The sequence below is a fragment of the Pseudomonas sp. GV047 genome (assembly GCF_003058245.1).
In the GTDB taxonomy this organism is placed as follows: domain Bacteria; phylum Pseudomonadota; class Gammaproteobacteria; order Pseudomonadales; family Pseudomonadaceae; genus Aquipseudomonas; species Aquipseudomonas marginalis.
In genome coordinates, this window is the sequence record NZ_QCWA01000001.1 from 223,049 (window position 1) to 277,674 (window position 54,626).

Sequence of the window (54,626 nt, forward strand, 5' to 3'; positions counted from 1 at the left end):
CGGTCTCGCGGATCAGGGCCTTGGTCGCTTCCACGTCCAGGGCGTTCAGCGCAAAGGCCTGGATGTCGGCGGGTACCTTGAGGCTACCCTTGGCCTTGACGCTGTCGATGATGGCCTGGCATTTGGAGATGTTGCGCGACGCGATAGCAATACGACCGAGTTCGTCGTTGTGCTGCGCGCACTTGTGGGCCACCACCTTGGCGACACCTCCTGCACCAATGATAAGAACGTTCTTTTTCAATTGCTTTATCTCTCCTTTATCCGCCAGCTTACGAAAGGCTGGACAGGTAGTCGTCGTAACCAAATTCACGAACCACTTCGACTGTACCGTCGAGTTGTTTCACTACGATGGACGGCATTTTCAGGCCGTTGAACCAATTTTTCTTGACCATGGTGTAGCCCGCGGTGTCGATGAACGACAGCCGATCGCCGATGGCCAGCGGACGATCAAATTGATACTCGCCGAAGATGTCCCCGGCCAGGCAGGATTTGCCGCACACCATGTAGGTGTGTTCGCCCTCGCTCGGCGCCAGCTTGGCGTTGAGGCGATAGATCAGCAGGTCCAGCAGGTGGGCTTCGATGGAGCTGTCGACGACGGCGAGGTTTTTGCCGTTGTAGAGGGTGTCGAGCACGGTGACTTCCAGGGAGGCGCTGTTGGTGATCGCCGCTTCGCCGGGTTCCAGGTAGACCTGCACGTCGTACTTCTGCGAGAACGCCTTGAGGCGCTGGCAGAAGGCGTCGATGGCATAGCCTTCACCGGTGAAGTGGATGCCGCCGCCGAGGCTGACCCAGTTGACCTTGTGCAGCAGCGCGCCGAAGCGTTCTTCGATGGTGTTCAGCATCTGGTCGAACAGGTTGAAGTCGCCGTTCTCGCAGTTGTTGTGGAACATGAAGCCGGAGATCTGCTCGATCACGCCTTCAATCTTCACCGGGTCCCATTCGCCCAGGCGGCTGAACGGACGCGCCGGGTCGGCCAGCAGGTAGTCGGAGCTGCTCACCTGCGGGTTGACGCGCAGGCCGCGGGTCTTGCCTTCGCTGCGCTCGGCAAAACGCTGCAGCTGGCTGATGGAGTTGAAGATGATCTTGTCGCAGTTATCGAGCATCTCTTCGATTTCATCGTCGGCCCAGGCCACGCTGTAGGCGTGCGCCTCGCCTTCGAACTTCTGGCGACCGAGCTTCAACTCGTACAGCGACGACGAGGTGGTGCCGTCCATGTATTCCTGCATCAGGTCGAACACCGACCAGGTGGCAAAGCACTTGAGCGCCAGCAGGGCCTTGGCGCCGGACTGCTCGCGCACGTAAGCAATCTTCTGCATGTTGACCAGAAGCTTCTGTTTATCGATGAGGTAGTACGGCGTTTTGATCATTTTTGAGAGCCTGCGGCGGTGCCTGCCAAAAAAGGACACGCATTGTGCCCGCACTTGGATCGAATCGAAAGGTTAGTGGGCGGATTTTGCTGCGCCAGCTTTACGATCCTAACCACTGAGTATGACTATCTATGCATCTACACCGCTCTAATGTGGGAGGGGGCTTGCCCCCGATAGCGGTGTATCAGCCAGCCTATTCTTTATTGACCCTCTGCTATCGGGGGCGAGCCCCCTCCCACATTTGGCCCCAGGTACCTCTGCTGCACTGCCATCAAACCGTCATCTGCCCACCACCTTCCTGCCACATTCCGCCGTTACTGTCCTCGCCAATGAGATCGATCTCAAGCGAGTGACCATGACTGATTTGAAAGACGTCGCGCGATTGGCCGGCGTATCCCGCGCGACCGCCGCCCGCACTTTTGCCTCCCCCGACCAGGTGCGCCCGGCGACCCGTGAGCAGGTGTTCGCCGCCGCCCGTGAGTTGGGCTTTCGGCCCAACCTGCTCGGCCGCCAATTGCGCCTGCAAACCACCCAGTTGATCGGCGTGGTGGTGCCCAACCTGCTCAACCCGGTATTCGCCGAACAGTTCCAGGCCATGGAGCGTGCCGCACGCTTGCGTGGCTACAGCCTGGTGCTGGCGACCACCGACTACAGCAGCGAACGCGAGTGCATCGTAGTGGAAGAACTGCTGCGCCAGCGCGTCGATGGCCTGGTGCTGACGGTCACCGATGCCGAAAGCAACAGCGTGCTCAGCAGCCTGAATACCGAACGGACGCCGTTCGTGCTGGCCTATCACCAACCGAGCAATCCCAACTACAGCGCCGTGTCGGTGGACAACCGCGCCGGCATGGCCTTGGCCACGCGCTACCTGCTGGAGGCCGGTCATCGACGCATCAGCATGGTCGCCGGCCCCGCCTTGCAGTCCGACCGCGCACGCCTGCGCTATGCCGGTTACTGCGACGCGATGAAGGCATACGGTCTCAAAAGCCGCGCGGTGATCGAAATGCCCGCCCATACCCAGGCCGAATTCGCTGCCATCCAGCCGTACCTCAACGGCCCCGACGCCCCCAGCGCTCTGGTGTGTTCCAACGATTTCCTCGCGATCAGCCTGATCGCCGAGCTGCGCCGCAACGCCTGGAATGTGCCCGGGCAACTGTCGGTGATGGGCTTTGACGGCATCGCCCTCGGCACCCAGATGCACCCGACCCTGTGCAGCGTGGTGCAGCCCATCGCGCTGCTGGCCAGCACGGTGATTGACCAACTGCTGGCGCAGATCGCCGGTAACGACCCGGTTTCCCATTGCCTGCCTTGCCATATCCGGCCGGGCGAAAGTACCCAACCCTTTGAGGAGTCCCTTGATGCGCGCATTCAGTAAAACCCTGGCCGCCGTGCTGCTGTGCGGTGTGGCCAGCCTGGCCCAGGCCGCCGAAACGGCTATTTGCTACAACTGCCCGCCGGACTGGGCCGACTGGGGCACCCAGCTCAAGGCCATCGCTGCCGACACGGGGGTGCAGGTGCCGCTGGACAACAAGAACTCCGGCCAGTCCCTGGCGCAACTGGTGGCCGAAAAGGCCGCGCCCGTCGCCGACGTGGTCTACTACGGCGTGACCTTCGGCTTGCAGGCGCAAAAGGCCGGCGTGGTCGAGGGTTACAAGCCCAAGGGCTGGGAACAGATCCCCGCCGGGTTGAAAGACCCCGCCGGCCAGTGGTTTGCGATCCACTCCGGCACCCTGGGCATCATGGTCAACGTCGATGCATTGGGCGGCCTGCCGGTGCCGCAAAGCTGGGCCGACCTGCTCAAGCCGCAATACAAAGGCATGGTCGGCTACCTGGACCCGTCCAGCGCCTTCGTCGGCTACGTCTCTGCCGTGGCGATCAACCGCGCAATGGGCGGCGACCTGGACAACTTCGCCCCGGCCATCGGTTACTTCCAGAAACTGGCAAAAAACGCCCCCATCGTGCCCAAGCAGACCGCCTATGCGCGGGTGCTGTCCGGCGAGTTGCCGATCCTGGTGGACTACGATTTCAACGCCTACCGCGCCCGCTACAAAGACAACGCCAACGTCGCCTTCGTGATCCCCAAGGAAGGCAGCATCAGCGTGCCTTATGTGATGAGCCTGGTGGCCAACGCGCCGCACCGCGCCAATGGCGAGAAGGTGCTGGACTTCGTGCTGTCGGACCAAGGCCAGGCACTCTGGGCCAAGGCTTACTTGCGCCCGGTACGTCCGGTGACCATGCCGGCCGACGTCGCCGCGCAGTTCCTGCCCGACAGCGATTACGCCCGCGCCGGTGTGGTGGACTATCAGAAAATGGCCGCTGTGCAGGAAGCCTTCGCCGCCCGTTACCTGAACGAGGTCAAGTAAGTGGCCGCATCGGCAAAACAAGCGGCCTGGGCGCTGGCCCCGGCCTTTGCGGTGCTGTTCGCGTTCTGGCTGTTGCCGCTGGCGCACTTGATGCTGCTCGGCGCCGACAGCCGCGACAGCCACGGCAGCGGCTATTGGCAGGTGCTCAGCAGCGCGCAGTACCTGGGCAGCCTGGCGCAGACCTGCGTGCTGGCGATCGTGGCGACGTTCACCGCGTTGTTGATCGGTGGCATCAGTGGGGTGTTCCTCGCGCGCCAGCAGTTTTTCGGGCGCTCGGCGTTGGTGGCGTTGCTCACGTTTCCCCTGGCGTTTCCCGGGGTGGTGGTGGGCTTCCTGGTGATCCTGCTGGCTGGGCGCCAGGGGCTGCTGGCGTCCCTGGGCCTGCAATTGGCCGGTGAGCGCTGGATCTTTGCCTACTCCCTGGCCGGGCTGTTTGTCGGCTACCTGTACTTCTCGATTCCGCGGGTGATCCTCACGGTGATGGCCGCGTGCGAAAGCCTCGACCGCAGCCTGGAAGAAGCCGCGCACTCGCTGGGAGCAGGGCACTGGCGGGTGGTCTGCGACGTGATCGTGCCGGGCCTGGCGCCGGCGTTGGCGTCCTGCGGCGCGATCTGCTTCGCCACGTCCATGGGCGCCTTCGGCACTGCGTTCACCTTGGGCACGCGCCTGAATGTGACCCCGGTGGCGATCTACAACGTGTTCACCAACTACGCCAACTTTGTCGTCGCCGCCGCGTTGTCGGTGGTGCTCGGCGCGGTGACCTGGGCGGTGCTGTTGCTCACGCGACGCCTGGTGAAAAATGCGGGGACGGTCTTGTGAAACGCTCATCGCTGTTTGTGATGCAACTGCTGTTCACCTTGCTGGTGTGCGCGTTCATGTTGGTGCCGGTGCTGATGTCGTTGCTGGCCGGGTTGACGCGCAATTTCTTCGTCGGCCTGTCCAGCGGCCTGACCTTCGACTGGTTGATCCAGGTGTGGCAGGCCTATTCGCCCACCGTATGGCTGTCCTTGCAATTGGCCCTGGCGTGCGCGGTGTGTGTCTGCGTGATCGGCGTGCCGGCGGCGTATGCGCTGGTGCGCATGAACAACCGCTTCAGCCGTGCCTTCGAAGAGCTGATGGTGCTGCCCGTGGCGATGCCGGGGCTGGCCAGTGCGCTGGCGTTGCTGCTCACCTATGGCCAGTTCGGCACGTTTCGCAGCAGCTGGTTGTTCATCCTGGTCGGCCATGTGTTGTTCACCTTGCCGTTCCTGGTACGTCCGGTGATGGCGGTGATGCAACGCCAGCAACTGCCAGTGCTGGAAGAGGCGGCGGCCAGCCTGGGCGCCGGGCCGGTCAAGCGCTTTTTCAGCGTGGTGGTGCCCAACTGCCGGGCGGGGATTCTGGCCGGCGTGCTGATGGTGGTGACCTTGTCGTTGGGCGAATTCAACCTGACCTGGATGCTCCACACGCCGATGACCAAGACGTTGCCCGTGGGCCTGGCCGACAGCTACGCCTCGGCGCGCCTGGAAATCGCCAGCGCCTACACCCTTATCTTTTTGCTGATGATCGTGCCGCTGCTGATTGCGTTGCAGGTCATCAGCGCTCGTTTGTCCCGTGGAGAGCGTCGATGACTGCTATCACTATCCGCCTGCAAGGCTGTCGCAAGGCATTCGCCGACGGCACCGTGGCTGTGCATGATCTGAACCTGACCGTTGAAGGCGGTGAAACCCTGGCGATCCTCGGCCCGTCCGGCTGCGGCAAGACCACCACCTTGCGCCTGATTGCCGGCCTGGAACGCCCGGATGTGGGCCAGGTTTTTTTCGGCAGCGACGACGTCACCCGCCTGCCCATCGAGCGCCGCGACGTGGGCATGGTGTTCCAGAACTACGCGCTGTTTCCCAACCTCGATGTGGCCGGCAATATCGTCTACGGCTTGAAGATTCGCGGCATGGCAGCTCTGGAGCGCAACAAGCGCTGCGAGGAACTGCTGGAACTGGTGGGCCTGCAACAGCATGGCAAGCGCAGCATCCACGAATTGTCCGGTGGCCAACGTCAACGGGTGGCCCTGGCCCGTGCCCTGGCGCCGCGCCCTAAAGTGCTGTTGCTGGATGAACCGCTGGCGGCCCTGGATGCGCAATTGCGCGAGCGCTTGCGCAGCGAGCTGAATGAGCTGCTGCGCGGCCTCGCTATCACCTCGGTATTTGTCACCCACGACCAGGGCGAAGCCATGGCCCTGGGCGATCGTATCCTGGTGATGGAGCACGGCCGCGTCGCGCAACTGGCCAGCCCACGGGAGATCTACCAGAAACCGGCGAATGCGTTCGTCGCCGGTTTTGTCGGCAACCTCAATGCCTTTGCCGTCACCTCGCGAACAGCCCATGGCCTGGAAGTCTGCGGCGGCGAGTTGCCGTGGCAGGCCGCCGACGTGCCCAGCACGGTGTACTGCCGCCCCGAACACCTGCGGGTGATGGAGAGCGAAGGGCACTTGCACGGCCATCTAGTGGCGCAGTTTTTCCAGGGTGCCCAAAGCCGCCTGCTGGTGGACGTGGGCGGCCCGCAACCGTTGCTGGTGGACAGCAGCGACAACCACCTGTACGCCGTCGGCGCGCCGATTGCCCTGGCGATTGCGCCGCACATGTTGTTCACCCTGAATGCGTGAGAGTTTGCTTGTGAATCGTCCGTTTCTTGTTGCGCAAATCAGCGACCTGCACCTTAAAGCCGGCCAGCGCCTGACGTATGGGGTGGTGGATACCCTGGGCGCGCTGCGCCGTGCCGTCGACCATTTGAACGCCAGCCACCCACGGCCCGATATTGTGGTGATCAGCGGTGACCTGGTGGACTTCGGCCGCGCCGATGAATACGCCGTGCTGCACCCCGAACTCGCGCGCCTGCACATGCCGTGCTACCTGGTGCCCGGCAACCACGACACACGCGGGCCGTTGCTCGAGGCATTCCGTGATCACGCCTACTTGCCTTTGTCGGCAGAGGGGCCGTTGGACTGGATGGTGGACGAGCATCCGCTGCGTTTGATCGGCCTGGACTCGACTATCCCGGGTGGGCACGGCGGCCAGCTGCTGGACAGCCAATTGCACTGGTTGGACGCGCAACTGGCACGACGCCCGGACGCGCCGACGTTGCTGATCCTGCACCATCCGCCGTTTATCAGCGGCATCGGCCATATGGACCGCGAACCCTTTATCAACGCTGCGGCGCTGGAAGCGGTTGTGTCTCGCCACTCGCAAGTGGAACGCCTGCTGTGCGGGCACCTGCACCGACCGATGCAACGACGCTTTGGCGGCAGCCTGAGTTGTGTGTGCCCCGGTACTTCCCATCAGATTGTGCTGGACCTGCAGGACGCCGCGCCCGCGCATTTCAACCTGGAACCGGCGGGGTATCTGTTGCATCGCTGGGATGCGCAACAGGGCCTGATCAGCCACAACGGCGTGTTCGGGGATTACCCGGGGCCGTACCCGTTTTATGACGCTCATGGATTGATTGACTGAGGTTTACGGAGGTTTCACTTCACTCAACTCGCTAACAACTAAGCAACTGAATAACCGTTAACGCCCCGGCCAACGTCACGTTTGGCCGACGGCATCCTGCTGCCCATTTTTTGCGCCCGGAACCTGGATTCCGCGCCGGAGTTCGTCCTGATGAAAGCCACGTTGAATGTATTAAGTGTATTGACCGGCGGCCTGGGCATTGCCCTGAGCCCCTTGGCGTCCGCTGACTTTTTGAGCGACAGCAAAGCCAACTTGAGCATGCGTAACTTTTACTTCAATAACGACAACCGCGACGGCACGGCGGCACCGTCGAAGACCGAAGAGTGGGGCCAGGCCTTTATCCTCAACTACCAGTCGGGCTTTACCGACGGCACCGTCGGCTTTGGCCTGGACGCCATCGGCATGCTCGGCGTGACCCTCGACAGCAGCGCCGCGCGCCATGTCGGCAGCTCGATGATCCCCACCGAAGACGGCAAGGCCACGGATAACTGGGCCCGTGGCGGCGCCACCGCCAAGGCGCGGTTTGCCAAGACCGAAGCGCGCTACGGCTACCTGCGCCCGAACCTGCCGATCCTGGTGAGCAACGACGGCCGCCTGTTGCCGCAGTCGTTCGAAGGCGGGCAGGTCACCAGCAAGGACATCGACAACCTGACCCTGGTCGGCGGCCAGCTTGAGCACACCACCGGTCGCGGTTCCAGCGACCGCAGTGGCCTGGCAGCGGCGGGCGCTACCCAGGAAAGCAATAAATTTACCTACGCCGGTGCAGACTACCAGCTGACCAAGGACCTGATGGTCCAGTACTACTACGCCAACCTCGAAGACTATTACCAACAACACTTCGCCGGGTTGATCCACGTATTGCCGTTGGGCGAATACGGCTCATTGAAAACCGACCTGCGCTACTTCAAGACCAGCTCCGACGGTAAAAACAGCAGCGCCGCCGGCCGTGCCGAAGGCTATAAGCTGGGCGGCTATACCAAGAACGGTAACGGTGAAATCGACAACAACACCTGGAGCGCCGCGTTCATCTACTCCCTGGGCCCGCACGCGATCACTGCCGGTTACCAGCAAGTCTCGGACGACAGCAACTTCGCCCAACTCAACCAGGGCGGCCTGGTGAACAAAGGCGAGGGCGGTGCCAGCCTGTACCTCTACACCGACCGTACCGTACAGACCTTCATCCAGGCCGGCGAACGCACCGCCTTTGCCCAGTACGCCTACGACTTCGCATCGCTGGGTGTGCCCGGGCTGAAGGCCTCGGTCATGTACCTCAAGGGCGAGCACATCCTCACCACCAGCGGCAACGACGCCAGCGAGTGGGAGCGCGACATCTCGTTGGATTACGTGGTGCAGAGCGGCACATTCAAGAACGTCGGGTTCGGCTGGCGTAACGGCGTGTCACGCAGTGAAGTAGCGCGGGACCAGGACCAGAATCGGGTGTTTGTGAGTTATTCGATTCCGTTGATGTAGTACCGCTGAGCCCCTCACCTCTGTAGGAGCGAGCTTGCTCGCGAAAAACGTCAACGATAACGCGCCTTTCCAGAATGCCAGCGGTGTCCTTGTGTTCTTCGCGAGCAAGCTCGCTCCTACAGGGGGGCTTGCTCACGCCACCCGGTTCCTGCCCGCGCCCTTGGCCTCATACAAGCGCATGTCCGCGCGCTTGAGCAATGCCAGGGAGTCGCGGTCAGAAGGCTCTGCCACGCCCACGCCGATACTCACCGTGACCTGGCTCACGGTCGGGAACTTCGCGGCCGCCACGGCCGCGCGGATTTTTTCGGCGACCACGTCGGGGCTGTCCGGCTCTTCGACTTCCGGCAGCAGCACGGCGAATTCTTCCCCTCCATAACGCGCGACGAAGTCGGTGGCGCGCGTGGTGTTTTCTATCAGTGCCGCGAGTTGGCACAGCACATCATCGCCAACGGCGTGGCCGTAGGTGTCGTTGACGCGCTTGAAGTAGTCGGCATCGATCAGCAGCAGGGCAAAGGTGCGGCCGGTACGCTGGAACAACAGGCTGTTTTCGGCGAGTTTTTCGTCGAAGCGGCGCCGGTTGAACACGCCGGTGAGGGCGTCGTGGGTGGCCAGCTTGAGCAGGTCGGCGTTGGCCTGGGTGAGGTCGGCGGTGCGTTGCGCCACGGTAGCTTCCAGGGAGGCGTTGGTTTCTTGCAGTTCGCGTTCCTTGGCGAGCAGCGAGTGCGTCATGCCGGTGAGCGATTGCCCCAGTTGGGCGATCTCCAGCACCGGGTGTTCCTGGGGGAACACCGCGCCGGGCTGATGGTCCTGCACCTGTTTGGCGGACTTGGCCAGGCGCTCGATGGGACGGCTGAGTGATGAGGCGAGGTAATACGCAGCCACGATAAAGATGATCGCTGCGAGCAGGCCGAGCACCATTAATTTGTACAGCAGGCTGCGCGCCGGTTGCAGGGCCACGTCCAACGGCTGGCGCACCATGATGTACCAGCTCACCCGCGCGTTGGACGGGCTGGGGACGGCGACCGAGGCGGTGACGTAGCCGTTGTCGGTGAACCAGCCGGTTGGCGTGACCAGCTTGTCTTTAGGCATCTGCTCACCGGCGAGGGCTTCGGGGTAAAGCACCTTGCCATCGAAGTCGACAATCAAGGCCTCGATATCGGGGAGGGCGTCTTTTTGCGTCACGGCGGACGCGACGATCTGCGTCACCCAGCGCCAGTGGGCATGGGCGCCCAGCACGCCAATCGTCTCGCCGCTGGCATTGCGAATCGGCGCGGCAAAGTCGATAAAGCGCAGCGGCTCGCCATTCGCCGCACCCGGCAGCAGTTTGGCCAGCAACACCGCCTCGTGGGGATCGCCGGTGTACTCGCCGCGCAGGCCAGCCTGGAACCAGGGGCGTTGCTGCACCGATTGGTTGACCAGCAGCCCGTTGACCGCCTGGCGCACACGCCCCTCGGCGTCGGCAACTCCCATCCACGCGTACTCGGCGCGCGATTGGGTGCGCAGTTCCATCAAGGCCAGGATATCCGGCGCATCCAGGTCACCACGGCGAAACAGCGGGGCCTTGCTGAGCAAGGACACTTCCAACTGCCGTTCGCGCAATTGCACAGCCAACAGTGCCGCCGTCGAGCGCGCAGTGCTCAACAGCGTGTTGCCACTGGCCTGTTTCATCTGCTCGGTAGCGATGTGCCCCACGTAAAAACCCACACTCAATAAGATGAGCAGCGACAACCCGGCAAACCACAGGGTCAGGTGACTACGCAGGCTGGCTTTGATCATGAGTGCTCATTTGAATGTTTGTTCGGGGCCATGGTATGCGTAATAGAGGGGACGAGACCAGCAATGGGTTGATCTATTCACTGCCGGCAACATGAGCAGATCTTGTGATCATCTGGAATAGAATGAGTTTGTCTCACTATGCTCCTGTGCCGACAATGGCTGCCATTGAATACCTACAGTGGAGTTGTAAGTCATGGCAGTCGCTCATTCCCTCGGATTTCCGCGCATTGGACGCGATCGTGAACTGAAAAAAGCGCAGGAAGCGTTCTGGAAGGGCGAGCTCGACGAAGCCGGCCTGCGGGCCGTCGGCCGTGAACTGCGCAAGGCCCACTGGGAGTTGCAAAAACAGGCCGGTATCGAGCTGCTGCCCGCCGGTGATTTCGCCTGGTACGACCAGGTGCTGACCCACTCGCTGATGTTCGGTGTGATCCCCGAGCGTTTTCGCCCGGCCGATGGCCAGGCCACCCTCGACACCCTGTTCGGCATGGCCCGTGGCGTCAGCGACAGCTGCTGCTGCGGTGCCCATGCCCAGGAAATGACCAAGTGGTTCGATACCAACTACCACTACCTGGTGCCTGAATTCAGCGCCGACCAGCAGTTCCACCTGGGGTGGGAGCAGTTGTTCGAAGAGGTGCAGGAAGCCCGCGACCTGGGGCACACCGTCAAGCCGGTGGTGATCGGCCCGCTGACCTACCTGTGGCTGGGCAAGGCCAAAGGCGGTGACTTCGACAAGCTCGACCTGCTTGAGCGCCTGCTGCCGTTGTACGGCCAGATCTTCCAGCGCCTGGCTGACCTGGGTGTGGAATGGGTGCAGATCGACGAGCCGATCCTGGTCCTCGACCTGCCGCAGGAATGGAAGAACGCGTTCGAGCGTGCCTACAACCTGATCCAGCGCGACCCGCTGAAAAAGCTGGTGGCGACCTACTTCGGCGGCCTGGAAGAGAACCTTGGCCTGGCCGCGAACCTGCCGGTGGATGGCCTGCACATCGACCTGGTGCGCGCGCCGGAGCAGTATCCGACCATCCTCGACCGCCTGCCGGCTTATAAAGTGCTGTCCCTGGGCGTGGTCAACGGCCGTAACGTCTGGCGTTGCGACCTGGAAAACGCCCTGGCCACCTTGCAGCACGCCCATGAAAAACTCGGTGATCGCCTGTGGGTGGCGCCATCCTGCTCGCTGCTGCACAGCCCGGTGGACCTGGGCCGTGAAGACCAGTTGGATGCGGAGCTGAAAAGCTGGCTGGCGTTCGCTGTGCAGAAGTGCGCCGAAGTGGCGGTGCTGGCGCAAGCCGTCAACCAGCCTGAAGCGCCCAACGTCCTAGCTGCCCTGGCCGAAAGCCGCGCCGTGCAGGCTGCCCGCGCTGCCTCGCCGCGTATCCACAAGCCTGCGGTACAGGCGCGTGTGGCGGCGATTACCCGCCAGGACAGCCAGCGCCAGTCGCCGTTTACCCAGCGCATCGAGAAACAACGTGCGGGCCTTAACCTGCCGCTGTTCCCGACCACCACCATCGGTTCGTTCCCGCAGACCGCGTCGATCCGCCTGGCGCGCCAGTCGTACAAGGCTGGAAAGTTGAGCGAAGCCGAATACGTCGAAGCCATGCACAGCGAGATTCGTCACGCCGTCGAGGTGCAGGAAAACCTCGGCCTGGACGTGCTGGTGCACGGTGAAGCCGAGCGTAACGACATGGTCGAGTACTTCGCCGAGCAACTGGATGGCTATGTATTTACCCGCTTCGGCTGGGTGCAGAGCTACGGTTCGCGTTGCGTGAAACCGGCGGTGATCTTCGGCGACCTGAGCCGCCCGAAGGCGATGACGGTGGAGTGGATCCGCTATGCCCAGGGCCTGACCGGCAAGGTGATGAAGGGCATGCTGACCGGCCCTGTGACCATGCTGATGTGGTCGTTCCCGCGCGAAGACGTGAGCCGCGAAGTGCAGGCCCGCCAACTGGCCCTGGCGATTCGCGACGAAGTGGTCGACCTGGAAGCCGCCGGCATCCAGATCGTGCAGATTGACGAAGCCGCGTTCCGCGAAGGCTTGCCGTTGCGCCAGGCGCACTGGCAGCACTACCTGGACTGGGCCACCGAAGTGTTCCGCCTGTGCGCCTCGGGCGTGCGGGATGAAACCCAGATCCATACGCACATGTGCTACAGCGAGTTCAACGATGTGATCGAGTCCATCGCGGCCATGGATGCCGACGTGATCACCATCGAGACCTCACGCTCTGACATGGAACTGCTGGACGCGTTCGAAGCTTTCGCGTACCCCAATGACATTGGCCCAGGCGTCTACGATATCCACTCTCCACGGGTACCGGATGCCTCGGAAATGGCCAACCTTCTGCGCAAGGCTGCAAAGCGGATTCCTGCCCAGCGCCTGTGGGTGAACCCGGATTGCGGGTTGAAGACGCGGGGGTGGCCGGAGACGGAGGCGGCGTTGATTCATATGGTCACCGCAGCTCGCCAGCTACGGGCTGAGTTGGCTTGATATCGTAAAAAATGTGGGAGGGGGCTTGCCCCCGATAGCCATGGGTATCTACACAACTGTTCAGCCTCTGACAAATCTCCCTGTGGTGAGCGGGCTTGTCCCGCGTTGGGCTGCGCAGCAGCCCCAGTAAAGCAGAATGCGGTGTATCAGAAACTCCATAGCGGCTGTTTTGGGGCCGCTACGCGGCCCAACGCGGGACAAGCCCGCTCGCCACAGGGGAACTCGCCAGTCTCTGAAAATTGTGTAGATACCTATGCCACGATGAGTATGGGCGAGCTCCCACATTTGGATCCGTGTCAGGTCAGAGGTATTTGAGCCAGGCCAGGTCGCGGCGGCGGGCCTTGAGCCCGGCGAACCAGCGCACCGGCGGGTAGAGCGCCAGGGGTAATACCAGCGCCATCAGCCACACCGCACCGATACTCTCGAAGCCAAAGTAGTTGCCCTGGTTCAGGCCAAGCAGCGCCACACAGGCGACATACAGCACTTTCAGCACATACAGGTGCAGCAGGTAAAAGAACATCGGTACGGACCCAAACACCGCCAACACGCCGATCCAGCGTCGATGCCCCGCGCGTTCAAACGCCAGCAACAGCAACAACCCAATTCCCAGCGTCAATGCCAGGAACAACAGCGAAGGCGGGTACTTGGTGACGTTGAAAAAACTCATCAGCGTCTGTACGCCGCTGTCATACGCCTGCCAGGGCTTTTCGCCATAGCCATTGAGCGCACGCAACAGCACAAACCCCGCCAATGCACTCACACCGCCGAGCAGCAAAAACCGCTGGCGCACGGCAGGCAGCGTGGCATTGGCAAACCACGGGCCCAGGCCGTAACCGAGGGCAATCACGCCGATCCACGGCAGCACCGGGTAAGTCGTGCGCAGGCGCAGGGTGTCAGACACGTCAATCCAACTGCGTTCATGCAGGATCGTCCACGGAATATGCAGCGCCGAGCCTGGATCGAAATGCAGCCCATCCAGCAGGTTGTGCCCGCCGATGATCACCAGCGCCAGCACGATCAACAGCGGGCGCGGCAACCACACCAGGGCGGCGAGGGCGAGCATGCTGATGCCAATCGCCCAGATCACCTGCAGATAGATCACGCTGGGCGGCAACTGGAAGGTCCAGGCGAAGTTGACCAGGGTGAACTCCAGCACCACCAGGAACAACCCGCGCTTGAACAGGAACGCCGACACATCGCGGCGGCCCTGGTATTTCTGGCCGTATAAAAACGCGGATAACCCCGTGAGCAACACAAACACCGGCGCGCACAGGTGGGCGAGGGTGCGGCTGATAAACAACGCGGGCTCGGTGCTGTCGATACTCATCGGGTCGCTGACCTGGCGATGCAGCAGGAAGGTCTCGCGTACGTGGTCGAGCAGCATGAACAGGATCACCAGGCCGCGCAGGGCGTCGATGGAGAGCAGGCGTTGGCGCAGGGGAACGGCATCGGTCATGGGCGGGATCACAGGGCAGGGCGGAAAATTGGCGTTATCCTATAACATTAATCGACGCGTTGCCCTCCATTGATCTCGCTTCTGATACCTTCAGTGAACTCACACCCGGAGACCCTGAGCATGAGCACCCCTCAAACCGTCATCGACTTCTGGCAGCACGCCGGCCCCAAGCGCTGGTTCGCCAAGGACGATGGGTTCGACGCCACCTTCCGCGATACCTTCCACGCCACCCACCTGCAAGCCGCCCGGCGTGAGCTGGAAAGCTGGCTGGATTCGGCCGAAGGCGCCTTGGCCTTGCTGATCCTGCTCGACCAATACCCACGCAACGCCTTTCGCGGCACCGCGCACATGTTCGCCACCGACCCGCTCGCGCGCCTGTATGCCCAGCGCATGGTGGACGCCGGGCTCGACCAGCAGGTTGAGCCGGCATTGCGCGCGTTCTGTTATTTGCCGTTCGAACACTCGGAAGACCCAAAAGACCAGCAACGCTCCCTGACCCTCAACCAGCAGCTGGATGCCAACACTTACCGCTGGGCCAAGGAGCACGCGCAGATCATCGAGCGCTTCGGGCGCTTTCCCCATCGCAATGCGGTGCTGGCCAGGGTCACCACGGATGAAGAGCGCGCCTTTCTGGACAAGGGCGGGTTTGCCGGTTAACCCGCTATTCCGCCCGGGAATGCCCCCATAAAAACCGCGCATTGTCTTTCTTGGCGCGCATCTCGTAGCGTAGGGCTTCACCCAAGGAGCCCGTCATGAACCAGCCCCCGTTGCGCCTCTACGTTGATTCGCTCTACACCAGCCCGTACGCGATGTCGGTGTTCGTCACCCTGCGGGAAAAAGGCCTGGCCTTCGACCTGGTCACCCTGGACCTGGACACCGCGCAGAACCAGACGGCCGACTTTGCCCAGCTATCCGTGACCCAGCGCGTGCCGACCCTGTTGGAAGGCGATTTTGCCTTGTCGGAATCCTCCGCGATTACCGAATACCTGGACCAGGCCTACCCCGAGACCAGCGTGTATCCGGCCGATCCCAAACAGCGGGCGAGGGCACGACAGGTGCAGGCGTGGTTGCGCAGTGATTTGCTGACGATTCGCCAGGAGCGTTCGACCCTGGTGGTGTTTTATGGGCAGAAAATGCCGCCGTTGTCAGCCGACGCCCAAGGGGCAGCCCGGCGCTTGATCAGTGCGGCGCAGGTGCTGCTGGCGGGCAACCCTTCGTACTTGTTCGGTGAGTGGTGCATTGCTGACGTGGACCTGGCGGTGATGCTCAATCGTCTGATTCTAAACGGCGACAGCGTACCTGCCGAGTTGGTGGCTTATGCGCAGCGCCAGTGGCGCCGGCCGTCCGTGCAGGCGTGGGTCAACCTGCAACGTCCTGCGCTGTAGCGCTGGCCGTCATTTGCATGACGCGCCGGTCCAGGTCTTCCCAATCGGCCATGCCCAGCACCCGCGTGGTGTTCAAGCCACGCAGGTAGCCGCGCAACTGCTGGGCACTGGCGTGCACCTGGTCGGCTTCCGACGCCTCATCCAGCAGTACCTGTTCATACTCGACCAGGTAATCGGCGACCCGCTCGCGAAACTCCGGCAAGACGGCTTCGCGGATACGGTCGAAGGTTTTCTGGTGGGGCTTCATGGCGTGGTCCTTATAGGTTTTATGTGAGCACTATCGGTTCAGATAATAGTCACCATCATGCAACGCAAGTTCTGTTTTTTCAGGAAAAGCGCAAAATCGCCTGCATCGAGACGCTGTTCAAGGAAATGCGCGATGAGGACGTTGATTCAGCTGGGTTTAATGATGCTGATGCTGGGCACTGTGATCGTCAATAACGCAGCGATCGCTGATGAATTGCATGCAGGCCATTTGCTACCTATCGTCGGTAGCGTAGACTCCCTGCAGCATGCGCAATCGGTGGGGGTGTTGTTAAGCGATAACACCCGCGACAACCTCAGCTACCTTGAACGCTACCACGACATGGCCTTGAATGGCGCCAGGGATGCCCTTGACGCAGGTATCCGCGAGGCGTTCGTCAACAGCTCCGACCCGGAACTGGCCATTGATTGGTTGATCAGCTCGCTGCAGGGAACCTTTTTGTCGGTGACGGTCTACGACAACCTGGATGCCCTGGTGCAGGCTCGCCCCGATGTGGTGGTGATGCTCGATACCCATAACCAATTGCTGACCCAGCGCAACGATCAGGTCGAAGCGCGTTTTATCGCACGGTTTTATGACGCGAGCCTGCAATACATCGCCAAGGCCGAAGGCTCGGTGCACAGGCAGGTGCCCTCGGTGTGGGTGCACGACAAGGCCGCACCGGAGATTGCCGCGCGGATTGAACAGCAGCGGGATGTGCAGCTCGATGCGTTGAAGCAGTTCGATGCCTCGCTCAAGGCACTGGTTCGCGCGGGTTGATGTGAACCTTTATTTTTAGACTCAGGATTTTTTCATGCGCTCTTTTTTCGTACCGGTCGCGGCCCTGTTGCTGGCCGGTTGTGTTTCCGCTCCCAATAATCCGACCTTGACCCTGCAAACCGGCAAGAGCCCGGATGACTATGTGCAATGCCTGCTTCCCAAGCTGGAAAAGCACGGCATCACGTCGACGGTGACCCAGAACTCGCGCCACGCCAAGCTGGTGTTGACCAGCAAGATTGCCGCCGATGACGTGCTGGAGGTCTACAAGGCGGGGGACGGCGGCAAGGTGTTTTTGTACGAGCGCAAGCCGCTGGCGTCGACCATTACGCCGTCGCGGCTTGAACAGGTGGCGCAGGACTGCAGATAACCCATGTGGGAGGGAGCAAGCCCCAATGCCGGTCAGTTAAGGGACAGAACGGGCAACCCGTCACCTGTGGCGAGCGGGCTTGCCCCGCGTTGGGCTGCGAAGCAGCCCCAAAACATGGCCCCGGAGCTGTCTGGCACACTGCAGTGCTCTTATTGGGGGCTGCTGCGCAGCCCAACGCGGGGCAAGCCCGCTCACCACAGTTACAGTGCTCCTCCTTAACTGACTGGCATTGGGGCAAGCCCCCTCCCACATTTGAATCTGCATAAGGCCTAAGGTCTGGCTTCGTTGCTGAAGCTGTTAACCGTTTTCACCAGCCCTTGAGCCGCCAGTGCCACCAGCTCCCCACCTTTCTCCACCGTCGCCAGCGCCGGGTCCGAGCCCATGCGCCCGTCGGGGAAGCGGGCGCGGAAGTCCAGGGCTTCACGGATCGGCCCGGTGTTGGCGATCTGCGGGGAGTAGTCGGCCGACTTGATCGCGTCCGGATACGCCCACTGCGTCACCGCAATTTCCGAAGGCGTCGCATGGCTGCCATGGCCTACCGGGAATTGGCGGTGCGCCAGGTCAGTGACGCCTTCCAGGTCCCACCAGTTCACCAGCTTCAACGCAAACCCGGCAGGGCGACGGCCGAAGCTTGCCTCGGCGTACAGCTCGGAAAACGCCGCTTCAATCGTGGCGATATTGCCGCCGTGGCCGTTCAGGAACAGGATCTTGTCGAAGCCATGCCCGGCCAGCGAGCGCACCCAGTCGCCAATCGCAGCGATAAAGGTGGAAGGGCGCAGGGAAATGGTGCCGGGGAAACCCAGGTGGTGCTGGGCCATGCCGATATTGAAGGTGGGGCCGATGAGGATGTCGGCGTTCTTTTGCGCCTCATGGGCGATGATTTCCGGGCACATCCAGTCGGTGCCCAGCAGGCCGGTGGGGCCGTGTTGTTCGTTGGAGCCGATGGGAATCACCACCGTGCGGCTGCGTTCCAGGAACTGCCCGATCTCGATCCAGGTCGATTGATGTAGAAGCATGCGAAGCTCTCTTTTATCTGTGGGGACAGGCTAACCGCCACGGATTGTACGACTACTCGCCACCTGCTGGGGTCTGCAATTGAGGTACGTCGAGGACTTCAGCCAGCGTTGGTCGGGGTACCACGAAAACATGAACTGCCCATCCTTGAGCTTGTCCACCACCTGGCGTGCCACCTGCGGGCGCACGGCCGGGCAACCCTGGCTGCGGCCGATGCGGCCTTCGCGCTTGCTCCACAAGGGGCTGACGTAGTCGGCGGCGTGAATCACGATGGCGCGGTCGCGGGCCTGGTCATTGAACCCCGGCTCCAGGCCGTCCATGCGCAGCGAGTAGCCATGGGTGCCCAGGTAGCTTTCCTGGGTGCGGAACAGGCCCAGGCTGGATTGATGGCTGCCTTCCAGGTTGGAGAATTGGGTGGCGAAGTTTTCCCCGGACTTTGCGCCGTGGGCCACCAGGTCGCGCAGCACCAGGGTTTTCTTGCGCAGGTCGAAGATCCACAGCCGACGGGCGGTTGAAGGTTGGGAATAGTCAATCACGGCCAGGCGCTCGGAGCGTTCCTCGCCGTTATTGACCGCGCACTGCACGGCGTTCAGGGCGCTTTTCAGTACGGTGGGATTGAGTTCTGGAGCCGAGCGCGCCAGGCTGTTATACAAGGAAGGAGGGTTGCCATTGGCGGCGAGCGCAGAATTGCTCAGTAAAGCCAGGCCCATGGTGACCAAACCAAGGCGGCATATAAAAGTCAGCATCTACAGTACATCCCCCACTGTGGATTGGAGCAAAGCTATTGTTCAAAAAACACGCATGTTACTTGAGCATTTGCCTGCTCGTTGCACCATTGGTCGCCACAGCCGACGTGCTGCCGGTCGAGCCGTTGCCGGTCACGACGCCGGCGCCGGTCGAACTGGCCCCGCTGCAACAGGCGCTGGCGCAACTGCCGGGTGTCTGCCCCGGCCTTGCCGCGCAGATAGACGCTGCCGCGCAACTGCGCCTGCAGGCGTTCTACCAGCAGCAGGGGAATGGGGCGCTGTGGTCCGCCAATGATCGCCGCGAGGCACTGCACGCCCAATTGCAGCTGCTCGCCGATGACGGGCTGGACCCCACCCACTATAGTCTGCCTGCGGCGGATGCCACGGCCAATGTGCTGTGCAGCGACATCGACATCAGCCAGCACTACCTGCAAGCCCTGCAGGATCTGCATTACGGGCGCCTGCAGCAATCGCGCTTCGAACCGCTGTGGCATTCGCAGCCGCCCACCCGCGACCCCGACACCGAAGTGCTGGCCCTCGCTGCCCTCGGCCTGCAAAACATGGCGCAAGCCTTTGACCAGGCGCGCCCCAGCGCCGACCTGTACCGCAGCCTGCGCAACGCCTATTCCACGGTGCGCCTGCAACCCTTGCCCCATTGGGATCCGGTCGGCAGCGGCCCGTTATTGCGTCCCGGCATGGACGACCCGCGCGTCCCGGAACTGGCCCGTCGGCTCCACAGCGGTGGCTACCTGTCCGTGGAGCCCAAGGGCGCGGGCAAACAATATGGTCCGGAACTGGTCGCGGCGGTGAAGGCCTTCCAGCTCAGCCACTCCCTGCAATCGGACGGTGTGATCGGCGCCGGTACCGTGTCCGAACTCAATATCAGCCCGGCCATGCGCCGCGAACAACTGCGCATCAACCTCGAGCGTTTCCGCTGGCTGGCCCAGGACCTGGAGCCCGAAGGCGTGCTGGTCAATGTGGCCGCCGCGCAACTGAGCGTGTACCAGAGCGGCATCCCGGTGTGGCAAACGCGCCTGCAAGTGGGCCGCGCCGAACGCCAGACGCCGCTGCTCAAGTCACGCATCACCCGGCTGACCCTCAACCCCACCTGGACCATCCCGCCCACCATCATGCGCGAGGACAAACTCCCGGCCATCCGCCTCAACCCCGAATACCTGCGCCAGCAGAACCTGCAAGTGCTCGACGCCGAAGGCCACCCGTTGGCGCCGGAAAATATCGACTGGGCGCGCCCCGGCAATATCCTGCTGCGCCAGGAAGCCGGTCCGCGCAACCCGCTGGGCAAGATCGTGATGCGCTTTCCCAACCCGTACTCGGTGTACCTGCACGACACCCCCAGCCAACCGCTGTTCACCAAGGGCCCGCGGGCCTTCAGTTCGGGTTGCGTGAGGGTTGAACAACCGCTGCTTCTGCGCGACCTGCTGGTCAGCCCGACCGAACGCGCGCGCACCGATGAACTGCTGGCCACCGGCGTGACCCATGAATTCCGGCTGGCCACCCCGGTGCCGGTGCTGCTGGGCTACTGGACAGTGCAGGTCGACGGCCAGGGTGACCTGGTGTATGCGCCGGATATTTATGGGCGCGACCTGGTGTTGATGAAGGCGATGGGGAGTGTGCTCTAGGGCATTGCCGTGTGGGCGACGATCGATGCGACGGCCTCGGTAGCTGTCGCGGAGGCCGTGTCCAGGGTCAACACGGGTTGGTCCCAACGCTCATATTCATGCGCCGATACCGACTGCCAAGTCGGCGGCGTCAACCCAGGAATGTCGCCCGTACGGGTTTCCACCCGGCGCCGGTGTTCCTGTGCGTCTGTACACACCACCTGAATATTGACCAGCGCCACGTCTGCCGTCGCGGCCGTCGCTGTCCACGCTGCCCGGCTTTCCTCGACCGGGTTCACGCAATCGGCGACGACCCTATGGCCCAACTGCAAGTTACTCAGCGCCAGCGCATTCGCCACGCCGTAGCCGCTGGCACCGACATCACCTGCCAATACGCCCGCGTCGCGAATCGCCTGTTCGATCACATCGATGCGCAGGTAAACCGCACCGGTCTGGCGCGCCAACTCGCGGGCAATCGTGGTCTTGCCGGTGCCGGGCAGGCCGCTGAAGACGATAAGCATGCTTGACTCTCGATAAGGGTGGGTCGGTTCAGGGTATCCTCCCGTTCCCCCACCGGTCGACCCCAGGACAGCCCATGACCTTGCCGTTCACAAAGATGCACGCCCACGGCGACGATTTCATCATCATCGACCGCCGTGGCCTGGACGACCCTGTCACCCCCGAGGTCGCCCGCCGCCTGGGCAATCGCCACACCGGCATTGGCTTCAATCAACTGGCCGTGGTGCTCGACTGCGAAGACGCCGCCGCGCGCGTCAAGTTCTGGAACCCCAATGGCACGCCGCTGCAAACCTGTGGCAGCGCCACGCGTGGGGTGGCCGACCGCTTGATGCATGAAACCCGCAGCGATTCGGTTGTGCTGCGCACCGACCGGGGCCTGCTGACCTGCGTGCGGGTAGCGGATCGTCAAGTGTCGGTCAACATGGGCGCGCCGTCCCTGGACTGGTCGGCCGTGCCGCTGGCCGAGGCCATGGATACGGGTAGGTTACCGCTGGCGGGCGACCCGGCGGCGTGCAGCATGGGCAACCCCCATTGCACGTTTTTTGTGGCCGACATCAACGCCATCGATCCGGCCGCCGTCGGCCCGGCGCTGGAAATTCACCCGCTGTTCCCGGCCAGGACCAATGTGCATTTCGTGCAGGTGCTCGACCGTAGACATATCCGCCTGCGCATCTGGGAGCGTGGCGGCGGCGTGCCGCTGGGTTCCGGTTCGTGCTGCTGCGGCGCGGTGGTCAATGGCATCCGTCGTGGCTTGCTGGACGCCACGGTGCAGGTGCAGTGCGACGGCGGTACGGTCACGGTGCACTGGGACGGGCAGGGCGGTGTGGTGTTGACGGGCAGTGTGGAGCCGATCATGCAGGGCAGCGCCTACCTGTTCTGAAACATCACCGTGAAGGTGGTGCCGGCCGTGGCACAGGAACTCACCGCTACATCGCCGCCATGGACCTTGGCCAACTCCCGCACGATATACAGGCCCAGGCCCACGCTGCGCACGTCGCTGCCCTGGTCGGTGCCACGGGTCATGGGCTCGAACAGCCCGGCCAGCAAACCTGCCGGAATCGCCGTGCCGTGGTTGTGCACCGCCACTTCGCAAGCGCCGGCACCCAGGCGCGAGGTGATGGTGATCGGTTGTTGCGGATCGCCATAGGCCACGCTGTTGGCCACCAGGTTGCCGATGATTTGCTGCACGCGATCGGCATCCAGGCAGGCGTCGCCACGGCCCTGTGCGTGATGCTTCAGCGTTGCCTTGGGGAACGCCACGCGCAGTTCGTCCACCGCGCGATGGATCACCTCGTGCAGGTCCAGCGGCGCCGCCTTGATGGTGATGCCCTGGCCGACCCGTGCCTGGGTAAAGTCCAGCAGGTCGGCGATCATCCGTTGCGCGCGCTCGGAGGACTGGCCGATGTGCCCCAGCAGTTGGCGCTCCTTGGGCGTGCGTTCGCCACGGCTGAGAAAGTCCGAGGCCATGCGGATCGCCGTGAGCGGGTTTTTCAGGTCATGGCTGACAATCGCGACCATCTGCTCGGCAAACAGGGCGCGCCGCTGGGCGATGGCATAGGCCTCGTTCAGTTCGGCCTGGGCTTGTTGCAGCGCGACTTCGGTGGCGGTTTTTTCCTGCAACAGCGCTTCGGCCAGGTGGCGCGCGTTGAGCAGCTCGCGCTCGTACTTGTCGCGGTCGGTGGTGCCGAACAGCGCCAGGTCGTACACCACCGAGCCGGCCTGTTCGCGTTTGTTGCCGTTGAGCAGCACGGTCAGCTTGTGGCCGTCGCGGTGCAACAGGTCCAGCTTCACCTCGGTGACGCTGCCGTGCATGCGCAGCATGGGCGCCAGGTGAGTCTGGTGGAAGATCCTCCCGCCCATGCTCAGCAGGTCCTGGAAACGCCGGCCCTGCAGCTCGGCGATGCTGAACCCCAGCCAGTCGCTGAAGCGTGCGTTGGCCTGCAGGATCGTGCCATCTTCCGTGGTGACGGCCAGGGCGCAGGCGGCGCTGTCGAACAGATCAGCCGGCACGTGCTGCCATCCACGGCGCGAGGAAGGCATCCATGGCCGCCGCGCAGGCCTGCGGCGCGCTCATGTGCGGGCAATGGCCGACGTTGTCCACCAGGCAATAGGTGCTGTTGGGCAGCACGCTGTGCAGGTATTCACCCACGGCCACCGGGGCGATCAGGTCGTCACTCGATTGCAGGATCAGCACCGGGGTGGGCAGGCCGATCACGTCCTGGCGGTTGTCCGACATAAAGGTCACGCGCGCGAACTGCCTGGCGATCTCCGGCTCGGTGCGGCAGAAACTCTCGGTCAACTCGTCGCTCAGCGCCGGTTGGTCGGGGGCTCCCATGATCACCGGGGCCATGGCGCTGGACCAGCCGAGGTAGTTGCTGTTGAGGGTGTCGAGCAGGTCGTCGATGTCGGCGCGCTTGAAACCGCCCACGTAGCCATCGTCATCGATATAGCGTGGCGACGGGCCGATCATCACATGGGCGGCGACACGGCCGGGGGCCAGGCGGTCGGCGAGGGTGCCGATCATGGCACTGACCGAGTGTCCCACCAGGATGACCGGGCCCTCGGCAAAGGCCTCGATGATCTCGTTCAAGTCGCGGGCATAGCCGTCCAGCGCGCTGTACTTGGCCTTGTCAAAGGCGTTGAGGTCGGACAGGCCTGCGCCCGTCAGGTCATACATCACCACGCGAAAACGCTCTTTGAACTGCGGCGCAAGGCAGTTCCACATGGCCTGGTTGCAGCCGAAACCATGGGAAAACACCAGGGTCGAGGGCCCGTCACCCATCACGTTGACGTTGTTGCGCTGGAGTAGGCCCATGGGGATCTCGAAGTTATGGCGTATTGCTAGGTGTGCTGCAGTTTAGATAGTCGATGGCTTTGGGTCACGCGTTATAGCGCCGATAGGGTAAAGTCGGCGCCTTCAGGAAGAAACTTCAGGTAACAAACATGATGCGGTGGTTGCGGCAATCCGTCTTGAGTCTGCTGGTATTGATGTCCGCCGGCCTGTTTATCACCGCCCAGGCCGAGACGTCGCCCATCGGCGTAGCCCTCGACCAGCGGGTGATCGACCTCACCAACACCCTCGACGCCGCCACCATCACCCGTCTGCAAGACCAGCTCGCCGCCCTTGAGCAGCGCAAAGGCGCGCAGGTGGCGGTGTTGCTGGTGCCCACCACCCGTGGCGCGAGCATCGAGGACTACGCCAACCAACTGTTCCGCGCCTGGAAACTGGGGCGCAAGGATGTCAACGACGGCATCCTGCTGGTGGTGGCCAAGGACGATCGCAAGGTGCGCATCGAGGTGGGCTACGGCCTGGAGGGCACGGTGACCGACCTGCTGGCCCACCGGATTATTGAAGAACACATCACCCCGGCCTTTCGCCAGGGCGACTATGCCGGCGGTGTCGAGCAGGGCGTGAACGACCTGGTTGTCCTGGTGGATGGCGGTGACTTGCCGCAGGTGGCCGGGCACGGCGGCAGTCTTGAGGCGCTTGCGGTATTGCTGGCGTTCGTGTGCGGTGCCGTCGGTGGCGTGCTGGTTGCGGCGCGCAAGCTGGGCTGGCGGGGGGCGTTGATCGCCACGGCAGTCGTTACCGTGGCGCTGGTGGTATTCGCCGGTGGCCGGGAATGGCCGATGTACCTGCTGGTACTGCCGCTGACCCTCCTGATCGGCGGCGCCACCTTCGGCGCCTTGTGGCTGGCGCGCACGGCGTTCTACTGCGTGATAGGGCTGTTGGCCTACATCGCCGGGGTGGTGATCGCCAACCGGTTCGTGGAAGTCAGTTATATCCATTGGCTGGTGTGGCCGTTTGGCGCGGCGTTGGTGCTGGGCTTGTACCTCGGGTTGTTCTTCGTCATCAGGGCATCCTGGAAAAAGCGCCCGCGCTTTTTCCTCCTGCGTGCGCTGGCAGTCATGGCCATCTACGTCGCTGCGGGGACACTGCTGGGGCACGGGTATCAGGGCTGGATCGTGGCGATTCCAGTGGCCTCCTTCGTGGCGTTTATCGTGTTTGTGCAGAGCATTGCCAGTTCCGGCTCGGGGTCCGGCTCGGGCGGTGGCTCCGGTTCGGGTTCCAGCGGCTCCAGCTCCAGCAGCAGTTCCTCGGGGGGCGGTGGTTCCAGTGGCGGTGGCGGGGCGTCGGGGAGTTGGTAACCGGCGGTTGTTCGGCCTGACGCCAGGCTGCAAACGGCTGCCTGGCAAAGCCCTGGACGTTACAGCCGCTTGGATAGAAACACGCGACTGCTGCCTGCCGGTTCACACGGGACCTCCCCGAACCGCACCCACCCATGCTTTTCATAAAAGCCCGGGGCCTGAAAACTGAGGGTATAGAGCACCGCGTTCGCGCAGCCGCGACGCCGGGCTTCGTGCTCAAAGGCGTGCAGCAACCGGCTGCCCAGGCCCGTGCCGCGCAGGGCCTCGGGCAGGTGGAACAGGTCGAGAAAAGCCATGCCCAGGGTGGTTTTGCCGGTGATGCCGCCGACGGTCTGCCGGGTATCGGGATCTTTGAGCAATACCGTCAGTGGCAGGCGGTCGTTGTAGCCGGCGATACCTTCGTTGAACGCAGCCAGGCCGCTGCCGAGAATACGCTCGGCGTCGGGATTGGCCTGGTCGCTGACTTCAATAAGCGCTGCGGTCATTGCAAAACCCTCCGTGGGTTAAAGCGTCATCAGCATTTCATGCCAGGCCATGCCGCCATGATCCGAGGGCGACGGCTGGACATAGGTGTAGCCCATGCGGGTGTACAACGGCACATGCCGTTCCTTGCACATCAGGTGAATCGTGCGCTTGCCCATCGCGCGCATGCGCTGCACGAACTCGCTCATCAGCACCTTGGAATACCCCTTGCCCTGATGTGTCGGGTCGACCACCACCGACATGATCACTACATTCGGCGCCTCGGCCGAATGCCCCACCAGTTCCTTGAAGGCCTCGTCCGACATCATCACTTCGTGGGCGCAGCCGCCGTTGATAAAACCCACCACCTCGCTATCGGCTTCCAGGATCAAAAAGCCTTGCGGGTATAGCGCAATACGCGTGGCGATCTTTTCCAGGGTCGCGGCTTCGTCGCCCTCGTAGGCGGTGATTTCAATCTCGTAGCAACGGGCGGCGTCGGCGGGGAGGGCGTTGCGTAAGGTGAGGGCGGGCATAGGCGTTTCCTGGGGCGTTGAGCGAAAGTCCACATCATAACGGCCTCGCTGGGACTCTGCGCAGAACACCGATCGAAATTGTGGGAGGGGGCTTGCCCCCGATGGCGGCGTGTCAATCAGCCCATCTATAACTGATCCACCGCTATCGGGGGCAAGCCCCCTCCCACAGTTTTGTCTGCGCCAGGCTTGGTGGTGGGTGCTGTTTTCGATGTATGTTGGTCAGGGGCACGGCATTCAAGAGGCAGTGTGGAGCCCGCCAAAGCGGGAGCAAGCTCCCTCACCTCCGTTATTCATTCACCCGGGCGGGCAACGGAAATCCATGAAGGAAGGACCCCATGCTGGAAATAAAACGCGCCACCCCCACCGACGCCAACGCCGCTTTTGACATCCGCCGCGCAGCCATCCGCAGCCAATGCATCGGCGCCTACACCGCCGAACAAATGGCGCTCTGGACCCGTGGCAAGGCCGAGGACGGCTACAGCGCGCTGATGGACAAACCGTTCTACCTGGGCTGGTTGAACGGTGAACCGGTGGCCACCGGCATGCTCGACCTGGCCAACAACGAAGTCGGCGCGCTGTTCGTGTTGCCCGCATTCACCGGACGCGGGTATGGCAAGGCGATGCTGGATCACCTTGAGCAGGTCGCGCTGGAACTGGCGATTGAAGAGGTGGTGCTGGACGCGACGTTGAATGCCGCGAGTTTTTATCGCGCGTGCGGCTACGTGGGCGATGAACAGGCGATTTATCACTCGCCGTCGGGGTTGCAGTTGGCGTGTATTCCGATGAAAAAACACCTGCATCAGTGACGCAAATGCACGCGCAAGTTGCCGATAACCTGCGCGAGTGAAGGCCCGTGGATCACCGGTGGGATCAGGCTCTCACCAAACTCCCGCCACACAAACAGCGTCAGTTCCGCGCCATCGGTGAGCGTTTTTGCCAGGTCCTGGGAACCCAAGCCTTGCAACCGCCGATAGCGCTCATCCCGCCAGAATGCTTCCTCCACCCAGTCATACACCGGGATGAAATGAAAGTGCAGCGGGAACCCCGGCAGATGCCCATAGCGGCTGATATACAACCACTTGGGCTTGAGTTGCGCCTCCATGACCCGCTGGGTTTTCGCCAGCAGTCCACCCAGTTCGGCCAGCGCTGCATCCGACATGTCGGCGAGGGAATCAACAGGCGCCTTGGCACCCAGCATCAGGTAACCCGGCAGCTTCGAAGCCAGGTGATGGTTGAGCAGCCAGTGCTCGGTCTCAAACAGGATATAGGCGGGGTCGATCTGCATCAGCGCGCGTCCTTGGGAGCAGGGTGGGCAGGATAACAAGCACGCTCGCCTGTATCCCACAAAACCATGGGATCTGTGTCTATCGCGCACGTTGTCAGGTGGATAGCCTCAGGCCACGTTAACTGACGACCGAGCAAACCATGGAACTCACCGCTGTCCCGTTTGGCATCACCGACTGGTCCACCCTCGAACCCGAGCTTCACCCCGGCGTCAGCGGCAGTGCCTCATGGCGCACCTGCCACTTCGGCACCACCCGCGTGCGCAGGGTGGATTACAGCCCCGGCTACCTGGCCGATCACTGGTGCCGGCGCGGGCATGTGCTGCTGTGCCTGGAAGGCGAGTTGCACACCGAGCTGGAAGACGGCCGCCGGTTCACGCTGACGGCCGGGATGAGTTACCAGGTGGGCAATGACATGGAGGCGCATCGTTCCTCGACGAGTGTCGGGGCGAAGCTATTTATCGTGGATTGAAGGGGGACCTTTGTGGTGAGGGAACAAGCTCCCTCACCACAGGAACAGGCCCCCCCAATCCGCTGCATCAATGCATCTTGCTATGGTCCATGCCATCCAGCCCACGCGCCGTGGCCTGAACCTCAACGGTCTGCTTCTCGCCCTTGGCGTTCTCCACGGTCAACGTCAGCGGCACCTGGTCGCCTTCCTTGATCTGGCCGGTCAGGCCCATCAGCATCACGTGGTAGCCGTCCGGGTCGAGCTTGACCGCCTTGCCCGCCGGCAGGGCCACCGCGTCCACCGGGCCCATGCGCATCACGTCGTCCTTCATGCTCATTTCATGGATTTGTACGTCCTTGGCCACCGGCGAGGCCACGCTGAGCAGCTTGCTGTCGCTGTCGGCGGTCACGGTCATGAACGCGCCGCTGGACGGTTGGCCCGGCACCGAGGCGCGCACCCAGGCGTCGGTGACTTGCACCTGGGCGCTGGCGTGGGCGGCGAAACCCAGCAGGGCGAGGCTGAGGGTGAAGCGCTTGAGGTGTTGAACGGCAGTCATTAGCAGACCTCCATGACGGTGAGCAGGTCTTCTGCGCACTCTTTAGCGGTAAGGGATGCCTGCAACCCCAGGCGCAGGTTGCCACGGGTGTCGAAGACAAAACTGGTGGCCGTGTGGGACAGGGTGTAGGTGTCGCCGGCGGGGATCTTTTCATAGAAGATCCCGAACTCCTTGGCGGCCACGGCGATTTCTTCCGGGGTGCCGTACAGCGCTTCGAAGCTGGGGTCGAAGGCCTTGACGTACTTGTCGAGGATCTGCGGCGTGTCGCGTTCCGGGTCCAGGGTGATAAAGATCACCTGCATGATCTCGCCGTCACGGCCCATCAGTTTCTTGGCCTGGGCGGCGCGGGCCAGCGTGGTCGGGCACACGGCCGGGCACTGGGTGAAACCGAAGAACACCACCGGCATCAGGCCACGGTAGGAACTGAGGGTGACGGTGTCGCCCTCGGTGTTCTTGAGCTTGAAGGTGCGGCCCATGATCTTGTCGCTCAAGTCCTTGCCGTACTTGAAGTTCAACTTGGGGCTGTTGTCACAACCGGCCAGCAGGCCCAGGCCCAACAGGCCCATGCCGGTCAGGACCTTGCGGCGGGTGAATAACGTACTCATCAACGGTGCATCCTGTGAAACGCCCGCATTGCGCGAAATCAACTCGGCGGGCTTTGAATAGGAGTAAACGAGGAGGGCGCCAAGTCTACCAACCCTGGCCAGCCCGCGTAATCTGCGACGTTCTGCCACAGGGGCACGCTGGATTTCATCCTTTTGCACCGCTGGTGGTAGAGTCGCCGCCATGAAATCGAGCCGCCCCGACCGTTCCCTGATCGTCTGGACCCTGTACTTCTGCGTGCTGATGAACCTGTTCGTGTGCGGTTTGGGCCATGGCCAGATGACCGGCCAGCAGCTCAATGGCATCGGTGGCGCGTTCTGCGCAGTGGGCGGCCAACAGGCGCCACTTTCCGACAAAGGGCTGGGCGCCCCGTTTTCCAGTAACATCTCGAACTACTTTGCCTGCCCGGTGTGCAACGCCGTGACCGTCGCGCTGGTGTTCCTGATCGGCCTGGCCTGGTTGCTGGGCCTGGGGCAGGCCCCACGCCCGGCCCATGAGCAGCGCAACAAGGCGCCGCCGCGTTATTCCTGGCCTTCGGCCAACCCCCGCGCATCCCCCGCATTCTGACGTGTGCCTTGGGCCTCCTGTGAACAGGGGGCGTTCTATCGTCACGACTGTGAGTGCGCTTTATGAACCATCACTTGCCTGCCGGCGCCAGCCGTCTGGTCAGCCAGGCGTCCCGTCGCCTGCGCGCGGAACCGGCACGCCCGGACTACCCGAGCAATGCCCGCTGCTTTGTGCACCTGGATGCACGCCTGTTGCCGTATTGGCACACCCTGTTCGACATCTGCCCGACGCTGCTCAAGCTCGACCCGCCCGAGGGCCTGAACCTGTTTCGCAGCTTCATGACCTGGGCCTATCGCAACCAGCCGGCCCAGGACTGGACCTGGCACCTGAACCTGTGCCGTTGGCTGCTGGCGTCGCCGTATCGCGGGCAGATTGATGAAGAGCCCATCGAGACCTTCATGGCCGCTGCGGCGGCGCGTTGGATCAGTACGGATGACAGCCAGGCCCAGGGGGTGGTCCTGGCCTGGCAGGGCTTGATGGTGTTCGATTGGAAGGACGTGCGCAGTGCCGCCGCCGAACAACAGGCACTCCCCGCCACGCAATGGGATTTTGCCTGGTGTCCGCTCGCCTCCCCAGGGGTCTTCCAGGGCTGGTTGCCGGTGCCTTGAACGAGCGGGATTGTTACGTAAAGCGCAACAGTGATTGACGGTTTTGGCGGCTGTTTCCCCACGGCCCAAGGCTATACCGTGCGCGCACCCGTTGAATGCAGCACCACCCGACCGACAAACAACAGGGTTGGGCTGTAACGGGGTCGCCTCAATCACTTCACGGAGCCTTCATGAAACACACCACGTGCCTGGCGCTCGCCGTCTCCTTCGGCGCCGCGCAGCAGGCGGCTGCATCGGGTTTTATCGATGACAGCAAAGCCACCCTCGACCTGCGCAATTTCTATTACAACCAGGACACCCGCAACACCAGGGCGCCGTCGGACAGAGAGTGGGGCCAGGCCTTCATGTTCAACTACCAGTCCGGTTTCACCGAGGGCCTGGTGGGCTTCGGCCTGGACCTGCAGGCCATGTATGGCCTGCGCCTGGATGCCTCGGGGCGCGCCGGCAAGGCCGGTGAAGACAACACCCCCGGCAGCGTCTTCCCGTTGTCCGATGGCAAGGCCGCCCATGACTTCAGCAAGACCGGCGCCACCGGCAAGGTGCGCATCTCGCAAACCCAGCTCAAGGTCGGCACCCTGATGCCGAAGATGCCGGTGCTGATGTCCGAAGACGGCCGCTTGTTGCCGCAGACCTTCCGTGGCTATCAGGTCGACTCCAGGGACCTCAAGGACTTCAACCTGATCGCCGGCAAAATGGAGCAGGTGCTCGACCGCAACTCCAGCAACGGCCAGGGCCTGTCGATCGCCGGGGCCAACGACCCGGCCAAGGGCCGGTTCAGCAACCAGTTCTACTACGGCGGGGTGGATTACGCCGTCAGCAGGCAACTGCAAGTGCAGTACTACTACGCGACCCTGGAGAATTTCTACCAGCAGCATTTCGTCGGCCTGGTGCACAACTGGCAGTTGCCGGTGGGGCAGCTCAAGACCGATCTGCGTTACTTCTACAGCACCGCCGACGGCAAGAACGGCAGCGCCGCCGGGCGCGATGAAGGCTATGTGAGTTCCGGGTATTACGCGCCGGGCGTCAACTCGGGCAAGGTCGACAACCGCCTGTGGAGCGCGATGTTGACCTATGGCGTGCACGGGCATTCCGTGGGCCTGGGGTATCAGAAAACCACCGGCGCAAGTGACTTTCCCCACATCAACCAGGGCCAGGGCCGTTCGCTGTACCTGATCACCAACGCCCAGTCGTTGAAGTTCGTCAACGCCGGCGAACAGGCGACGGTGGGTAACTACACCTATGACTTTACCGGCCTGGGCGTTCCGGGCCTGAAGTCGAGCGTGACCTATATCCACGGCAGCAACATCCGCGCGGCGCGTCGCGACAACAGCGAGTGGGAGCGCGATGTGCGTGTCGACTACGTGATCCCCACGGGCACGTTCAAGGGCCTGGGCCTGACCTGGCGCAGCGCCGTGCTGCGCGGCAATGACACCGCCGACAAGGATGAGACGCGGCTGATCGTCAGCTACAGCCTGCCGTTGCTGTAAGCCCGGCAGGAGCAACGCTTGACCGGCATCAAGGCCGCCCCGTGCGCCAGCCCGCACACTGGGCTCCCCACGGCCGGTCCCTCTGCGAGGCTTGCATGCTCTACCTCCTGTTGCTATTGGCCCACCTGTTCGCCGCGCTGATCTTTATCGGCACGGTGTTCTTCGAAGTGCTGATCCTCGGGCACCTGCACCAGCACTTGCCGATGCGGGTGACGGTGCTGGTGGAGCAGGGCGTCGCCCGGCGTGCCCGGGTGTTGATGCCGTGGGTGTTGCTGGTGCTGTTCGGCGCCGGGCTCGGCATGGTCTGGCTGCGCTACCTACCGGCGTTGTCGGCCCCGCTGGCGTCCGCGTTCGGCACGTTGCTGAGCCTCAAGTTGATCCTGGCCGCCAGTGTGCTGCTGCACTTCCTGGTGACCATGGCGCGGATGCGCCGGGGCAAGGTCAGTGCGCGCTATAGCCATTTCATTCACCTGAGCTTGTTTGTGCACATGGTCGCCATTGTGCTGCTGGCCAAGGGCATGTTTTACCTCAGCTGGTAACGACCTTGATGCATATCAAGGTGCGCGCAGCGGTCGCACCGGACAATGGACCACCGCCGCCCGTTCCGGAGTCCGCCATGCGCACCCATCTTCATCCCACCCGCTTTCGTCAGGACCAGGGCGTGCTGGACCTGGCGTGCCAGACGGACACGCGCCGCTTCCATGCCGGCGTCGGCTCGCTCGACCTGCTGCGCGCCCTGCGCGACAGCCGCCAGCGCCAGCGGCCCCTGGCGCTGAACCTGCACTGGCCGGCAAGCGATGCCGGCGCTGAGTACCTGCAGAGCCTCACCCAGGAAATCCAGCTGATCGGCTGCCAGCTCGGCCCGCGCCAACCAGTCGAGCACTTTCACCTGCGCGGCACCACACCGACGATCGAGCAGGTGTGCACGGTGCTGGAACACCTGCACAGCCGCTTCAACTTTCTCGACCACGACCGTGGCGACTACCGAATCGACCTCGACCCCTGGCACATCGACTGGGCCACCATGGGCCTGTTGCGCGACCAGGGTTTCAACCACGCCAGCATCGGCGTGCCCGACGCCAACCGGGACGGGCCGCTGTCCCAGGCACGCTATCAGGACCCGGCGCCCATCGAGTCGCTGGTGGATGCGGCGCGGACCTTCGGGTTTCGCTCAGTGAACATCGACCTCGGCTACGGCCATGCCTGGCAGACGCCGGCCAGTTTCGAGCAGAAACTGGCCAGCCTGATCGCCCTGGAGCCTGACCGCCTGCAACTGTTCGATTACGCCCAGCCACCGGTGCGCTACCAGGGCCGGCAATCCCAGGCGTTTTGCAGCGCGGCGGATAAACGCGCGATGCGCCGCAGCGGTTTTGAACACCTGGCCGCCGCCGGGTACCACTACATCGGCCTGGGCCAGTTCGCCCGCACCGACGATGACCTCAAACAGGCCCAGGAGCGCGGCCGCCTCAGCCGTAATTGCGAAGGCTTCACCCTGCACGGCTACTGCGATCACATCGGCTTTGGCCTGGGGGCCATCAGCCAGATCGACACGCTGTGTGTCCAGAACACCCTGGATGCCCGTGAGTACTGCGCTCAGCTGAGCAACGGCCAGCTCGCCACCTGTTGTGGCGGGTTTCACGAAACCGCCGACCCGGCGCGTCTGTACGTCACCCAGCCCCTGACCACCCCCGTCAGCGCCAACGACGAGGTGATCGACCATGACGGCGTTTGAGTTCGACCGTGCCCTGGTGCACAAATACGACCGCCCGGGGCCGCGCTACACCTCGTACCCGACCGCGCCGCAGTTCAACAGCGCGTTTGCCCTGGACGACTATCACCAGGCCGTGCGCGCCAGTCACCAACTCGCCGCGCCCAAGGCGTTGTCGGTGTACATCCACATTCCGTTCTGCCAGAGCCTTTGCTACTACTGCGGCTGCCACAAGATCATCACCCGCAAGACCCATCGCGCCGTCGAGTATGTGGCGTACCTCAAGCGCGAGATCCAGATGCAGGGCGCGTTGTTCGAGCGCTCGCGGCGCCTGACCCAGTTGCACCTGGGCGGCGGCACCCCGACGTATCTGGACGATGCGCAACTGGCCGAACTGATGGCCTGCCTGGCGGACAACTTCAGCCTGGATGACAGCGACGCCCATGAGTTCTCCATCGAGGTCGACCCGCGCACCATCAGCCTCGAGCGCATCAACACCCTGCGCCGCCTGGGCTTCAATCGCCTGAGTTTCGGCGTGCAGGACTTCGACCCCGACGTACAGGCCGCCGTGAATCGCGTGCAAAGCGAAGCGCAGATCCTGCAACTGGTGGCGGCGGCCCGCGAGGCACGCTTCAAGTCGGTGAGTGTCGACCTGATCTACGGCCTGCCCCTGCAAACCGTGGCCAGCTTCGACGTGACCCTGAGCAAGCTGATCGCCCTGCGGCCCGACCGCGTGGCCGCCTACAGCTACGCACACTTGCCGAGCCAGATCCGCGCCCAGCGCATGATCCGTCCCGAAGACATGCCACCCCCGGCGCGCAAGCTGGAGCTGCTGGAACTGACCATTCGCCGCCTCACCGAGGCCGGTTACATCTACATCGGCATGGACCACTTCGCCCTGCCCGACGATGAGCTGGCACTGGCCCGCGCCAACGGCAGCCTGCAACGCAACTTCCAGGGCTACTCCACCCATGCCGATTGCGACCTGATCGGCCTGGGCGTATCGGCCATCGGCAAGGTCGGCGACAGCTACAGCCAGAGCGTCAAGGAGCTGTCCCAGTACTACGCGCGCATCGATGCGGGCATGTTGCCGGTGCAGCGCGGTTACCGGCTCAACCCCGATGACGTACTGCGCCGCGAGGTGATCAATGGGTTGATGTGCGACGGCCGCGTCGATGTCGCCCAGGTGGAAGCGGCCCATGGCATTCGGTTCAATGAGTATTTTGCCCAAGCGTTGACGCAGCTGGACGAGCAAGTGGCGGACGGCTTATTACTGGTCCAGGACGACGCGCTGCAACTGCTGCCCAAGGGCCAACTGATGGTGCGCAGCGTGGCCATGGCCTTCGACGCCTACCTGGGCGGTGCCCACAAAGGCCAATTCTCCCGTACCGTCTGACACTCCTCGTTAGCAGTGTGTCAGCCAACACCTCTACCAGCTGTGCCGCCGCCATCGAAGCCTCGCTAAAGCTCGACATCTCCCACAGGGATCAGCGGCGCCCATCAGATCTACAGCCGGGCCACTTTCTACCTGCCAACCGCGACCAAATGTGGGAGGGGCTTGCCCCCGATAGTGGTGGGTCAGCCAACATCTCTGCCGGCAGTGCCACCGCCATCGAAGCCTCGCTGAAGCTCGACATCTCCCACAGGGGACCGGCGGTGCCCATGCGCTCTACGACCTGGCCGCTTCCTGCCTGTCACCCGTGTTCAATGCGATGTCCCTTCCGCAAACTCCACCTTATTGCCCACGTTGTACTTGCCCGACGGCTTATTCATGGGAATGCGCTTCACCTCCTCGAGCGTCTGGCTGTCATACACAATCAGCGCCCCCTCCGTGGCCCAGATGCTCAGCAACACATACCGCCCATCCCGGGTGAATTCCACATGGGCTGCCGTCTTGCCCGGCACTGGCCTCAGGGTGTGGGCGATCTCGAGGGTCTGCTTGTCGATCAGGTGAATCGCATCATTGTCCGGCCCGAAAAACACGTCGCTCCACACATAGCGCGAGTTCACATGGCTGCGCATGAAAAAGCCCGGCCCGAGGGTGGGGGTCTGTTTGATCAGGCTCCAGGTCTTGAGGTCGATCACCGAGATTTGCCCCTTGCTGATATTCGGCGTGGCAAACACCCATTGTCCGTTGCGTTGCCAATACGTCCCCGAGCCCAGGTGCGGCATACCGGACAGCGGGATATCGGTGACCACGCGGCCGCTGCCCAGGTCGATCACCTGGCCGCCGCCGGCCTTGCGTGAGGTGGCGATCAGTTGGCGGTAATCGGGCGAGAACGAGAAGTCATCGAGCACATCCTGGGTCTGGATGCGCCGGGGCTCGAAACTGGGCCGAGCATCGGCATAGGACAATTCCCAGACCTCGTTCACGTCCTTGAGCGCGACGATAAAGCTGTTGCGCGGTGGCGCGGTGTACACCGCACTGACCCGTGAGCCGGTGTCCAGGGTCTTGACCAGCGACAGGTCGCGCGCATCCAGCAGCACCAGGTTGCCCGGCAGGTAATTGCCCGCCAGCACCCAGCGGCCATCCTTGCTCACCGCCAGGTTGCGGGTGTTGAGGCCCACGCGGATCTCGGCGATCAACTTGAGGTTGTGCAGGTCGTACTGGCTGATCCAGCCGTCCCGCGAGGCGAAGTACACAAAGCGTCCGTCCGGGGAGAATTTCGGCCCGCCGTGCACCGCGAAGTGGGTAGGGAAACGGTCCAGCACGGCAAAGGTGTCGCCGTCGAGAATATCCATGTGATGGTCGCCGGACTCCACCACCACAAACAGGTTGAGCGGGTCGGCGTGATGTTGCGGCGTGCTCGGCAATTGGCGCAGGTCCGCCAGCACGCTGTGGCTGGTGCGGATGTCATGCTCGTTCCACGTCGCCGGTGAGTCAGGCGGCTGTTGCAGAAACTGCGCCAGCCCATCCATCTGCGCGGCGCTCAGTTGCGCACTGAACGCGGCCATCTGGCTGGCGGGCCGGCCTTGTTCGATGACCTTGCGCACTTCATCCGGCTTGATTCGCCCCAGGCTCTCCGGCAGCAGCGCCGGGCCGGTGGCGCCGATGCGATTAAGCCCGTGGCAGCTTTCGCAATACTGGCGGTAGTCCTGCGCGGGCGTAGCGTGTGCGGCCGTCGCCCACAGCAGCGGCACCAGCAGCAGGCGTTTCATACCGCCACCGCTTCACGGGCCGGTGCCAGGCTGGCGGGGAAGTGCAGGGCGGCGTCGGCAAACAGGTTGACGACGTGGCCGATCACCGTCAGCGTCGGTACGCCGGGTTCGCAGTCGGCGGCCAGGGTGGGCAACTGGCGCAGGGTGCCACGGGCCACCTGTTGATCGGCGCGTGCACCGTTGCTGATCAGGGCGGCCGGTGTGTCCCCGGGCAAACCGGCCGCCACCAAATGCTCGGCGATCAGTGCCAGGTTCGACAGGCCCATGTAGAACACCAGGGTCTGGCTCGGCTCGGCCAGGCTGGCCCATGGCAGTTTCAACGCACCGTCGCGTTGCAGGTGGCCGGTGACGAAACGGCACGAATTGACCAGCTCGCGGTGGGTCAGCGGGATACCGGCATAGGCGCTGCAGCCGGAGGCGGCGGTGATGCCCGGCACCACCTGGCACGGGATACCGCGCGCGAGCAGGTACTCCAGCTCCTCGGCGCCGCGCCCGAAGATAAACGGGTCGCCGCCCTTGAGGCGCACCACCCGCTGGCCCTGGTCGGCCAACTCAGCCAGCAGTTCATTGAGTTGATCCTGGGGCAGGCTGTGGCAACCGCTGGCCTTGCCCACGTAATGACGGGCGCAGGTCAACGGGATCAGCGCGAGCAGTTCGGCACTGATCAGCCGGTCGAACACCACCGCGTCGGCCTGCATCAACAGGCTCCAGGCGCGCAGGGTCAGCAGGCGCGGGTCACCGGGGCCGGCGCCCACCAACGCGACTTCGCCGGGGTGCAAGGGGCTGTGCAGACTGGCTGGCAGGCCAGTGGAGAAGGGGGCAGTTGAAGTGTGCATGGGACGTCCTTGGTTCATCATCAGGTAGGCGGCCCCCGGTTGTGTCACCGGGTGGTCGAGCAAGGGATCAGGTTGAGGGGCTGGCGCGCGATCTCGGCGTCGCTGAAATAGCAACCGGGGTCCGGGCCCCACAGGTCGCCATCGGCCCAGGCGCGGGTGCGGGTATTGCCGTTGCAGATCGCCAGCCAGCGGCACTCGGCGCAGCGCCCGCCAATGCTGCGCGGGTGTTCGCGCAGGCGCAGCAGCAACGGGTCGGGCTGCTCCAGCCAGAGTTGGCGGAAGGTGGTGTTGCGCACATTGCCCACCGATTGCTGCCACCAGTAGGTGTCCGGGTGCACCTCGCCGGTGTTGTCGATATTGGCGATGCCGCTGCCCGAGGCATTGCCGCCCCAGGCATGCAGCAGGTGTTCAAGCTGCGGGTAGTGTTCGGGCAGGTGCTGGTGCACCCATTGCAGCAACAGCACGGCGTCGGCGTCGTTGTTGCCGCTGACGAAATCGCTGTCCACGCCGTGTTGAATATCGCTCCAGGCCTGCTGGAAAATCAGCGCCATGGCCTCGCGGCTCATCTGCCGGTGCGCATCCAGTTGGCGGCTGCGTTTGCCGCGCCCGCTGTAGTTGAGGTGCGACAGGTAGAACTTCTGCACGTCATAGGTGCGCATCAGCGCCAGCAACTGCGGCAGCTGCCCATGGTTGTCCTGGGTCAGGGTGGTGCGCAGGCCCACGCGAATCCCGGCTTCGCGGCACAGGCGGATGGCGTGCATGGAGCGCTGGAAACTGCCGTGCAGTTGGCGAAACGCGTCGTGGGTCGCTTCCAGGCCGTCGATGCTGATGCCCACGTAGTCGAAACGGGCGTCGGCGATCTGCTGGATGTTGTGCTCATCGATCAGCGTGCCGTTGGTCGACAGTGCGACGAAAAAACCTTTGTCACGGGCATAGGCACTCAGCACGAAGAGGTCTTTGCGCAGCAGCGGCTCGCCCCCGGACAGGATCAACACGCGCACCCCGGCGTCGTGCAAATCGTCGATCACCCGCAATGCTGCCGGGGTGTCGAGCTCATCGCGAAACACGCTGTCGGCGCTGGTGGCGTAGCAGTGCTTGCAGGTGAGATTGCAGCGCCGCAGCAGGTTCCAGATCACCACCGGCGGCCGCTCACTGCCAGGGGGCGAGGTGCGCGGCGGAGGGCATTGACCGGCGAGGGTGCGCAGGTACTGACTGATTCGCAGCATGGGCTATTCCTTTGAGTGCGCCGGCGTCAGGCGCAGGCCGGTTTTTTTCAGGATGCGGCTGCTCACCAGCATCTCGTCGGCGCGGCAGGCCTCCCCCAGCAGGAAACGCAGGTGCTCGCGGTAGCTGTCGATTTCTTCGCGGCTGCGGCCATGCACCATGGCGAACAGGTTGTAGGGCCAGTCCGGGCGCCGGGGGCGACGGTAGCAATGGCTGACAAACGGCTGGGCGCCGAGCAGTTCTCCCAGGCGCGGCAGGTGCACATCGGCCACGTCCCACACCGTCATGCCGTTATGCCGATAGCCCAGGCGGTAGTGGTTGGGCACCGCGGCGATACGTCGGATCGCACCTTCGGCCTGCAGGCGCTTGAGCAGGTCGAGGGTCGACTCGACGCTGATGCCCAGTTGCTCGGCGAGCCAGGCCCATGGGTCCTCCACCAGCGGCAGGCCGCTTTGGGTGAGGGCGACCAGTTGCAGGGCCAGGGTGTTGTCAGACCGGGAAATACAGACCGACATGGTAGGTGTGCTCCTTCGGCAGGTTGAGCACCGCCAGCCCGGTCAGGGCCTCGATGCACGACAGGGTATCGGCCAGCTCCTGCGCGGTGGCGCAGGCCAGCACGAACCACATGTTCCAGCGGTGTTCGCGGCGGTAGTTGTGGGCCACCTGGGGCAGGGCGTTGAGCTGCTCGGCGACCGCATCAAAGCGCGCCTCGGGTACGGCGAGCGCCGCGAGGGTGAAAGCGCCGCCGAGACGCTCGATATCGAACATCGGGCCGAAGCGCGTGAGCATGCCGTCTTCGAGCAAGTCGTGCAGGCGGTCGAGCAGTTCGCTCGCAGGGCAATGCAGTTCCTCGGCCACCTGCTGCCAGGGCTGGCGCACCAGCGGCAGGCCGTGTTGCAGGCGGTTGATCAGTTGTCGATCCAGCTCATCCATGGGCCCATACCTGTGACGGCGGCGGCGCGAAACGCCCACCGCATTGCTTGAAGGCGCGGGTGCTGAACAGCAGTTGGTGGGGCAAGTCGCTGAGCAGATGCTGCTCCAGCAACGCCTGGATCTGCGCCTCGACCACCGCGCGCTCGCGCCCGTGCACCATGCAGAACAGGTTGTAGCGCCACTGCGGCAGGCGCCGCGGGCGCTGGTAACACAGGTTTACGCCGGGCGCGCGGCCCAGGCGCGCACCGACTTCATCGACCAGCGCATCCGGCACATCCAGCACCAGCATGGCATTGGCCACATAGCCCAGGGCGCGGTGATTGAGCACCAGGCCGACGCGACGGAACAGGCCCTGGTCGTGCCATTGCTGCATCTGTTGCAGCACCTGATCGTGGTGGGCACCGATCTGCTCGGCGAGCTCGTCGTAGGGCCGTGGCACGATGGGCAGGCCGCGCTCCAGGCACTGGCGCAGGTCGAGCATCTGCTCGTGGTTCAGTGGCGCGATCACGGCTGCTCTCCGAGGGAGAATCCAAGGTCGATGCGATAGGCGGTGAGCATCGGCAGGTCCAGGGGCGTGAGGCCGGTGTCTTGCTCCAGCTCGTCGAGGATCTGCTGCAGGTGCTGGCGGTGGGGCCCGGTGAGCACGAACCACAGGTTGTAACGGTGCTCGCGGGCATAGTTGTGATTGACCTCCGGGTACTGGCTGACCCGTGCGGCCACTTGTTCCAGGCGCTCGATCGGCACCGCCAGGGCGGCCAGGGTGCTGGCGCCGGCGCGGGAGTGTTCGAACACCGGGCCGATGCGCGACAAGGCGCCGGCCAGTTCCAGGCGTTGCAGGCAGGCCATCACCTCGGCCGCGCTGCAGCCCAGCACCTGGGCCATTTCGCGGTAGGGCTCGGCGCACAGCGGCATGCCGTGCTGGAAGCGTTCGATCAATTGCTGGCTGAGCGAATCAAGGTCCATTTCAATACCCCATTTTTTGCGCGCGCAGGCTGAAGAAAATCCCGCTGGGACTCCGGGCCGGCAGGCTTTTCAGCAGGGTCAGGCGGTACGGATCCCACACTTGCAACTGTTCGCCATCGCGCACCGACAGCCACAGTTGCTCGCCACGCCCGGTGAATTCCATGTGCAGCACACCGGGGCCGGGGCGCAGGTCGGCGACCACCTGGTGGGTTTCGGTGTCGAGCACCTGCACCCGGTCGTTGTCCGGGTAGGCGAAGTTGACCCACAACTGGCGCCCGTCGGGCCGCGCAGTGACAAAGATCGGCTGCCCGGCCACCGGGATCGCCGCCGTCTGCCGCCAGGTGCGCGCGTCCATCACCAGCACCTGGTGACGTCCCACCGCCGGCACGAACGCCTGGTCATCGGCGACGGCCCAGCCCTCCAGGTGGGGCATCTTGTACACCGGCAGCTTGGCCTGGCCCCGGCCGTAGTCCTTGAGTACGCGCACCACGCCGCGCTCCGGGTGCCACAGGTCGAGCTGGGCCATGCCGTCCTCACCGAACAGCCCGGCCATGTAGTAGCGGCCGTCGGCGGTGATCAGCGCGTCATAGGGTTGCTCGCCGACGTCCTTGAAGCGGGTGATGCGCGGCGGGTTGCCGTGGCTGAAGTCGGCGCTCCAGATCTCGCCGGTGTCGAACAGGCTGAACACGAAGCGCTGCCCGGGCGCATCCACCAGGCCGACTACCCGCGAGCGCTTGCCATCGGCCATTTCCGTCGCGGGGATGTCGGCAATGAGTGCCAGGTTCTCGGCGTCGAACACCTTGACCCCGCCCGGCACGTAGTTGGACACAGCGATCAGGCGCCCATCCTGGCTGATGGCGCCGCCGATGCTGTTGCCGCCCTGGACGATGCGCCGCTCGATGCGTTGGCGCAGCAGGTCGATCTTGGTCAGCCCGCCATCGCGGGCAAACACGTAGGCATAGCGCTGGTCGCGGGAAAACACCGCCGAGGCGTGGGACAGGTCGCCCAGCCCCTCGATACGGGCCAGTTCGGTCATGCCGGTGCTCTCGATAATCTGCACGCTGCCACTGGCGCGTTCGATCACCAGGCCCAGGTCACCGCTGCCGCGCAATGCAGGTTGGGCGCAGGCACCCAGCAACAGGCACAGGGATAACAGGGTGGGACGCATCATGGTGGGGGGCTTCCTTGCAATAGGCGGTCGACCAGCCAGGCAATATCGCCGGCACTCAGCAGCGGGCCCCACCCGGGCATGGCGCGGGCGGGGCGGCCGTAGGTCACGGTGGCGATCAGGCTGTCGCGGCTGTGGTGGGCCAGGGCTTGCGGTGTGAGGGCCGGGCCCAGGCCGCCGGTGAGGTGCAGGCCATGGCAGGCCCCGCAATCCTGGGTCAACAGGTGTTCAAGGCGGGCAGCGTCCGGGGTGGCCGCTGCCCGCGCGGGAATCAGCAGGAGCAGCGCCATGGCCGTACCGATCATCGATGCTTGCATGGCGTGCTCCTTGTGCTTATTTCAAGGTCAGGACCCAATCGGCCAACACCTTGGCTTCATCATCGGTGACCTGGTTCGGCGGCATCGGCACCGGTCCCCAGTTGCCCTGGGTGCCGTTCTTGATGTGGCTGGCCAGGGTGGTGGCTGCGTCTTTCACGCCGGCATTCTTGGCGGCGACGTCCTTCAAGGCCGGCCCCACCAGTTTGCCGTCGATCATGTGGCAGCCCACACAGGGTTTGCTGTTGAACAACCCCGGGCCGTCTTGTGCCAACACCGGTTGCAGGCTGAGCGCAGCGGCGGATGCCAGCAGTGCGAGGAGCATATTTTTCATTCGGTGACCTCGTGTTGATGGGGCTCAATAAATGTCGTGTTGGGTGTTGTAGACGTTGAACTTTCCGGTCGGCGTGATCAGGCGCTTGTCGCGGATCACCTGCTTGAGCTTCAAGGTCTTGTCATCGATCACCACCAGCGCCGACTCTTCGGTCTGGCCGTTCCACACCGAGAACCACACCTCGTCACCGGCCTTGTTGTATTCCGGTTGCACCACCCGCAGCGCGCCTTGCTTGATGCCCGAATACTCGGCAATCGGCAGCACGGTGTAGCCCTTGTCCAACTGGTTGATGTCGAACACCGCCACCGACTGGCTGAGCTTGGCGTCGGGGTTGAGGGTGGTGTCGACATACAGGTGATGGGAGTTGGGGTGGGTCTTGATAAACAGCGAACCGCCGCCCTGGCCCTTGAGGGATTCCACCTGTTTCCAGGCGTATTGCGGGTGCTTGACCGGGTCGGTGCCGATCACCGAAATACCGCCGTCGCCCAAGTGGCTGGTGGCCCATACCGGCCCATATTTTGGGTGATTGAAGTTGGCGCCACGGCCGGGATGCGGGGTCTTGCCGACCTCCACCAACGCGGTGAGCTTGCGCTCCCTGGAGTCGATCACCGCGACCTTGTTGGAGTTGTTCGCGGCGGTCATGAAGTAGCGGTGGGTGCTGTCCCAGCCGCCGTCATGCAGGAACGGCGCGGCGTCGATGGTGGTGATGGTGAGGTTCTTGATGTCCTGGTAATTGACCAGCATCACCTTGCCGGTTTCCTTGATATTGACGATGAACTCCGGCCACTCGTGGGAGGCGATGATCGCCGCCACGCGGGGTTCGGGGTGGTATTCCTGCTTATCGACGGTCATGCCCCGAGTGGACACGATCTGCCTGGGCTCCAGGGTTTCGCCATCCATGAGGGTGAACTGCGGCGGCCAGTAGGAACCGGCAATCGCGTACTTGTCTTCGTAGCCCTTGAACTTCGAAGTCTCCACCGAGCGGGCCTCGATGCCCACCTTGATCTCGGCGACTTTGGTCGGCTCCAGGGGCCACAGGTCGATCATGTCGATCTTGGCATCGCGGCCGATCACCAGCAGGTAGCGGCCAGACGCGGAGATACGCGAGATATGCACGGCGTAGCCGGTGTCGATCAGCTTGATGATCTGCTTGGTGTCGCCGTCCACCAGGGCGATCTTGCCGTCGTCGCGCAGGGTGACCGAGAACAGGTTTTGCAGGTTGAGGGTGTTCAGTTGTTTTTTCGGCCGGTCTTCGGGCTTGACCAGCACTTTCCAGGTCTTGAGGGTTTCGGCCATGCCCCATTCCGGCGGGGTGGGCGCGGTGTGCTGGATGAAGGTGGCCATGCTGGTGATCTGCGCCTTGGTCAGCGCATTGGACGTGCCCCAGTTGGGCATGCCGGCCGGGGAACCGTAGGTGATCAGCGCTTCCAGATACGCCTGGCCACGGACCTGGGTGATGTCCGGGGTCAGCGGCTTGCCGGTGGCGCCTTTGCGCAACACACCGTGGCAGCCGGCGCAGCGTTCGAAGTAAATCTGCTTGGAGGCGTCGAACTCAGCCTGGCTCATATCCGGCGCGCCGGGGCTTTTCACCATCCCGGTCGGCGCGTCGCCATGGGCGTTGATGGGCAATGCGAGGGCCAGGGCGCAGCTCAGGCTGGCAAGACTCAGGACCCAGGGTTTTCTGTTGCGAGTCAGCATTCCATATCTCCTCAGGCAAGACCTTTGCGATGCCCGGCGAAGGCGGGGTAGAGCGCAGGTTCTTAGTGCCAGGCAAGACTATGTTGCAGTCGCGCAAGGCTCGCTTGACGGCGATCAAGTTTGCCGTTGTACGTGCTTGCCAGGTTGTCGCAGGGGCCCTTAGCGTGGGGGCTGAACCCGTTGCGAGTACGCGTGATGACCGAGCCCTTCTACCAACCGCTGGATAACGAACAGCAGCTGTTCGAACACGCCTGGCGCCACCACCTGCCGGTGCTGATCAAAGGCCCCACGGGCTGTGGCAAGACGCGCTTCGTGCAGCACATGGCGCACCGCCTGAACCTGCCGCTGTACACCGTGGCCTGCCACGACGACCTCAGCGCCGCCGACCTGCTCGGCCGCCACCTGATCGGCACCGACGGCACCTGGTGGCAGGACGGCCCACTGACCCGCGCCGTGCGCGAAGGCGGGATCTGCTACCTCGACGAAGTGGTGGAAGCGCGCCAGGACACCGCCGTGGTGCTGCACCCGATTGCCGATGAACGCCGCGAACTGTTCCTGGAACGCACCGGCGAAGTGCTCAAGGCGCCGTCGTCGTTCATGCTGGTGGTGTCGTACAACCCCGGCTACCAGAACCTGCTCAAGGGCATGAAACCCAGCACCCGCCAGCGCTTCGTGGCGATGCGGTTTGGTTACCCGCCGGTGGCCGACGAAGAACGCATCGTCGCCCGCGAGGCCGGTGTGGATGTGGCGCTGGCCGCCCAGGTCGTGCGCCTGGGCCAGGCGCTGCGTCGGCTTGACCAGCATGACCTGGAGGAGGTGGCCTCCACCCGGCTGCTGATCTTCACCGCCCGCCTGATCGGCGCCGGCATGAGCCCACGCGAAGCCTGCCTGGCGTGCCTGGCCGAACCGCTGAGCGACGACCCGCAGACCGTCGCCGCGCTGATGGACGTGGTGGATGTGCACTTTGCCTGAACCGCGCCGGCTGCCAGGCGACCTGGCGATGTGGTTTTTTATCCTCGCCGAGCTGTTGGTGTTCGCGATTCTGATCCTCACGTTTGCCGTGACCCAGGCGCTCAAGCCCGAGCTGTTTGCCGCCGGGCGCGCACAGCTGGATACCTCGACCGGGTTGGCGATGACCTTGAGCCTGCTGACCGCAGGCTTGTTGGCCGCGTTGGCGGTGCAGCAGGTGCGATTGCAGTGCCGGCGACGCGGCGCCGGTTTGTTCGTCGCGGCGTTGTTGGTGGCGCTGGTGTATGTGGGGATCAAGCTTGGCGAGTACGCCCACCTGGGCGCTGCCGGACTGGGCCTGGAGCACGGCACGTTTTTTACCTTGTACTGGATACTCACGGGGTTTCATTTCCTGCATGTGCTGCTGGGGATGGTGATTCTCGGGTGGCTGGCGCTGGGCTGCTGGCGCGGCGGGCTGTCGGTCGGCGGGCTGGAGTCGGGGGTGCTGTATTGGCACATGGTGGATCTGGTGTGGGTGGTGTTGTTTCCGCTGGTCTATGTGATTCGCTGAGGTGTGTATGACGGGTTCCCGGACGCTGATCCTGTGTTGGCTGATGTTGGTGGTGCTGAGCGTTGGCACTGTGCTGACGGGGGCGTCCGGGTTGTGGTGGGCGGTGTTGCTGCTGGCGGTGGTCAAGGGGTGGGTGATTGTGGATGGGTTTATGGCGTTGCGGCGTGGGCCAGTGTTGTGGAGATTTTTGATGCTGGGGTGGGGGGTGGTTGTGGTCGCTTTACTGAGTACATATCCGTTATTTGCGTAGCGGCTGCTTACGAGGCTCGGTATGCCCTCACTCCAGATCAAAAGCCAAGCCGCGGCGGCCTTAGAGCCGACCGGTGTTGGGTCTGGTGTACTCGGTTAAAAATGTGGGAGGGGCGGTGCGACGATTCGACTTGCCCCCGATTGCAGTGGGTCAGTACCAAATCCATCAACTGACACTCCCTCATCGGGGGCAAGCCCCCTCCCACATTTGGATCTCCATCCAGCAGGCAGGCCTCAGCCTGCTTTTGCTCTGCTTTTGCTCTGCTTTTGCTCTGCTTTTGCTCTGCTTTTGCTCTGCTTTTGCTCTGGCTTTTGATCTTGATCCTGGGCGCCCCGTCAAACACGCTGGCCGAACGCAGGCTTGAATCCGTGGGTAACCCGGCAGGACGCCGGGTTAGCCGTCCTGGGCCAAGGATGGCCCATGACGGCGGCCCACGGATTCAAGCCGGAGTGAGGGCATGCCGAGCCTAGGCGAGGCACCGAGTGTTGGGACAAGAGCCCTTTGGTTACTTTGGGGCTCTTTTCCAAAGTGACCCGCTGTAAGAGCGGAACCATAGGCCGCCGTTACCTAAATAACGGATATGTACCCAACCCAACCCCAAAAAAATACCCCACCAAAACCATCAACAATTCTTGATCGCCATCAAGCAGTTTCCACCCCCCACCTCCCTATCATTCCCTGGCCAAGCCATGAGGAAGCGACCATGTCAGAGACCTTCACCAAGGGCATGGCCAGGAATATCTATTTCGGAGGAAGCGTGTTCTTCTTCCTGATTTTCCTGGCCCTGACCTACCACACCGAACAAACCTTTCCCGCCCGCAGCAACGTCGACCAACTTACCGAATCTGTCGTGCGCGGCAAAGGCGTCTGGGAGCGCAACAACTGCGTCGGCTGCCACACCTTGCTGGGCGAGGGCGCTTATTTCGCGCCGGAGCTGGGCAATGTGTTCAAGCGCCGGGGCGGCGAAGAAGGGTTCAAGCCGTTCCTGCATGCCTGGATGAAAATGCAGCCCCTGGGTGTACCGGGGCGACGGGCCATGCCGCAATTCAATCTCAGCGACCAGGAGGTGGACGATATGGCCGAGTTCCTCAAATGGAGCTCGAAGATCAATACCAACAACTGGCCACCGAACAAGGAGGGCTGAGCCATGCGCAGTGCCAATCCATACTTGAAATTCCAATCCCAGGCCGTGGCCAAACCCTACTTTGTGTTCGCCCTGATCCTGTTTCTCGGTCAGGTGCTGTTCGGTTTGATCATGGGCCTGCAATACGTGATCGGCGACTTTCTGTTCCCGTTGATCCCCTTCAACGTGGCGCGGATGGTCCATACCAATCTGCTGATCGTGTGGCTGCTGTTCGGCTTTATGGGCGCGGCCTACTACCTGGTGCCCGAGGAGGCCGAACGCGAGCTGCACAGCCCGAAACTGGCGATCGTCCTGTTCTGGGTGTTCGCCGCCGCCGGGGTGTTGACCATCCTCGGCTACCTGCTGGTACCGTATGCGGCGCTGGCCAAGTTGACCCACAACGAGCTGCTGCCGACCATGGGGCGTGAGTTCCTGGAACAACCGACCATCACCAAAATGGGCATCGTGGTGGTGTGTCTGGGCTTTCTGTACAACATCGGCATGACCCTGCTCAAGGGCCGCAAGACCACCGTCAGCATGGTGATGATGACCGGGCTGATCGGCCTCGCGGTGTTCTTCCTGTTCTCCTTCTACAACCCCGGCAACCTGGCGCGGGACAAGTTCTACTGGTGGTGGGTGGTGCATCTGTGGGTCGAAGGCGTGTGGGAGCTGATCATGGGCTCGATGCTGGCCTTCGTGCTGATCAAGGTCACCGGCGTCGACCGTGAAGTGGTGGAGAAATGGCTGTACGTGATCATCGCCATGGCCTTGATCACCGGGATCATCGGCACCGGTCACCACTTCTTCTGGATCGGCGCGCCCGAGGTGTGGCTGTGGGTCGGTTCGATCTTCTCGGCCCTGGAGCCGCTGCCGTTCCTGGCGATGGTGATGTTCGCCTTCACCATGGTGAAGCAACGTCGGCGCCAGCACCCTAACCGCGCGGCCACGTTGTGGGCCAAGGGCACCACGGTCACGGCGTTCTTCGGCGCGGGCGTGTGGGGTTTCCTGCACACCCTGGCACCGGTCAACTTCTACACCCACGGCACCCAACTCACTGCCGCCCACGGGCACCTGGCGTTCTTCGGTGCCTACGCCATGATCGTGATGACCCTGATCAGCTACGCCATGCCCCGCCTGCGCGGTATCGGTGAAGCGCCGGACGCGCGTTCGCAGACCCTCGAAATCCGGGGCTTCTGGATGATGGTGCTGTCGATGGTGATGATCACGCTGTTCCTCACCGCCGCCGGGGCCGTGCAGGTCTGGCTGCAACGCTGGCAGGTGGATGGGGTGGCCTTGCCGTTCATGGCCACGGTGGAGCATTTGCAGGGACTGTTCTGGGCGCGGTTGGTCAGTGGGGTGGTGTTCCTGCTCGGGCTGGCCTGCTACCTGTGCAGCTTCCGGCAACGCGCCCGGATGGCTGGAGCACCGGTACCGATCGTCTACTGAAGGTAACGCGGTCCAAATGTGGGAGGGGCGGTGCGACGATTCGACTTGCCCCCGATGGCGGCCTGTGGGCCGACCGCTTTTTGGGGGGGAGTACATATCCGTTGCTGCGGTAACGGCTGCTTAGGGTTCCGCTCTTACAGCGGGTCACTTTTGGAAGAGCGCCAAAAGTAACCAAAAACGCTTCGCCCCAACACTCGGCACCTCGCCTAGGCTCGGTGTGCCCGAACGAAGGCTTTGGAGCGTGGGCCGCCGCGATGGGCCATCCATGGCCCAGCGCGGCTAACCCGGCGTCCTGCCGGGTTACCCACGCTCCAAAGCCTGCGTTCGGCCAGCGTGTTTGACGGGGCGATTTTAGATCAAGAGCCAAAGCGCGGCGGCCTTAGAGCCGACCGGAGTTGTGCCTGGTGTACTCGGTAAATGTGGGAGGGGGCTTGCCCCCGATGAGGGAGTGTCAGTTGGTGGATTTGGTACTGACCCACTGCAATCGGGGGCAAGTCGAATCGTCGCACCGCCCCTCCCACATTTTGACTGCAGTGTGCCTGTCAAACATCAAACAGTTGGAGCCCATCCCATGGCCTTTACCCTTGAATTGGAAGAATGGGTCGGCAGTGCCTGGCACCGCTTTATCACCCGCCGCGCCAGTGTCGATTTTCCGCACGCGCGGGTCGATCTGGTCGACCGCCAGCGCAGCCTCGCCGTATTGTTTCGCGCCCTGGGCGGTGCCAGCGGGATCGCCCTCGAAGCCGCCAGCGAACGCGACCTGCTGCTGCGCCGCAACCTGTTGATGCGCATCGCCGGCACCTGCAAGCATGCACCCCTGGCCTCCTGCGATGGCAACCGTCTACGCCTGCCGTCGAGCCTGGCGGTGTACCCCACCGTCGCCTTGAACCGGGAGCTGTACCGCTGGCTGGCGCTGCTGGCCGCCCATGCAGGCCCCATGACCCATTGGGCCCGGGACAACCAGCGCTGGACCTGGCTGCTGCTGCAACGCTACCCGGCGCTGCTGCCCAGCTACCAGCGCCTGGTGGACGCCCATATCACGCTGCGCCCCGACCCGGCCAGCCTGAGCCCCGCTGAAGCCGCCCTGGAAAAAGCCCTGCGCAAGGCCCTGCGCGAGCCCGGCAGCGTGCGCCATCTGCCCCGCAGCGAACGCGCTGCCTGGCCGTTGCCCTTATGGCTGTACCCGCCGTTGCACCTGGACACGCCCCAGGCCCTCGATCTTGAAGACGACGGCGACGACCTCGCCACCCCGTCCGGGGAGCAGCAGGGCGCGCCCAAACGTGCCGGCCGTGTGGATGATCACAGCCGTGATGGCGGCCTGCTGGTGGTGCGCCTGGAAAACCTGTTCAGCTGGACCGAGCACGTCGACCTCGATCGCTGGGCCGACGACAGTGAGGACCCGGACGCCGTCCGCGTCGCCGAAGACCTCGACCAGTTGAGCCTGTCGCGCCAGCGCGTGCGCAAGAGTGGCGGCTTGAAGCTGCACCTCGACCTGCCGCCCGCCGATGTGGATGACATCCCCCTCGGCGAGGGCATCAAGCTGCCCGAGTGGGACTACCGCCAACAATGCCTTCGACCCGGTTTCGTCAATCTGCAGCTGATGCAGCCACGTGCCGATGCACCGCAACCGTTACCGGCCCGATTACTCGGCCCGGCCCAGCGCCTGCGCCGTCAATTCCAGCAGCTGCGCACCGACCGCCAATGGCTGCGCCGGCAACCCCAGGGCGCGGAGCTGGACCTGCAAGCCTGGGTGGATTTCCAGGCGCAACGCCAACACGGCGCCTGCACCGAACGCGGCTTGTACCAGGAGCAACGTCACACCCGACGCGACCTGGCATGCCTGCTGCTGGCGGACCTGTCGATGTCCACCGACGCGCATTTGAACGACGAGCAAAAGGTCATCGACGTGATCCGCGACAGCCTGTTGCTGTTCGGCGAAAGCCTGGACGGGCTGGGGGATGCGTTTGCGTTGTATGGCTTCTCGTCCCTGCGCCGCCATCAGGTGCGCCTGCACCAGCTCAAGACCTTCGAGCAAGTCTATGACGACCGCACGCGTGGCTGTATCCAGGCCCTCAAACCGGGGTACTACACGCGCATGGGCGCCGCGATTCGCCAGGCCACCCAGTTGCTGGGCGCGTGCAAACAGCGGCGCAAGTTGTTATTGCTACTGACCGATGGCAAACCCAATGACCTGGATCTGTATGAGGGCCGCTACGGGGTCGAAGACACCCGCCAGGCGGTGGCCGAGGCGCGGCGCCAGGGCCTGATTCCGTTCTGCATCACCATCGACAGACAGGCCGGGGATTACTTGCCCTACATGTTCGGTGCCCATGGCTACACCCTGATCCGTCAGCCGGAGCAGTTGCCGCTGCGGTTGCCCCAGCTGTACCGGCAACTGACCGAAGGTCAGTAGAAGTCGCGGGGCAACCAGAAGAACATCGCGATGCAAAACAGCGTCAGGCTCAGGCAGAACCACTGGAAACGCCGCAAGCGAAGGGCCTGCACGCCGGCGTCCGAGGCGGGCAGGGCCATGCCGCAATCCGTGCACTGCTGGTGCTTGTCGGCATTGCGCTGCTGGCAATACAGGCAGGTTTTCACTCGAATTGCTCCAGGCGCAGCCGGTCCAGAATGGCGATCTGACGTCCGTCCTGGGTGATGATCTTTTCATCGATCAGGCGCCGGATAATCCGCGAAAAGGTCTCCGGCTGGATCGACAGATGCCCGGCAATCAACTGCTTGGCCATGGGCAGTTCGAAGGTGGCGTCGGTGCTGTGCAGGCGCATCAGTTGGGTCAGCAGGTAGCGCACCACGCGGTGGGTGGCGTTTTTCAGCGACAGGGTCTCGATCTCGTTGACCCGCTGGTGCAGGCGCACGCACAACGTGCCGAGCAGGGCGAAGGTCAGGCGGCTGTTGCTGTGCAGCAGGCGCATGTAGGTGGCGTTGGACAAACGGTACAGCTGGGTGGGGCACACCGCTTCGGCGCAGGCGACGTAGTTGGGGGTGTCCATCAGCATCATGGCCTCGGCGAAGGTCTGGCGCTCGCCGATCACTTCGAAGACCTTCTCCTGGCCGTCGGGGGTCAAACGGTAGACCTTCACCGCACCGGCGATCACAAAGTAAAACGCCTCGGCCGATTCGCCCTGGCGGAACAGCGGCTCGCCTTTGTCGATGCTCAGCAACTGGCTGTTGCCCATCAGCTCGTCGAGTTCTTCGTCGTTCAGCGGTTCGAACAGGTGATGGCTGCGCAGGATCTGGTGGTGCACGCGATGCAGCACCATGCCCGGTTCCTTGAACAGCAGCGGGGCGTTCACACCAGCACCAGCGAGAGCCCGCTGGCGGCGGCCAGCATGGAGCCGAGGATCACAAACCAGGCGAGGGGGACATAGGCGTTTTTCATCATGGCTCCGGGGTGCGGTGTGGATATAGGCGCGAGGGTAATCCCTTGGCCCCGATAGCGACTTGATCTACGACAAGGGCAATACGCAGGTATCGGCGCAAGATTGCCGCAGTCCTGAAGGGAGACCGTGTCATGCAAGTGCTCGATCGGCGCAAGGCCATGTCGATTACCCCGTTGTTTCGCCTGGCCTTCCGGCCATTCTTTCTCGGCGCCTGTGTGTTGGCGGCGCTGGCAATTCCCCTGTGGCTGCTGGCCCTGGGCGGGCACCTCGGCACCTGGCAACCCGCTGGCGGCTGGCTGGCCTGGCATCGCCATGAGCTGCTGTTCGGCTTTGGCGTGGCGATCATCGCCGGGTTCCTGCTCACGGCAGTGCAGACCTGGACCGGCCGCCCAGGCATCAGCGGCAATGCCCTGGCGCTGCTTGCCGGCGTGTGGCTGGCGGCGCGCCTGGGCTGGTTGTTCAACCTGCACTGGCCGCTGCTGGCGGTGCTGGAACTGACCTTTCCCTTGGCCGTCGCCGCGGTGATGGGCTGGACCCTCTGGCAGGTAAGACAGAAGCGTAATTACCCGATTGTGCTGGTGCTGGCGCTGCTGACCGTGGCCGATGCGCTGTCGCTGTATGGCTTGCTGCGCAATGACCCCGGCCTGCAGCGCCAGGCGGTGCTCACCGGCCTGTGGCTGGTGGCGGCGATGATGGGCCTGATCGGCGGACGGGTGATTCCGTTTTTCACCCAGCGCGGTTTGGGTCGGGTCGAAGCGGTCAAACCCTGGGCGTGGCTGGACCTTATATTGCTTGGCGGCGCGCTGCTGATCGCCGTGCTGTATGCCGCAGGGCCCGCGTTGGGCGCCAACCTGTGGATCGGCCTGCTGTTCGCCGCCCTCGGGCTGGGGCACCTGGTGCGCCTGGTCCGCTGGCATGATCGTGGCCTGTGGCGCGTGCCGTTGCTGTGGTCATTGCACCTGGCGTATGCCTGGCTGGCCGTGGCCTGCCTGGGCATGGCGCTGTGGCACTGCGGCGCGCCGCTCAATCCCAGCCTGGCCGTGCATGCATTGACCATCGGCGCCATGGCCGGGCTGATCCTGGCCATGATCGCCCGCGTCAGCCTGGGCCACACCGGCCGCCCGTTGCAGCCGCCCGCAGGGATGACCCTGGCCTTTGGGCTGCTGAACCTGGCGTGTGTGTGCCGGGTGGTGCTGGTCCTGCTGTTGCCGATGGCCGCGTTGTGGCTGGCGGGGGTGTGCTGGACCCTCGGGCTCGGCCTGTACCTGTGGCGGTATGGCCCGATGCTGTGGCAGGCACGGGTCGATGGGCATCCGGGCTAGGAGGACGTCATGCTCTATTCCACCTTGTTGATCGTGCATCTGCTGGCGGCGATTGCGTTTATCGGCACGCTGTTTTTCGAAGTGGTGATCTGGCACAGCGCCCGCGAGGAGCTGGCCTGGTCGGCGCAGTTCACCTCCGACCATGCCATTGCACGGCGTTCGCGCCAGGTACTGCACGGCGTGGTGGTGCTGCTGTACGGCGCCGGCATCGGCCTGGCCTGGCACTATCGCGGGCTGTTGGCGGTGCCCTGGGCCAGCCACTTCGCCGCGCTGCTGAGCCTGAAAATCCTGCTGGCCCTGAGCATCATCGGCCATTACCTGTGGCTGGCGTACCTGCTGAGTCACCAGCGCTTGAGCCCCCGGCGTGCGACGTGGATTCGTCGCAGCATCCTGGGGCATATGGTTGTGATCGTGATCGTGGCCAAGCTGATGTTGCGTTGATCAGGCAGGCGGACTGAGCGCCCTGGTAAACAACAGGTCGTTCTCCAGGCGGATGTGGTCGCGCGGGTGTTGCTGCGGTAATGGAGTGAGATCCAGAGCAGACTGATATCTACCTGATGTACAGAGATCACATGTGGGAGGGGCGGTGCGACGATTCGACTTGCCCCCGATGGCGGCCTGACAGCCGACCAGGATGTTGGATCAGGCCGAGTACATATCCGTTGCTACGGTAACGGCCACCTATGGTTCCGCTCTTACAGCGGCTCACTTTTGGAGGGACCCAAAAGTAAGCAAAAGGTCCTCGCCCCAACACTCGGCACCTCGCCTAGGCTCGGTGTGCCCTCACTCCGGCTTGAATCCGTGGGCCGCCGTCATGGGCCATCCCTGGCCCAGGACGGCTAACCCGGCGTCCTGCCGGGTTACCCACGGATTCAAGCCTGCGTTCGGCCAGCGTGTTTGACGGGGCGCCTGAGATCAAGATCAAAAGCAGAGCCAGAGCAACAGCCAGAGCAACAGCAACAGCAACAGCAACGCGATCCGTTGTGTAGCCCCCCACACCTCAAGCAATCACATGCGGCGTCATGCCACGGGCGAATGTTGATCGCGGTCAAGGGATAACTTCGTGGTAGTTCCCACACTGTGGCGAACTTTCTGGAGGACTGCGCCATGCCCCTGTCTCTTGCGCAATTGCGCCGCAACTACACCCTTTATGGCCTGCGTGATGACTTGGTGCAGGACGATCCCTTGGTGCTGTTCGGCCAGTGGCTGGATCAGGCGCGTAAAACCGAGGTGCCGCCGGCCGAGGCCAATAGCATGGCCTTGGCTACGGTCGATCATGATGGGCATGCCCACTGTCGCATCCTGCTGCTCAAGGGTTTCAGTGCCGAGGGTTTTTTCTTTTTCGGCCATTACCAGAGTGCCAAGGGCCAGGAGTTGGCGAGCAATCCCCATGCGGCCATGACGTTTTTCTGGCCGGGGCTGGAGCGTCAGGTGCGTATCGAAGGCCCGGTGGTTCGAGCGG

The 54,626-nt window shown here is 63.5% G+C and carries 60 protein-coding genes (2 of these 60 running past the window's edge); 32 read left to right on the forward strand and 28 right to left on the reverse strand.

Annotated features, from left to right (window positions below; genetic code table 11):
* Positions 1-241 carry the 5' end (the start) of a saccharopine dehydrogenase family protein gene (locus C8K58_RS01100; protein WP_027607244.1) on the reverse strand. Its footprint begins 1,004 nt before the window's first position, so only the first 241 of its 1,245 coding nucleotides appear in the window; it begins with the start codon at positions 239-241; its stop codon lies beyond the left edge, outside the window.
* A gap of 28 nt (positions 242-269) precedes the next feature.
* Positions 270-1,367, reverse strand: coding sequence for a carboxynorspermidine decarboxylase (locus C8K58_RS01105; protein ID WP_027607243.1), 1,098 nt, complete (start codon positions 1,365-1,367; stop codon positions 270-272).
* A 355-nt stretch (positions 1,368-1,722) separates the two neighbouring features.
* On the opposite strand from C8K58_RS01105, the gene C8K58_RS01110 reads away from it, so the two are divergent.
* The 7 genes from C8K58_RS01110 (at position 1,723) to C8K58_RS01140 (ending at position 8,682) form a co-directional block, all read left to right on the forward strand.
* Complete coding sequence (locus tag C8K58_RS01110) at positions 1,723-2,742, forward strand: LacI family DNA-binding transcriptional regulator (protein ID WP_108572749.1); 1,020 nt, start codon at positions 1,723-1,725, stop codon at positions 2,740-2,742.
* Positions 2,726-3,730, forward strand: a complete 1,005-nt coding sequence (locus C8K58_RS01115; RefSeq protein WP_092357376.1) for an ABC transporter substrate-binding protein — start codon at positions 2,726-2,728, stop codon at positions 3,728-3,730. The genes C8K58_RS01110 and C8K58_RS01115 overlap by 17 nt, the downstream gene beginning before the upstream one ends.
* A complete protein-coding gene (locus C8K58_RS01120; protein ID WP_108572751.1) occupies positions 3,731-4,549 on the forward strand; it encodes an iron ABC transporter permease in 819 nt (272 codons plus the stop codon).
* Positions 4,546-5,340, forward strand: coding sequence for an ABC transporter permease (locus C8K58_RS01125; RefSeq protein WP_108572754.1), 795 nt, complete (start codon positions 4,546-4,548; stop codon positions 5,338-5,340). Before C8K58_RS01120 ends, C8K58_RS01125 begins: the two co-directional genes overlap by 4 nt.
* Positions 5,337-6,368, forward strand: coding sequence for an ABC transporter ATP-binding protein (locus tag C8K58_RS01130; RefSeq protein WP_108572756.1), 1,032 nt, complete (start codon positions 5,337-5,339; stop codon positions 6,366-6,368). Before C8K58_RS01125 ends, C8K58_RS01130 begins: the two co-directional genes overlap by 4 nt.
* Positions 6,369-6,378: 10 nt before the next feature.
* Positions 6,379-7,212 (forward strand): phosphodiesterase, encoded by an 834-nt coding sequence (locus tag C8K58_RS01135; RefSeq protein ID WP_108573305.1) that lies wholly within the window; start codon positions 6,379-6,381, stop codon positions 7,210-7,212.
* A gap of 150 nt (positions 7,213-7,362) precedes the next feature.
* Complete coding sequence (locus C8K58_RS01140; protein WP_108573307.1) at positions 7,363-8,682, forward strand: OprD family porin; 1,320 nt, start codon at positions 7,363-7,365, stop codon at positions 8,680-8,682.
* 132 nt (positions 8,683-8,814) lie between these two features.
* Here the strand turns inward: C8K58_RS01140 and C8K58_RS01145 are convergent, their stop codons facing one another.
* The gene (locus C8K58_RS01145; RefSeq protein ID WP_108572758.1) at positions 8,815-10,458 is read right to left on the reverse strand and encodes a sensor domain-containing diguanylate cyclase; all 1,644 of its coding nucleotides are present in this window, start codon (positions 10,456-10,458) and stop codon (positions 8,815-8,817) included.
* Positions 10,459-10,651: 193 nt separating this feature from the next.
* Between C8K58_RS01145 and metE the strand changes: the two genes are divergently transcribed.
* Positions 10,652-12,940 (forward strand): 5-methyltetrahydropteroyltriglutamate--homocysteine S-methyltransferase, encoded by a 2,289-nt coding sequence (gene metE / locus C8K58_RS01150; protein WP_108572760.1) that lies wholly within the window; start codon positions 10,652-10,654, stop codon positions 12,938-12,940.
* A gap of 301 nt (positions 12,941-13,241) precedes the next feature.
* Here the strand turns inward: metE and C8K58_RS01155 are convergent, their stop codons facing one another.
* On the reverse strand, positions 13,242-14,396 hold the full coding sequence (locus C8K58_RS01155; protein ID WP_027607233.1) for a DUF1624 domain-containing protein: 1,155 nt from the start codon (positions 14,394-14,396) through the stop codon (positions 13,242-13,244).
* Between the two features lie 120 nt (positions 14,397-14,516).
* Between C8K58_RS01155 and C8K58_RS01160 the strand changes: the two genes are divergently transcribed.
* Both C8K58_RS01160 and yfcF read left to right on the forward strand, forming a co-directional pair.
* Complete coding sequence (locus C8K58_RS01160; RefSeq protein WP_108572762.1) at positions 14,517-15,053, forward strand: DUF924 family protein; 537 nt, start codon at positions 14,517-14,519, stop codon at positions 15,051-15,053.
* A 95-nt stretch (positions 15,054-15,148) separates the two neighbouring features.
* Positions 15,149-15,781, forward strand: coding sequence for a glutathione transferase (gene yfcF, locus C8K58_RS01165; protein ID WP_108572764.1), 633 nt, complete (start codon positions 15,149-15,151; stop codon positions 15,779-15,781).
* Here yfcF and C8K58_RS01170 read toward each other — a convergent pair.
* The gene (locus C8K58_RS01170) at positions 15,756-16,028 is read right to left on the reverse strand and encodes a hypothetical protein (RefSeq protein ID WP_027607230.1); all 273 of its coding nucleotides are present in this window, start codon (positions 16,026-16,028) and stop codon (positions 15,756-15,758) included. The two genes, yfcF and C8K58_RS01170, sit on opposite strands and share 26 nt — an antisense overlap.
* Before the next feature lie 132 nt (positions 16,029-16,160).
* On the opposite strand from C8K58_RS01170, the gene C8K58_RS01175 reads away from it, so the two are divergent.
* A complete protein-coding gene (locus tag C8K58_RS01175) occupies positions 16,161-16,805 on the forward strand; it encodes an ATPase (protein WP_098479218.1) in 645 nt (214 codons plus the stop codon).
* Positions 16,806-16,839: 34 nt separating this feature from the next.
* Entirely contained in the window at positions 16,840-17,172 is a 333-nt protein-coding gene (locus C8K58_RS01180; protein WP_027607228.1) for a hypothetical protein, read from the forward strand.
* Between the two features lie 269 nt (positions 17,173-17,441).
* Here the strand turns inward: C8K58_RS01180 and C8K58_RS01185 are convergent, their stop codons facing one another.
* Complete coding sequence (locus tag C8K58_RS01185; RefSeq protein ID WP_027607227.1) at positions 17,442-18,188, reverse strand: creatininase family protein; 747 nt, start codon at positions 18,186-18,188, stop codon at positions 17,442-17,444.
* A gap of 30 nt (positions 18,189-18,218) precedes the next feature.
* On the reverse strand, positions 18,219-18,932 hold the full coding sequence (locus C8K58_RS01190; protein ID WP_027607226.1) for a murein L,D-transpeptidase catalytic domain family protein: 714 nt from the start codon (positions 18,930-18,932) through the stop codon (positions 18,219-18,221).
* 38 nt (positions 18,933-18,970) lie between these two features.
* Here C8K58_RS01190 and C8K58_RS01195 point away from each other — a divergent pair, with 38 nt between their 5' ends.
* Positions 18,971-20,572 (forward strand): murein L,D-transpeptidase, encoded by a 1,602-nt coding sequence (locus C8K58_RS01195; RefSeq protein ID WP_108572766.1) that lies wholly within the window; start codon positions 18,971-18,973, stop codon positions 20,570-20,572.
* On the opposite strand, the gene C8K58_RS01200 is transcribed toward C8K58_RS01195, so the two are convergent.
* Entirely contained in the window at positions 20,569-21,072 is a 504-nt protein-coding gene (locus C8K58_RS01200; protein WP_098479220.1) for an AAA family ATPase, read from the reverse strand. The genes C8K58_RS01195 and C8K58_RS01200 overlap by 4 nt on opposite strands.
* Before the next feature lie 74 nt (positions 21,073-21,146).
* On the opposite strand from C8K58_RS01200, the gene dapF reads away from it, so the two are divergent.
* Positions 21,147-21,950, forward strand: coding sequence for a diaminopimelate epimerase (dapF, locus tag C8K58_RS01205; protein ID WP_098479221.1), 804 nt, complete (start codon positions 21,147-21,149; stop codon positions 21,948-21,950).
* Here dapF and C8K58_RS01210 read toward each other — a convergent pair.
* Together C8K58_RS01210 and C8K58_RS01215 are read right to left on the reverse strand one after the other, a co-directional pair.
* Positions 21,938-23,080, reverse strand: coding sequence for a PAS domain-containing sensor histidine kinase (locus C8K58_RS01210; protein ID WP_098479222.1), 1,143 nt, complete (start codon positions 23,078-23,080; stop codon positions 21,938-21,940). The two genes, dapF and C8K58_RS01210, sit on opposite strands and share 13 nt — an antisense overlap.
* Positions 23,070-23,885: an alpha/beta fold hydrolase gene (locus C8K58_RS01215; RefSeq protein ID WP_108572768.1), complete on the reverse strand. Its 816-nt coding sequence runs from the start codon at positions 23,883-23,885 to the stop codon at positions 23,070-23,072. The genes C8K58_RS01210 and C8K58_RS01215 overlap by 11 nt, the downstream gene beginning before the upstream one ends.
* Positions 23,886-24,013: 128 nt before the next feature.
* Here C8K58_RS01215 and C8K58_RS01220 point away from each other — a divergent pair, with 128 nt between their 5' ends.
* Positions 24,014-25,219 carry a YgcG family protein gene (locus tag C8K58_RS01220; RefSeq protein WP_108572769.1) on the forward strand — a complete coding sequence of 402 codons (1,206 nt, stop codon included), beginning with the start codon at positions 24,014-24,016 and terminating at the stop codon, positions 25,217-25,219.
* Positions 25,220-25,278: 59 nt separating this feature from the next.
* Here C8K58_RS01220 and C8K58_RS01225 read toward each other — a convergent pair whose 3' ends face one another.
* Both C8K58_RS01225 and C8K58_RS01230 read right to left on the reverse strand, forming a co-directional pair.
* Complete coding sequence (locus tag C8K58_RS01225) at positions 25,279-25,704, reverse strand: N-acetyltransferase (protein ID WP_108572772.1); 426 nt, start codon at positions 25,702-25,704, stop codon at positions 25,279-25,281.
* Positions 25,705-25,722: 18 nt separating this feature from the next.
* Positions 25,723-26,214, reverse strand: coding sequence for a GNAT family N-acetyltransferase (locus C8K58_RS01230; RefSeq protein ID WP_108572774.1), 492 nt, complete (start codon positions 26,212-26,214; stop codon positions 25,723-25,725).
* Between the two features lie 335 nt (positions 26,215-26,549).
* Here C8K58_RS01230 and C8K58_RS01235 point away from each other — a divergent pair, with 335 nt between their 5' ends.
* A complete protein-coding gene (locus C8K58_RS01235) occupies positions 26,550-27,020 on the forward strand; it encodes a GNAT family N-acetyltransferase (RefSeq protein ID WP_108572776.1) in 471 nt (156 codons plus the stop codon).
* Here C8K58_RS01235 and C8K58_RS01240 read toward each other — a convergent pair.
* Positions 27,014-27,499 carry an HIT family protein gene (locus C8K58_RS01240; RefSeq protein ID WP_098479226.1) on the reverse strand — a complete coding sequence of 162 codons (486 nt, stop codon included), beginning with the start codon at positions 27,497-27,499 and terminating at the stop codon, positions 27,014-27,016. The two genes, C8K58_RS01235 and C8K58_RS01240, sit on opposite strands and share 7 nt — an antisense overlap.
* A gap of 140 nt (positions 27,500-27,639) precedes the next feature.
* On the opposite strand from C8K58_RS01240, the gene C8K58_RS01245 reads away from it, so the two are divergent.
* A complete protein-coding gene (locus C8K58_RS01245) occupies positions 27,640-27,969 on the forward strand; it encodes a DHCW motif cupin fold protein (protein WP_092357344.1) in 330 nt (109 codons plus the stop codon).
* A 67-nt stretch (positions 27,970-28,036) separates the two neighbouring features.
* Here the strand turns inward: C8K58_RS01245 and C8K58_RS01250 are convergent, their stop codons facing one another.
* Together C8K58_RS01250 and C8K58_RS01255 are read right to left on the reverse strand one after the other, a co-directional pair.
* Positions 28,037-28,504, reverse strand: coding sequence for a copper chaperone PCu(A)C (locus C8K58_RS01250; protein ID WP_108572778.1), 468 nt, complete (start codon positions 28,502-28,504; stop codon positions 28,037-28,039).
* On the reverse strand, positions 28,504-29,109 hold the full coding sequence (locus C8K58_RS01255) for an SCO family protein (RefSeq protein WP_027607213.1): 606 nt from the start codon (positions 29,107-29,109) through the stop codon (positions 28,504-28,506). Before C8K58_RS01255 ends, C8K58_RS01250 begins: the two co-directional genes overlap by 1 nt.
* 181 nt (positions 29,110-29,290) lie before the next feature.
* On the opposite strand from C8K58_RS01255, the gene C8K58_RS01260 reads away from it, so the two are divergent.
* From C8K58_RS01260 to hemN, 6 genes are all read left to right on the forward strand, one after another.
* On the forward strand, positions 29,291-29,674 hold the full coding sequence (locus C8K58_RS01260; protein ID WP_108572780.1) for a DUF2946 domain-containing protein: 384 nt from the start codon (positions 29,291-29,293) through the stop codon (positions 29,672-29,674).
* Positions 29,675-29,736: 62 nt separating this feature from the next.
* Positions 29,737-30,282 (forward strand): putative natural product biosynthesis protein, encoded by a 546-nt coding sequence (locus C8K58_RS01265; RefSeq protein ID WP_108572781.1) that lies wholly within the window; start codon positions 29,737-29,739, stop codon positions 30,280-30,282.
* Between the two features lie 170 nt (positions 30,283-30,452).
* The gene (locus C8K58_RS01270; protein ID WP_092357338.1) at positions 30,453-31,769 is read left to right on the forward strand and encodes an OprD family outer membrane porin; all 1,317 of its coding nucleotides are present in this window, start codon (positions 30,453-30,455) and stop codon (positions 31,767-31,769) included.
* Positions 31,770-31,864: 95 nt separating this feature from the next.
* Positions 31,865-32,308, forward strand: coding sequence for a hypothetical protein (locus C8K58_RS01275; protein ID WP_098479228.1), 444 nt, complete (start codon positions 31,865-31,867; stop codon positions 32,306-32,308).
* Between the two features lie 77 nt (positions 32,309-32,385).
* Positions 32,386-33,501, forward strand: coding sequence for a coproporphyrinogen III oxidase (locus tag C8K58_RS01280; protein ID WP_081744468.1), 1,116 nt, complete (start codon positions 32,386-32,388; stop codon positions 33,499-33,501).
* Positions 33,488-34,873: an oxygen-independent coproporphyrinogen III oxidase gene (gene hemN, locus C8K58_RS01285; protein ID WP_027607208.1), complete on the forward strand. Its 1,386-nt coding sequence runs from the start codon at positions 33,488-33,490 to the stop codon at positions 34,871-34,873. Before C8K58_RS01280 ends, hemN begins: the two co-directional genes overlap by 14 nt.
* A 308-nt stretch (positions 34,874-35,181) precedes the next feature.
* On the opposite strand, the gene C8K58_RS01290 is transcribed toward hemN, so the two are convergent.
* The 11 genes from C8K58_RS01290 to C8K58_RS01340 are packed head-to-tail and all read right to left on the reverse strand — an operon-like array spanning position 35,182 to position 44,001.
* A complete protein-coding gene (locus C8K58_RS01290) occupies positions 35,182-36,636 on the reverse strand; it encodes a nitrite reductase (RefSeq protein WP_108572782.1) in 1,455 nt (484 codons plus the stop codon).
* Positions 36,633-37,472 (reverse strand): uroporphyrinogen-III C-methyltransferase, encoded by an 840-nt coding sequence (cobA, locus tag C8K58_RS01295; RefSeq protein WP_098479230.1) that lies wholly within the window; start codon positions 37,470-37,472, stop codon positions 36,633-36,635. Before cobA ends, C8K58_RS01290 begins: the two co-directional genes overlap by 4 nt.
* 44 nt (positions 37,473-37,516) lie before the next feature.
* Positions 37,517-38,698 (reverse strand): heme d1 biosynthesis radical SAM protein NirJ, encoded by a 1,182-nt coding sequence (nirJ, locus tag C8K58_RS01300; RefSeq protein WP_027607205.1) that lies wholly within the window; start codon positions 38,696-38,698, stop codon positions 37,517-37,519.
* 3 nt (positions 38,699-38,701) lie between these two features.
* Entirely contained in the window at positions 38,702-39,211 is a 510-nt protein-coding gene (locus tag C8K58_RS01305; protein WP_027607204.1) for an Lrp/AsnC family transcriptional regulator, read from the reverse strand.
* The gene (locus C8K58_RS01310; protein ID WP_027607203.1) at positions 39,186-39,629 is read right to left on the reverse strand and encodes an Lrp/AsnC family transcriptional regulator; all 444 of its coding nucleotides are present in this window, start codon (positions 39,627-39,629) and stop codon (positions 39,186-39,188) included. Before C8K58_RS01310 ends, C8K58_RS01305 begins: the two co-directional genes overlap by 26 nt.
* A complete protein-coding gene (locus C8K58_RS01315) occupies positions 39,622-40,137 on the reverse strand; it encodes an Lrp/AsnC family transcriptional regulator (RefSeq protein ID WP_027607202.1) in 516 nt (171 codons plus the stop codon). Before C8K58_RS01315 ends, C8K58_RS01310 begins: the two co-directional genes overlap by 8 nt.
* Entirely contained in the window at positions 40,134-40,592 is a 459-nt protein-coding gene (locus C8K58_RS01320; protein ID WP_027607201.1) for an Lrp/AsnC family transcriptional regulator, read from the reverse strand. The genes C8K58_RS01315 and C8K58_RS01320 overlap by 4 nt, the downstream gene beginning before the upstream one ends.
* 1 nt (position 40,593) lies before the next feature.
* On the reverse strand, positions 40,594-41,763 hold the full coding sequence (locus C8K58_RS01325) for a cytochrome D1 domain-containing protein (protein WP_092357326.1): 1,170 nt from the start codon (positions 41,761-41,763) through the stop codon (positions 40,594-40,596).
* On the reverse strand, positions 41,760-42,077 hold the full coding sequence (locus C8K58_RS01330) for a cytochrome c (RefSeq protein WP_027607199.1): 318 nt from the start codon (positions 42,075-42,077) through the stop codon (positions 41,760-41,762). The genes C8K58_RS01325 and C8K58_RS01330 overlap by 4 nt, the downstream gene beginning before the upstream one ends.
* A 16-nt stretch (positions 42,078-42,093) precedes the next feature.
* Positions 42,094-42,408 (reverse strand): c-type cytochrome, encoded by a 315-nt coding sequence (locus C8K58_RS01335; protein WP_098479231.1) that lies wholly within the window; start codon positions 42,406-42,408, stop codon positions 42,094-42,096.
* A 24-nt stretch (positions 42,409-42,432) separates the two neighbouring features.
* Positions 42,433-44,001: a cytochrome D1 domain-containing protein gene (locus C8K58_RS01340; RefSeq protein WP_256592517.1), complete on the reverse strand. Its 1,569-nt coding sequence runs from the start codon at positions 43,999-44,001 to the stop codon at positions 42,433-42,435.
* Positions 44,002-44,301: 300 nt separating this feature from the next.
* Between C8K58_RS01340 and C8K58_RS01345 the strand changes: the two genes are divergently transcribed.
* The 6 genes from C8K58_RS01345 to C8K58_RS01385 all read left to right on the forward strand — a co-directional run bounded on the left by C8K58_RS01345 (position 44,302) and on the right by C8K58_RS01385 (position 50,857).
* The gene (locus C8K58_RS01345) at positions 44,302-45,078 is read left to right on the forward strand and encodes a CbbQ/NirQ/NorQ/GpvN family protein (protein ID WP_027607196.1); all 777 of its coding nucleotides are present in this window, start codon (positions 44,302-44,304) and stop codon (positions 45,076-45,078) included.
* Positions 45,062-45,625: a cytochrome c oxidase subunit 3 gene (locus C8K58_RS01350; RefSeq protein ID WP_027607195.1), complete on the forward strand. Its 564-nt coding sequence runs from the start codon at positions 45,062-45,064 to the stop codon at positions 45,623-45,625. Before C8K58_RS01345 ends, C8K58_RS01350 begins: the two co-directional genes overlap by 17 nt.
* A gap of 43 nt (positions 45,626-45,668) precedes the next feature.
* Entirely contained in the window at positions 45,669-45,875 is a 207-nt protein-coding gene (locus C8K58_RS01355) for a cytochrome C oxidase subunit IV family protein (protein WP_315899049.1), read from the forward strand.
* A gap of 703 nt (positions 45,876-46,578) precedes the next feature.
* A complete protein-coding gene (locus C8K58_RS01370; RefSeq protein ID WP_027607193.1) occupies positions 46,579-47,019 on the forward strand; it encodes a cytochrome c in 441 nt (146 codons plus the stop codon).
* A 3-nt stretch (positions 47,020-47,022) separates the two neighbouring features.
* Positions 47,023-48,444, forward strand: coding sequence for a cbb3-type cytochrome c oxidase subunit I (locus C8K58_RS01375; protein ID WP_027607192.1), 1,422 nt, complete (start codon positions 47,023-47,025; stop codon positions 48,442-48,444).
* A gap of 571 nt (positions 48,445-49,015) precedes the next feature.
* Positions 49,016-50,857, forward strand: coding sequence for a nitric oxide reductase activation protein NorD (locus C8K58_RS01385; protein WP_027607191.1), 1,842 nt, complete (start codon positions 49,016-49,018; stop codon positions 50,855-50,857).
* On the opposite strand, the gene C8K58_RS01390 is transcribed toward C8K58_RS01385, so the two are convergent.
* Together C8K58_RS01390 and C8K58_RS01395 are read right to left on the reverse strand one after the other, a co-directional pair.
* Positions 50,851-51,042, reverse strand: a complete 192-nt coding sequence (locus C8K58_RS01390) for a hypothetical protein (RefSeq protein ID WP_027607190.1) — start codon at positions 51,040-51,042, stop codon at positions 50,851-50,853. The genes C8K58_RS01385 and C8K58_RS01390 overlap by 7 nt on opposite strands.
* Positions 51,039-51,722 carry a Crp/Fnr family transcriptional regulator gene (locus tag C8K58_RS01395; protein WP_027607189.1) on the reverse strand — a complete coding sequence of 228 codons (684 nt, stop codon included), beginning with the start codon at positions 51,720-51,722 and terminating at the stop codon, positions 51,039-51,041. The genes C8K58_RS01390 and C8K58_RS01395 overlap by 4 nt, the downstream gene beginning before the upstream one ends.
* Before the next feature lie 251 nt (positions 51,723-51,973).
* Here C8K58_RS01395 and C8K58_RS01400 point away from each other — a divergent pair, with 251 nt between their 5' ends.
* The 3 genes from C8K58_RS01400 to pdxH form a co-directional block, all read left to right on the forward strand.
* On the forward strand, positions 51,974-53,164 hold the full coding sequence (locus C8K58_RS01400; protein WP_108572785.1) for an NnrS family protein: 1,191 nt from the start codon (positions 51,974-51,976) through the stop codon (positions 53,162-53,164).
* 9 nt (positions 53,165-53,173) lie between these two features.
* On the forward strand, positions 53,174-53,605 hold the full coding sequence (locus C8K58_RS01405; protein ID WP_027607187.1) for a membrane protein: 432 nt from the start codon (positions 53,174-53,176) through the stop codon (positions 53,603-53,605).
* 666 nt (positions 53,606-54,271) lie between these two features.
* On the forward strand, positions 54,272-54,626 hold the 5' portion of the coding sequence (gene pdxH, locus C8K58_RS01415; RefSeq protein WP_092357320.1) for a pyridoxamine 5'-phosphate oxidase. The gene runs 293 nt beyond the window's last position; only the first 355 of its 648 coding nucleotides appear in the window; it begins with the start codon at positions 54,272-54,274; its stop codon lies off the right edge, out of view.

Excerpts from the sequence above, each read along its gene's own strand:
- C8K58_RS01105 (WP_027607243.1), bottom strand. The coding sequence starts at position 1,367 with ATGATCAAAACGCCGTACTACCTCATCGATAAACAGAAGCTTCTGGTC.
- C8K58_RS01110 (WP_108572749.1), top strand. The coding sequence starts at position 1,723 with ATGACTGATTTGAAAGACGTCGCGCGATTGGCCGGCGTATCCCGCGCG.
- C8K58_RS01115 (WP_092357376.1), top strand. The coding sequence starts at position 2,726 with ATGCGCGCATTCAGTAAAACCCTGGCCGCCGTGCTGCTGTGCGGTGTG.
- C8K58_RS01130 (WP_108572756.1), top strand. The coding sequence starts at position 5,337 with ATGACTGCTATCACTATCCGCCTGCAAGGCTGTCGCAAGGCATTCGCC.
- C8K58_RS01140 (WP_108573307.1), top strand. The coding sequence starts at position 7,363 with ATGAAAGCCACGTTGAATGTATTAAGTGTATTGACCGGCGGCCTGGGC.
- C8K58_RS01145 (WP_108572758.1), bottom strand. The coding sequence starts at position 10,458 with ATGATCAAAGCCAGCCTGCGTAGTCACCTGACCCTGTGGTTTGCCGGG.
- metE (WP_108572760.1), top strand. The coding sequence starts at position 10,652 with ATGGCAGTCGCTCATTCCCTCGGATTTCCGCGCATTGGACGCGATCGT.
- C8K58_RS01155 (WP_027607233.1), bottom strand. The coding sequence starts at position 14,396 with ATGACCGATGCCGTTCCCCTGCGCCAACGCCTGCTCTCCATCGACGCC.
- C8K58_RS01160 (WP_108572762.1), top strand. The coding sequence starts at position 14,517 with ATGAGCACCCCTCAAACCGTCATCGACTTCTGGCAGCACGCCGGCCCC.
- yfcF (WP_108572764.1), top strand. The coding sequence starts at position 15,149 with ATGAACCAGCCCCCGTTGCGCCTCTACGTTGATTCGCTCTACACCAGC.
- C8K58_RS01170 (WP_027607230.1), bottom strand. The coding sequence starts at position 16,028 with ATGAAGCCCCACCAGAAAACCTTCGACCGTATCCGCGAAGCCGTCTTG.
- C8K58_RS01175 (WP_098479218.1), top strand. The coding sequence starts at position 16,161 with ATGAGGACGTTGATTCAGCTGGGTTTAATGATGCTGATGCTGGGCACT.
- C8K58_RS01180 (WP_027607228.1), top strand. The coding sequence starts at position 16,840 with ATGCGCTCTTTTTTCGTACCGGTCGCGGCCCTGTTGCTGGCCGGTTGT.
- C8K58_RS01185 (WP_027607227.1), bottom strand. The coding sequence starts at position 18,188 with ATGCTTCTACATCAATCGACCTGGATCGAGATCGGGCAGTTCCTGGAA.
- C8K58_RS01190 (WP_027607226.1), bottom strand. The coding sequence starts at position 18,932 with ATGCTGACTTTTATATGCCGCCTTGGTTTGGTCACCATGGGCCTGGCT.
- C8K58_RS01200 (WP_098479220.1), bottom strand. The coding sequence starts at position 21,072 with ATGCTTATCGTCTTCAGCGGCCTGCCCGGCACCGGCAAGACCACGATT.
- dapF (WP_098479221.1), top strand. The coding sequence starts at position 21,147 with ATGACCTTGCCGTTCACAAAGATGCACGCCCACGGCGACGATTTCATC.
- C8K58_RS01215 (WP_108572768.1), bottom strand. The coding sequence starts at position 23,885 with ATGGGCCTACTCCAGCGCAACAACGTCAACGTGATGGGTGACGGGCCC.
- C8K58_RS01220 (WP_108572769.1), top strand. The coding sequence starts at position 24,014 with ATGATGCGGTGGTTGCGGCAATCCGTCTTGAGTCTGCTGGTATTGATG.
- C8K58_RS01225 (WP_108572772.1), bottom strand. The coding sequence starts at position 25,704 with ATGACCGCAGCGCTTATTGAAGTCAGCGACCAGGCCAATCCCGACGCC.
- C8K58_RS01230 (WP_108572774.1), bottom strand. The coding sequence starts at position 26,214 with ATGCCCGCCCTCACCTTACGCAACGCCCTCCCCGCCGACGCCGCCCGT.
- C8K58_RS01235 (WP_108572776.1), top strand. The coding sequence starts at position 26,550 with ATGCTGGAAATAAAACGCGCCACCCCCACCGACGCCAACGCCGCTTTT.
- C8K58_RS01240 (WP_098479226.1), bottom strand. The coding sequence starts at position 27,499 with ATGCAGATCGACCCCGCCTATATCCTGTTTGAGACCGAGCACTGGCTG.
- C8K58_RS01245 (WP_092357344.1), top strand. The coding sequence starts at position 27,640 with ATGGAACTCACCGCTGTCCCGTTTGGCATCACCGACTGGTCCACCCTC.
- C8K58_RS01250 (WP_108572778.1), bottom strand. The coding sequence starts at position 28,504 with ATGACTGCCGTTCAACACCTCAAGCGCTTCACCCTCAGCCTCGCCCTG.
- C8K58_RS01255 (WP_027607213.1), bottom strand. The coding sequence starts at position 29,109 with ATGAGTACGTTATTCACCCGCCGCAAGGTCCTGACCGGCATGGGCCTG.
- C8K58_RS01260 (WP_108572780.1), top strand. The coding sequence starts at position 29,291 with ATGAAATCGAGCCGCCCCGACCGTTCCCTGATCGTCTGGACCCTGTAC.
- C8K58_RS01265 (WP_108572781.1), top strand. The coding sequence starts at position 29,737 with ATGAACCATCACTTGCCTGCCGGCGCCAGCCGTCTGGTCAGCCAGGCG.
- C8K58_RS01270 (WP_092357338.1), top strand. The coding sequence starts at position 30,453 with ATGAAACACACCACGTGCCTGGCGCTCGCCGTCTCCTTCGGCGCCGCG.
- C8K58_RS01275 (WP_098479228.1), top strand. The coding sequence starts at position 31,865 with ATGCTCTACCTCCTGTTGCTATTGGCCCACCTGTTCGCCGCGCTGATC.
- C8K58_RS01280 (WP_081744468.1), top strand. The coding sequence starts at position 32,386 with ATGCGCACCCATCTTCATCCCACCCGCTTTCGTCAGGACCAGGGCGTG.
- hemN (WP_027607208.1), top strand. The coding sequence starts at position 33,488 with ATGACGGCGTTTGAGTTCGACCGTGCCCTGGTGCACAAATACGACCGC.
- C8K58_RS01290 (WP_108572782.1), bottom strand. The coding sequence starts at position 36,636 with ATGAAACGCCTGCTGCTGGTGCCGCTGCTGTGGGCGACGGCCGCACAC.
- cobA (WP_098479230.1), bottom strand. The coding sequence starts at position 37,472 with ATGCACACTTCAACTGCCCCCTTCTCCACTGGCCTGCCAGCCAGTCTG.
- nirJ (WP_027607205.1), bottom strand. The coding sequence starts at position 38,698 with ATGCTGCGAATCAGTCAGTACCTGCGCACCCTCGCCGGTCAATGCCCT.
- C8K58_RS01305 (WP_027607204.1), bottom strand. The coding sequence starts at position 39,211 with ATGTCGGTCTGTATTTCCCGGTCTGACAACACCCTGGCCCTGCAACTG.
- C8K58_RS01310 (WP_027607203.1), bottom strand. The coding sequence starts at position 39,629 with ATGGATGAGCTGGATCGACAACTGATCAACCGCCTGCAACACGGCCTG.
- C8K58_RS01320 (WP_027607201.1), bottom strand. The coding sequence starts at position 40,592 with ATGGACCTTGATTCGCTCAGCCAGCAATTGATCGAACGCTTCCAGCAC.
- C8K58_RS01325 (WP_092357326.1), bottom strand. The coding sequence starts at position 41,763 with ATGATGCGTCCCACCCTGTTATCCCTGTGCCTGTTGCTGGGTGCCTGC.
- C8K58_RS01330 (WP_027607199.1), bottom strand. The coding sequence starts at position 42,077 with ATGCAAGCATCGATGATCGGTACGGCCATGGCGCTGCTCCTGCTGATT.
- C8K58_RS01335 (WP_098479231.1), bottom strand. The coding sequence starts at position 42,408 with ATGAAAAATATGCTCCTCGCACTGCTGGCATCCGCCGCTGCGCTCAGC.
- C8K58_RS01340 (WP_256592517.1), bottom strand. The coding sequence starts at position 44,001 with ATGGTGAAAAGCCCCGGCGCGCCGGATATGAGCCAGGCTGAGTTCGAC.
- C8K58_RS01345 (WP_027607196.1), top strand. The coding sequence starts at position 44,302 with ATGACCGAGCCCTTCTACCAACCGCTGGATAACGAACAGCAGCTGTTC.
- C8K58_RS01350 (WP_027607195.1), top strand. The coding sequence starts at position 45,062 with ATGTGCACTTTGCCTGAACCGCGCCGGCTGCCAGGCGACCTGGCGATG.
- C8K58_RS01355 (WP_315899049.1), top strand. The coding sequence starts at position 45,669 with ATGTTGGTGGTGCTGAGCGTTGGCACTGTGCTGACGGGGGCGTCCGGG.
- C8K58_RS01370 (WP_027607193.1), top strand. The coding sequence starts at position 46,579 with ATGTCAGAGACCTTCACCAAGGGCATGGCCAGGAATATCTATTTCGGA.
- C8K58_RS01375 (WP_027607192.1), top strand. The coding sequence starts at position 47,023 with ATGCGCAGTGCCAATCCATACTTGAAATTCCAATCCCAGGCCGTGGCC.
- C8K58_RS01385 (WP_027607191.1), top strand. The coding sequence starts at position 49,016 with ATGGCCTTTACCCTTGAATTGGAAGAATGGGTCGGCAGTGCCTGGCAC.
- C8K58_RS01395 (WP_027607189.1), bottom strand. The coding sequence starts at position 51,722 with ATGGTGCTGCATCGCGTGCACCACCAGATCCTGCGCAGCCATCACCTG.
- C8K58_RS01400 (WP_108572785.1), top strand. The coding sequence starts at position 51,974 with ATGCAAGTGCTCGATCGGCGCAAGGCCATGTCGATTACCCCGTTGTTT.
- C8K58_RS01405 (WP_027607187.1), top strand. The coding sequence starts at position 53,174 with ATGCTCTATTCCACCTTGTTGATCGTGCATCTGCTGGCGGCGATTGCG.